Consider the following 45,472-nt stretch of genomic DNA (forward strand, 5'->3'; position numbering starts at 1 on the left):
GAAGGTGTCCGTCCGACTTGCATGTGTTAAGCATACCGCCAGCGTTCATCCTGAGCCAGGATCAAACTCTCCGTGTCGATGCAAGAGTTTGTCTTTGGACCCTCAACGTCTGTTGCCGGCTGCCTCAATAAGCATTGGGCTGACGTTGAGGAAGTTTGTAAGTGAAATGGAAACTTGACAGGGTTGAATGAGCAGCCACAGCACCCTCAGGGGGTCTGTTTTGCTGCTTGCCGGGCGATGGTTGACTGAACAGCTTACTTGTCAAGGTTCTGGGACGCCGGGGCTGGTGGCCTCATCAGCGCTTTACTACCCTATCCCCACCACCACCCCCACGTCAAGTCCTACTAACCTTTTTTTGGGAAGGCCGAAGGGATCCGGATCCACCGCTAGACTGTTGAAGTGAGCTTAGTTTGGGTCAGACGGGCTTATGGGGATTGTGATTGGGGCTGTTGCTCCTGACTTTAGCTTGCCTGCGGTGGGGAAAGGGATCCAAAAGGGAGCCCAGATTTCACTGGCTGCCTACCGGGGCAAGAGCAAGGTGTTGCTGGCCTTTTACCCGGCGGATTTTTCCCCGGTATGCACGAGCGAGATGCGTTGCTTTCGGGAGGATTGGGAAGCTTTCCGGGCCGCGGGCTGCGAGATCTTGGGGATCAGCAGCGATCCCCTCTCCAGGCACCAAGCCTTTGCCGAGCAGCTTAAGCTGGAGTTTCCTTTGCTGAGCGATGTGGACAGAACCGTGAGCCAGCAGTACGGGGTGGACAGCCTGCTGGGGACGCGGCGGGCCTATTTTTTGGTGGATAGCCAAGGGATCCTACGCTACCAGCATGTGGAGTGGCTGCCCTTGTTCAAGCGAGACAACCGGGAGCTGCTGGAGGCCGTGAGGGCGATTAGCTAAACGGGGGATCCTCTGGGGTGGGCCAGAGAACCTGTTGCGGCTGTCCGGTGTCCGGCAGGGAGAGGGGAGTGTGGCCAAGGAGCTCCAGAAGCCAGCTACGCTCAGGCGGGATCCAGTTGCCCTGGCGAGCCCCAATTCCCAAAATGAGCTGGCTATCTTGCTGCTGCAAGCGGAAGAAGGTGGTGGCCCAGGCTCCTGCTCGATGGGCGAGGGTTTCCCCGTCGTCTTCGTAGAGGGTGAAGCTGCCGTTGCCGGGGTAGAGTTTGAGGTGCGGTTGGTCACGGCGCAGGTGGGCGGTGGACGGGCAGGGGGGAGCTAAAGGCAGAACGGAGCCACCCCGCACAAACAGCGGCAGTTGTTCGAGAGGGGCAGGGACGAGAATGTAGCGGGGGCCGGTGTGGGCCTGACCTGTCCACCAATCAAACCAAGTGCCCTGGGGTAGGTAAACAGCGCGGCACCGCACGCCAGGCCGAACCACAGGGGCAGCTAGGAGGGCGGATCCCAGCATGGCTTGATCTGAGATCTCGTAGGTTTGCGGATCGTCGGGAAACTCGTAGAGAAGGGGGCGCAAGATGGGGGATCCGGTTTGGCTGGACTCCCAAAAGAGGCTGTAGAGGTAGGGCAGCAGCTGGTAACGCAACTGAATGGCCTGCCGGCAGATGGTTTCCACTTCGAGGCCAAAGCTCCAGGGCTCGTGGGGGCGGGTGCCCAGGGCGCTGTGGCCGCGCATGAGGGGGTAAAGAATTCCCATTTGCATCCAACGGGCAAACAGCTCGGGAGTGGCATTGCCACCGAAGCCGCCGATGTCCGCGCCGACAAAGCTAACTCCCGACAGGCCCAGGTTTAGGAGCATGGGCAGGGACATCTCCAGGTGTTCCCAGGAGGATTGGTTGTCGCCTGTCCAGACGGCAGCCCAGCGCTGGATCCCAGCAAAGCCGGAGCGAGTCAGCACGAAGGGGCGCCGGTTGGGGTTGAGCTGTTCCAAGCCTTCACGGGAAGCGCGTGTCATCAGCAGGCCGTACAGGTTGTGAACTTCGGCGTGGGTGGTGGGTTCGTCGGGTGGGCCTTGGGGGGCATCGAGGGGGATATCGACGATCTGGCCGCCGTCTCCAAAGGGGCGGTCGTTGAGGGCCGGCTCGTTCATGTCGTTCCAGATGCCATCCACACCGGCTTGGGTGAGAACCCGTTGCCAGGATCCCCACCACTGCCGCACTCCGGGGCGCAAGAAGTCGGGAAAGAGGACTTTGCCTGGCCAAACGTAGCCATGGAAGAGGTGGCCGTCGGCGCGGCGGATAAAGAAATCCTGGGCCAAGCCCTCGTCGAAGACGGCGTAGTCGGCTTCGGGCTCGAACTTGACGCCGGGATCCACAATGGCTACCACCCGGAAGCCAGCCTCGTGGAGTTGGGCCATGAGCCGGGCCGGTTCGGGGAAGCGGCGGGGATCCCAGGTGAAGACGCGGTAGCCGCGCATGTAGTCGATATCCAAGTAAATGACGTCGCAGGGGATCTGCCGCTGGCGAAATTGCTGCGCAACGGTTTGAACCTGGGCGGCGCTGGCGTAGCTCCAGCGGCACTGTTGGTAGCCCAAGGCCCAGAGGGGAGGAAGGGGAGGCCGCCCAGTGAGTTGGGTGTAGGTCTCGAGCACCAAGGCCGGGGTGGGGCCGTAGATCAGGTAGTAATCCAGCTCGGGGGCGCGCACCTCGATGGCCCACTGCTCGGGATCGATCTGGCCCAGGTCGAACTGGCTCCAGTGGGTGCAGTGCAGGAAGAGCCCGTAGCAGAGGTTGGGGCGAAGAAACAGGGCGAAGGGAATGGCCTGGTAGAGATTGTCGCTGTGGGCGTCGTAGTTCCAGCAGTCGCGAGTCCAGTGGCTGTAGCGCCGACCCCGTTTGTTGAGTAGCCCCGCCCGTTCCCCCAGGCCGTAGATGTGCTCGGCAGGGTGGAGGTGTTTGCAGAGGCGGATCCCGTCGGATCCCCAGGTAAGGCCGAAAGGGACATCGGCGCAGAACTCTTGCCCTTGAGAATCTTGAAAACTAAACCGGATGGGATCCCGGTCGATGCGGACTTGCACCAGCGAGGTGGACAGGTGGACTTGGGCAGGGCTTTCCTGCAGTTGAAAGGAAGTCGGGGGCCACTCTTCGTCGGCTAGGGCAACATCCCAAGAACGGCGGGGCAAAAAGTCTCCGCTGGGGCCATTTGCGCTAGCGGGACGGAGTCCGAAGCGCAGCCGAAACAGGCGGGGGGTGAGGATCTGCACAGACCAGCAGCCCTGGGCACAGATGAGGTGGATCCCGCGAGAGTGAGCCTGGAGCTGTTGCAGGGATCCACAAGTTTGCCTTTGGGGTGGGCGGGCGGGGAATTGGCCATTCGCGTCAGCGGGACGGAGTCCCAAGATCTCGCCAGGTTCCAGCATGGTTTGGAGACAGATCGCCGCCCTCAAGGCTAACCTAAGGCCGGGAGGGAACAGCGGGTTGCCCACGCTTGTCCGTAGCGGGTTCTGCCCTCATCGGTACCCCTCTCCAGAAGAGCAGCGGCAATAATCGGTTAGCTCAGATCCCAGAATCCATCGCGAAAACGAGGCGGCAATGGCCATGAGGATCCCGGCGATCAAGCTTCTCTCCTCACTGCTGCTTTTTGGGGGGGTGTCCGTCCCCGCTGTCGTGGCGGCCTACCCGGTCAGCCCGGAGATGGTGATGACCCTGCAACAGGGGGATCATGCCCAAGCCTTGCCCAGGGCCAGAACGGAGCAAGCGTTTCGGGTGGTTACTTTGGCCCAGGGTTTGGAGCACCCTTGGGGGATGGCCTTTTTGCCGGATGGAACTCTCTTGGTTACCGAACGCCCAGGGCGGCTGCGCCGAGTTACCCCCCAGGGATTGGATCCCCAGCCAATAGCCGGTGTGCCCGAGGTGTTTGCCCAGGGGCAGGGGGGCCTGCTGGACATCGCCTTGCACCCCAACCATGCAGAGAACGGCTGGATTTATCTGTCTTATGCAGCGCCTGGGCCCGGTGGGGGAGGCACGCGGGTGGCGCGAGCCCGTCTGGGGGAAGGGGGCCTACAGGATCTGGAAGTGATTTTTGATATGGAGCGCAAAACCCCTGCCCGGCAGCACTTTGGCTCCCGTTTGGTCTTTGACGAAGAAGGATTCCTCTACATCAGCACCGGAGACCGGGGAGAACGGGATCGAGCCCAAGATTTGGGGGATTCTGCCGGTAAAGTGTTGCGCATTACGGATGCGGGCGGGATCCCGGCGGACAACCCATTTGTCGGCCAAGCAGGGGCTTTGCCGGAAACTTTTACCTATGGCCACCGCAACATTCAGGGAATGGCCCGCCACCCTGAAACAGGGGCAATTTGGTCCCATGAACATGGGCCGCAGGGTGGGGACGAGATCAACATCTTGGCCCCCGGCGTCAACTACGGCTGGCCCCTAATCACCCACGGTCGAGAATATACGGGAGAACCCGTCGGCCAAGGACTGGCGGCAGCTCCCGGCTTGGCTTCCCCTCTGCTGCACTGGACGCCCTCTATCGCTTCTTCTGGCATGACTTTCTACACGGGAGAGGCTTTCCCAGAATGGCGGGGCAACCTGTTTGTGGGGGCGCTGGCCGGGCAACACTTGGCCCGTCTGGTACTGGATGGAGAGCGCGTGGTGGCAGAAGAGCGTCTCTTAGAGGGGGCGGTGGGCCGCATTCGCGATGTGCGGCAGGGGCCGGATGGACTCCTTTACCTGTTGACGGACGCCCCGAATGGATCCCTGCTGCGCCTGGAGCCAGCACCCTGAAGGCATCGGCTTAGGAGATGACGGAAACTATCCTGCTCCCGCTGGGCAGCTCTTTGGCGGGACAGGGACTTTCCCCAGAGTAGGGCCTGGGAACTCAAAAGCTGAGGCTCTCCCAGGAGACGTTAATGTCTTCCAAGAGCAGCGACTTGTTGTAAATCTGCAGGATGATCAACAGGAAGACGGCAAATAGGGCCATGAAGACCGCCATCAGGGGCGTGGTGCCCCAGCCGGGAGCCACTTTACCGTATTCCGAGTTGAGGGGACGCAGCAGATCGCCCAGTCTGGTACGAATGGCCATAGGTTCTCGCAGTAAGTTAGGAACAGAACACATTGATGAAGTCGAAGATGACCAACCCGGGCGGTGGATCCTTGGTGCTCGGCACCGCCCAGACAGCCACCCCATTAAAATCACGCTATCAGAATCTGGCCAACCCCTTTTGCCTTGAGCAATGAATTGTAAACTTGTGTAATACTGTAGTCGAACGCTCTCAGGATCTGAGGACTCAGACTTAGATATGGAACCCACCTTTTCCCTAATTGTGGCGATTGCGGCAGTCACCATCTGCATCACCGCGTTTGCCATCTACACGGCCTTTGGCCCCCCTTCCAAGGACTTGCAGGATCCCTACGAGATGCACGAGGATTAAAGCTTGTCGTTGGGATATCTGGGTAAATGTCTGCTCGGCTGATCCCCCATCTCTCTTTTCACAAGTACCAGGGTTTGGGGAACGATTTTATCCTGGTGGACAACCGCCGGCAGTCTCAGCCCTGCTTGAGCCCGGAAGAGGCCGTCGCCCTTTGCGATCGCCGCTTTGGGGTAGGAGCCGATGGAGTTATTTTCCTGCTGCCAGGGCAGGAGGGGGCGGACTTTAGCATGCGCCTCTTCAACAGCGATGGTTCCGAGGCGGAGATGTGCGGCAATGGGATCCGCTGTTTGGCCCGCTTTCTGCAGGACTTGGGGATCCCAGGTCGGGATGGCGCCTACCAGATCCACACCTTGGCGGGGCGAATCGTGCCGCAGGTGCGGGCAGATGGGCTGGTCACAGTGGACATGGGGATCCCTCGCCTTTTGGCCAAGCAGATCCCCACCACCTTGGTCGAACCGGATGAGAAGGTCATTCGGCAGCCGCTTGCAGTGGCCGGGCGAGAGTGGCGGGTGACGGCGGTGAGCATGGGCAACCCCCATTGTGTGGTCTTCCTGGAAGAAGAGGGATCCCTGGAGGAGCTGGACTTGGCAGCTGTGGGCCCCCTGTTTGAGCATCATCCGGCCTTTCCTGAGCGCACCAACACCGAATTTGTGCAGGTGCTCAGCCCGACTCGTCTGCGCCTACGGGTTTGGGAACGGGGAGCAGGGGCAACGCTGGCCTGTGGGACGGGTGCCTGTGCCACTTTGGTGGCTGCTGTCTTGGAAGAGCGGGCAGAACCGCAAGCTACGGTGGAACTGCCGGGAGGAAATCTGGAAATTCGCTGGGATCCGAGCACACAGCACGTGTGGATGACCGGCCCTGCCCTACACGTCTTCAGCGGCACCACTGCCGGTTGAGAACTAGGCTCCCAGACCCAACAGGAGGATGGCCAGGAGGCCGAGGATCCCATAGGCAACGCTCCAGCCCTGCCGCCAGATCAGCGCCACTGCCAGGCCCAATAAGACCAAGCCCAAGCCCAGGCCAAGGCGGAGAAATAGAGGGTGTACAAACTGGCTGAGGGAGCGTTTGAGCCAGGGGAAGATCACCCCCAAGGCGAAGGCCAGTCCTACGGGGATCCAATCGATCCAACCTGTCTGCTCCCAGCCCCCCAACAGGTAAAGGCCGCCCAGACAGATGCCCAAGCAGAAAAACAGCACCCGCATACCGGGATAGTCTTGTCGGTAGCTGGAAGCCAGATTCCGGGGCTCTTTGGGGTGGGCCAAGACCAATGGCTCTACGGCAAAACTTTCGCTCCACTCCGGCGCTTCTTCGGTTTGTCCGCGGCACCAAAGGTAAACGTTGACCTTGCGCAACCCCTGCAGCAGAGAGGCCTCCACTGCATTGCGCACCACCTCCATCACCTGCAGGGTATCCACCACATCGCCTGGCAGCCGTTCCAGCAGCACGTTGAGAACAGGCCCCTTCAGCTCGGCTCGGCCAAACAGCCGCAAGTCGGCAAGCTTGTAATCGAGGATTTGGTTCAAGATTTTGAGCTGGCGGCGCATGGGATCCCGCGAACAGAGAGCCGTCGTTCGACCGGTTGACTCAAAGCTTCAACATGACCGGTATGACCAGTTTAATGGCTTGGGCCAGAGCAGCAGAGGAGAGGCGTTGCCGGTGTGAAAGGGAAGTGGGACTATCCCATGAGGGTGCGAATGCACCGGCGAATGCTGAGGTTGGATTGCTCCAAGTCGGCAAATCCGCTCAGAAGAGTTCCCTGGCCGTCCAACAGCAACAAAACAGCCTGGCGGCGAAAATTGATCCCAGGCAAAGCTGCAGCGGCTATTTCTTGCAGCTTCTGGATGGTTGCTCCCTCAAAATCGACAGAGACGTACACAAATGGAGAAACCAAACGAGGATCCGTCGGCACGCTCTCTCGGATGACCTGCAAAACCAAATTTCGCACCAACAGCAGCCCCCTACCATCTACCAGCACAATCTGTCGCAGTCGGGGGTTTCGCCCGAACTCCAGGGCCAAACTTTTGGAGAGGGCTTCCGATTGCGAGCGGGTTTGGCTGTTGGTCAGGATCAGCGCTTGAATGCCGTCGTACCGACTTAAGTCAAGCTGCCCTCCGAAAACGCTCTCCACTTTGAAAGCCAGAGATTCATCACGGTTACCATTGCTGGGGCAGTTGCCGGCTTGAACGGGATCGAACGCGCCCGCCAAAAGCAGGACAAGGGTGACAAACCCCGAAGCGACAAGTCTCTTTGGCAAGCAAAGCCAGCAGCGGTTAGCCGGGGCACAGCAGCAGGACAGCACTCGGTTCATGGCGGGGAGTTCTGGAGCGGGCCGGCCAAATCTTAACCGATCTTCATCTTTGGCGTTCCAAAATGACCTCTCGGCTTCTCATCCCCATTGGGTTGGTGCCCATAATGGAAGGCAGTTTCTGGTTTGCTGGCCATGACTCACGCCTCTTTGCTGGATGCCCTCAACCCTTCTCAGCGCCAAGCGGTGCAACATTTTTGTGGCCCGTTGCTGGTGGTTGCCGGGGCAGGTTCCGGCAAGACACGCGCCCTCACCCACCGCATTGCCTACCTGGTTCGCCACTATCGGGTGGATCCAGGAGAAATTTTGGCCGTGACCTTCACCAACAAGGCCGCCCGTGAGATGAAAGAGCGCATTGAGCAGCTCTTTGCCGAACAAGAAGCTCAAGAACAATTTGGGATCCCCTTAGAGGAATTGGAGCCGGCCCAGGCAACGCGACTAAAATCTGCTGTTTACCACCGCTGGATTAAGCCTCTTTGGATTGGCACGTTCCACAGCTTATTTGCCCAGATCCTGCGCATAGATATTGAAAAATATCAGGATCCCAAGGGGCGAAAGTGGACTCGCAACTTCTCGATTTTCGATGAATCAGATGCCCAATCCCTGGTGAAGGAGATTGTAACCAAGCAACTGAACTTGGATGAGCGCAAGTTTGACCCAAGGTCGGTACGCTACGCCATTAGCAATGCCAAAAACCAAGGTTGGACTCCTGCCGACCTGGAGCGCAATCAGCCCAACTTCCGTGGCCGTACCATTGCCCAAGTTTACGAAATCTATGAAGACCAACTGGCAGCCAACAATGCTCTGGACTTTGATAACTTGATTTGGATACCAGTGCAGCTTTTTCGACAAAACGAGCAGGTGTTGGCTTACTGGCACCAACGATTTCGACACATTTTGGTGGATGAATACCAAGACACCAACCGCACTCAGTATGAGTTGATTCGTCTGTTGGCCACCAACGGCGAGACCTGCAGATCTCGGTTGGATTGGAGAAACCGATCGATCTTTGTGGTGGGAGATGCCGATCAAAGCATCTATCGGTTTCGCGGGGCAGATTTTACCATTTTGCTGGAGTTTCAAGAGACCTTTGGAGATGGTCTCCCGGATGATGATACCCGCACCATGATCAAGCTGGAGGAGAACTATCGCTCTACAGCTACCATTCTGCAGGCGGCCAACGCCCTCATCGAGAAAAATACAGAGCGCATTGATAAAGTTCTCAGGCCAACCCGTCAGCAAGGAAGTCCGATTTTCCTTCATCAGGCGGATGACGAGATTGCAGAGGCCGAGTTTGTCGTCAATACCATCCGACGATTACACGGCCAAAATGCCAATGCTTTTTCCTGGGGAGATTTTGCCATTCTCTACCGCACCAACGCTCAATCCCGTCCTTTTGAAGAGGTCTTGCTGCGGTGGGGGATCCCTTACACGGTGGTAGGCGGACTGCGATTTTACGATCGCAAAGAAATTAAGGATGTCCTGGCCTATTTGCGGGTTGTGGCCAACCCTGCCGACTCCTTTAGCCTGCTGCGAATTATTAACGTGCCGCGCCGTGGCATCGGCAAATCCACCCTGGACAAGCTGACCGAAGCGGCGGCGGCTCTCAACGTGCCTTTGTGGGCAATTCTCAGCGATGAAACCTCTGTAAGTAGCTTGGCGGGCCGTTCGGCTAAGCCTGTCATTCAGTTTGCTCAGTTGATTCAGCACTGGCATCGACAGGCTTCTCAAACCTCAGCCGCCACCCTTATCGAAGGGCTGCTAAGGGATTCCGGCTATTTGGAGGATCTCAAGGCACAGGGTACAGACGAAGCCGAAGAAAGAGCGGCCAACGTGATGGAACTTTACAATGCCGCCCGCCAATTCGAGGAAGAACAGGAGGATCCCAGCCTTGAGGCTTTTTTGAGCAATGTGTCTTTGGCTTCCGACTTGGACAACCTTCAGGAAGGCGCTGAGAAAGTTTCGCTAATGACGTTGCACTCTTCCAAAGGTTTGGAGTTTCCTGTTGTGTTCTTGGTGGGGGTAGAGCAGGGTCTGTTTCCCAATTTCCGGGCTTTGGAAGATCCCGCTGCCTTGGAAGAAGAACGACGCCTTTGCTATGTGGGCATTACCCGTGCCCGTGAGCAGTTGTATATCAGCCACGCCAGGGAAAGGATGCTCTACGGCAACCGAGAACCGGCCATTCCTTCCGTATTTTTAAGTGAGCTACCTCAAGAGTTGATCGAGTCCGACAGGCGCGGAGCCCCTTCTCGACAGCTTTCCCACGGCAGTGGGCTGCCCCTTGCAACGGCACACAAGGCCAAGCCCAATCCCGGCCAAGGCCGTTCAGAACAGTGGGCGATTGGCGATCGCTTGCAACATCCCCAATTTGGACAAGGCCAGATTACCCATGTGTTCGGCAGCGGTGAACGGGTCACGATTGCGGTGAGGTTTCCCGGTATTGGGCAACAGAAAATCCTGGATCCCCGTATTGCTCCCATTCAAAAGCTCAGCTAAGCGGCTGAACTCGGAAGGAACCCAGTGATGAAGAGAGATAAGGGGAAGTGGTGTAGAAGTCTGTAGCTCATTCGAGATTGCCTTTGCAGGAACCTCTTGTGCTGGTGAAAGGCTCTCTGGAGAATGGGTTGGCAGGGATCCCTTTTATCGTGTAGAACTGTGAAGGTCTGCCAGAGTAAAGCCCCTGAAAGGTTCACGAGTTCACCGTCTGGGTTTGAACCATTTCGCTAGGTGGGCAGTCCAAACCGACAAGTCGTTCTCTTGTGCCTGTGAGCCGGGTTTACTCTCCCCAATGGCAGCTTCCTCACGCCTGCACACTCAGCCTAGTGCTGTTTTTGGGTGTTCCTAGCTCTGTCGTCTATGCCCAGATGTTTTGGGCCCAGCGTCCAGCAGGGATGGGAGCACCGCGTCCTGTCTCGGTAGATGTGACCAGAGCCCAGGTGGGATCCCTGGGGGCCGACTTGCGTTACACCGGCACTACCCAGCCCCTGCGGCAAGCCACGCTGCGAACCCGTACCGAAGGATTGCTCTTGGAGTTATCGGTGGAGGTCGGGGATCCCGTCCAAGAGGGGCAACTGCTGGGCCAACTGGATCCCACGCTGCTGCAGGCTGCTCTTCTCCAGGCCCAGGCCCAACTGGCAGCGCAAGAATCTCAGGTGGCACAGGCACAAGCGCAGCTCAGCAATGCCCGCACCCAAGTGGAGCAGGCCCGTCTGAATCTTCTACAACAGGAAGCCGATGCCGAGCGCCTAGGACGGTTGGCACAGGAGGGAGCTGTTTCTGCCCAGCAGGCGGAGCAAGCTCGTACTGCGGCCCGCACCGCCGCCCAGGCTTTGCGCTCTGCGGAAGACCAGGTTCGCGTCCAAGAACAAGCCGTGATCGCCGCCCAACGCCAGGTGGAAGCGCAGAGATCTTTGGTGGCTCAGGCCCAAGAGCGCCTTTCCTACACACAGTTGCGAGCACCCCTAAGTGGGGTGGTGCTCTCCCGGCAGGCGGATCCGGGCAGCTTTTTGAACTCAGGGGCAGATGTACTGACGGTGGCCGATTTCAGCCAGGTGAGGGTGGAGTTTCCCCTCTCCGAGTTGGAGTTGTCGCGCGTACAGGTGGGCCAAGCCGTTCGGGTGGAATTGGACGCTTTTCCCGGCCAGAGCTTCGCCGGACAAATTGTCCGCATTTCCCCGGCTGCGGATCCCCAGGCCCGTCTGATCCCGGTTGAAGTGGTGATCGCCAATCCCAACGGACGCATTGGCAGTGGGCTGCTGGCGCGGGTGGCATTGACGGGGCCGGCGGCTCAACGGGTGATCGTTCCCGCAACAGCGATTCAGCAGAATGGGCCGGGTTCTGCTACGGTCTTTGTGGTGGAGCGGCAGGGAGAAGTAACGCGGGTGTTGGCCCGCCCGGTGCAATTGGGAGAACAGCGGGATGGACGGGTGGAAATTGTGTTGGGATTGGAGGCTGGCGAACCGTTTGTGGTGCGCAGCTCTGCTCCTCTCCAAGATGGGCAGGAAGTGCAGTTGAGTGTCATCTCCGAACGATTTTGATCTGAATACTCTGGATAGCAAGTTTCTGAATAGCAAGTTTGAATAGCAAGGAAGCCAAACCCATGACCCCAGCCAACAGTGGACTCAGCCTCAGCGGCCTGGCCATCCGCCGCCACATCGGCACCCTGATGCTGGCCTTGGCAGTGATCGTCATGGGCCTCTATTTCCTCACCCGCCTGCCGGTGGACTTGCTGCCCTCGATTGTCTATCCCCGTATTGGCGTGCGGGTGGAGCTGGCGGGAGTAACCCCAGAGGTGGCCGTTGAGGAGATCACCCGCCCTTTGGAAGACTCTCTTTCCACAGTGGAAGGGGTGGAACAGCTCTATTCCACCACCCGCGAAGGGCAGGTTCGGGTGGATCTCTTCTTTGCGCCAGGGGGGAACATCGACCAAGCCCTGAACGACACCACGGCAGCGGTGAACCGGGCCAGAGGGCGGCTGCCGGATGGGGTTTCGGCTCCCACGGTGTTCAAGTTTGACCCCTCCCAGTTGCCTGTTTACGAGTTTGCCCTGAGCGCGCCTGGGCTGACGGGCGTGGAGCTGCGCCGCTTTGCTGAAGCAGAGTTGGCCCGCGAGCTGGGAGTGGTGCCGGGGGTGGCTACGGTGGATGTGGCCGGGGGCACCCTTGAAGAGGTGCAGGTGGATCTGGACTTGGAGCGGCTGCAGGCCCTGGGGCTGGGCCTAGCGGATGTGCTCGGCCAACTGCAAGCCCGCAACCAGGATCTTGCCGGTGGTCGGATCCGCGGCGAGCTGTTGGAGCCTTTGACGCGCACAATGGGCCGGTTCCGCAGCCTAGAAGACATTCAAGCGTTGCGCTTCAACACCCCCAGCGGAGGAACGGTGCACCTGCGCGATTTTGCCACGGTGGCTGTTCGCCCTGCCGCCGAAGGGGTGCGGGTAACCTTGAATGGAAAGCCGGCGGTGCGCCTGAGCATTCAAAAGCAGCCCGATGCCAATACCATCCGCGTGGTGGACGGGATCCGTCGCCGCCTGGAGCAACTGCGGGCCGCTGGCCTCATCCCGCCGGAGGTGACCCTGATCCCCACCGGCGACGAGTCCCGCTTCATCCGCAGCTCGATTCAAAGTGTGGCTCTTGCCGGCGTGAGTGGGGGGGTGCTGGCCGGGCTGGCGGTGCTGCTGTTTTTGGGATCCCTGCGCCAGACCCTGATCGTGGTGGCGGCCATTCCTCTGGCCACCCTGATGGCGGTGTTGCTGATGGGCCTGTTCGGCCTTTCCATCAACATCATCAGCCTGGGGGGCCTGGCCCTGGGGGTGGGGATCGTGGTGGACAACGCCATCGTGATGTTGGAAGCCATCGCTAAAGGAACAGAAGGGATCCCGCGGCAGGATGCCCGTTGGTTTGGGCAGCGGGTGCTCGAGCAGGCGGAGCGCAGCAGCCGCCAGTTGGAATCGGCCCTGGTGGCCTCAACGGCCACCAACTTGGTGTCGGTGTTGCCCTTTTTGCTGGTGGGAGGGTTTGTTTCGCTGATTTTCAACGAGCTGATTTTGACCATCAGCTTTGCTGTGGCCGGATCCCTGGTGGTGGGCCTGACGGTGGTGCCCATGCTCACCTCACGCCTGTTGACGATTCGCCGCAGCAGTGGATTGGGGCAGTGGGGCCCGATCCGCAGCTTTGCGCGGGCGATGCTGGGCGGCACCTACGCCTACCAACGGTTGCTGAGCCGTCTGTTAGAACGACCTGCCTTGCCGATCTTGCTGGCATTTCTTCTCCTGGGCGGAGGGAGCTACTGGATGGCCGGGCAACTGAACCAGGAGCTGCTGCCCCGCATCAGCACCGGGCAGGTGAACCTGTCTGCCAACTTTGCCCCCGGCACCACCCTAGATACCAACCACCGCATTATGCAGGAGGTGGATCGCCTTCTGCTGCAACAGCCTGAGGTGGAGTATGTGTTCACCACCGCAGGCGGATCTGCCTTCGGGGGCAGCACCTTTGAAAACCCCCTGCGGGGCACCAGCACCATCACCCTTAAGCCCGGCACAGCAGTGCGGCCCTTTGTGGATCGGATGAATGAGCTGGTCAGCCAACTCAACCTGGTGGGATCCCGCATCCGCCTGTCTCCGGGCAGTGTACGCGGCCTTTCCGCCCGTAACTCTGCCATCAATGCCGAAGTGGATGTGGTGCTTCAAGGGGAAGGCACCCAGGCGCTTCAAGAGGCCAGCCGCACAGTGTTGCGGGCCTTGGACGAACAGGCCACCCTCTCCACCTTCCGCCCCGAGGCGGATGACAGCCAACCGGAACTCCAGATTTGGCCCGATTGGGAGCGGGCCGCCCCCTTGCGCCTCAGCCTTCAGGACATAGGCCGGGTGGTACAGACGGCAGTGCAGGGATCCGTGCCCGCCCAACTGCAGCAGGGAGACCGCCTCCTGGATGTGCGGGTTCGCCCGGCCACGTCCATCACCCAGCCTTCGCAACTGGAGCGCCTGCCCTTGGTTGTGCAGAATGGGCAGCCCCTGCGCTTGGGGGATGTGGCCAGGTTGCAGATGGGGGAGGCCCCTGGGGAAATTCGCCGTCTCAACCAACGGCAGGTGGTCATTTTGAACGGCAGTCTTAGGGCCGGGGCCAGCCAAAGTGCCGCCATCGCCGAGCTGGATGGGATCTTATCCGGCTTGGAGTTGCCCCCCGGCGTGACCCGCCTGCCCAGCGTGGCTTTGGAAAACAACCGGGAGCTGCGCAATAACCTGCTGCTGCTGGGATCCCTGGCAGCTTTTTTGGTGTTTGTGGTGATGGCGGTGCAGTATAACTCCCTCCTCGACCCGCTGGTGATCATGCTGACGGTGCCCTTGGCTCTCTCCGGCGGGATCCTGGGCTTGTTCCTCACCCGCACGGCTGTGGGCGCTACGGTGCTGGTGGGGGCGGTGCTGCTGGTGGGCATTGTGGTCAACAACGCCATTTTGATGGTGGAGTTGGCCAACCAAATCCGGGAGGAACAGGGCTTGGATTACCGCAGTGCCATGCTAGAGGCTGCCCCGCAGCGGCTGCGCCCGATCCTGATGACCGCCGTGACGACGGTGCTGGGCCTGTTTCCCTTGGCCCTGGGCTGGGGAGAGGGATCCGAACTGCTACAGCCGCTGGGGGTTGTGGTCTTTTCCGGCCTTTCCCTGGCGACGCTGCTGACGTTGTTGGTGATCCCTTGCTTTTATGTGCTGCTGCATGGCGGGGAAAGCAAAACCTCAACTCCCTCTTTTCCCCAGCTAGCGGTTGCCCCACCCCCAGCCTTGTCCGAGACTTCCGGTCAGTAGCTGTGGTTGGCGTTGCTGATGGATTGGCGTTGTTGATCTCGGTTAGCTGACCTTGGGGTTAGGCTTAGGCACCAGTTTCAGCCCAGAAGGTTGGGGCTGTGCGTCCTCGGCTCTGTCCGGTACCAGGCGCAGGGGCGGGCCAAAGCGGCCAACCGCTATGGTGTTGTGCAAAGCCGGGATCTGGCGGATGGATTCCTGGCGTAGGCAGCGGTGCAAACGGCGCAGCAGAAACAGGTCGGCTTCGGAGCACTCCTCTCGGAATAGCCTCACGTTGAGTTCGTGTTCCTGAGCAGCAGTGAGCAGACCGGTCATCATGGCGGTTTGAATGATCTGCTGCACGGTCACGGTCGTCGCTTCATCCATAGGTTTATGCGGTTGGATTGAGACCTTTTGCTGCTCTTATTCTCGATAAATCCCCCTGATATTTACTCCGCCAAATAGCGGATTCGATATGCGCGCTTTGTCATCTTTCCCAATGTTCAGGAAATAGGGCTTTCCAGGTATCCATTGACTTTCTGATCCATCCAGATCCTATTCAGGCGAAAAGCTTGAAATCCTTGCTTCACAAGCCTTTCCAATCGAAGTGGGAGTAGAGCCAACAATTGGATACGTAGGGATCCAATCCTCACTGCAGTACAAAATTAGACTCAACAGTGAGTTGCTTGAACTTGCCAAAGAGGTGCTGATCCCATGATTTTTCGAGCTGTTGTTTGAGGCCGTAACAGATATCTGTGGCAATACGGAACTGAGAAGCGATGTTCGTCACCGACAAATGGCGTAGGGTTGCTTGGCTTTTTGTCTGTACCTTGTCGGCAATGAAGGCATAGAGGATGAGCACCAGCTTTGTGTTGTGTTAGTGTGGGGGCATTCTGTAGTGGCGATTGGCCGTGTCGGAAACTCCACAAACAGTCGGCTGTGCTGTCCCTCTGGGCTGCTGTGGCTGCGGCTGTTTGGGCCTGCTGGCGGTGTTGGGCTTGGGGCTGGCGGGGGCAGGGATCCTGATCTGGAATGGGATCCGCACTTCGGGTGCCTATCGCACCTACCAGTTGGCGGTGGAGCAGCTCAAACAAAATGCTGTGGTGGTGGAACGTCTGGGGGAACCCTTGAGGCCGGGATGGCCCTCGCGGCTGCGTTTTCAGGAAAATGAGGAAGCGGGCTGGGTGTGTCTGTCTTTTTTGATTACAGGGGCCCAGCGCACCGGCGATGTGGTTGTGGAATCGGAGCGGGGCATGGCGGGCTCGGCATGGCAGTTGCGCCATCTGCAGGTGAAAGTTGACGGGGATCCGCAGGCCATTCCGGTCATTGAGGGGGGATCCCGCTGTGAAGAGGAAGAGCCGGATAGAGAAGCCCTGCCCCTGCAGCCAGAGGGCGACATCTAGGTAGCCGAATAGGCTCAGCCGCGGGTAGAGTCAAAAGGACTCCGTCCCGCTGACGCGAACGGTTGTGGCCTTGGATCCCTATGCGGTCGCTCCCTTACCTGCGCTTGCTGCTGTTGTTGGCGCTGTTGGCCTCGTTCACCGGCCTGATCGTTTGGCTAATCCAATCGTTTCTCGATCTGTACTACGCCACCCGTTACCACCCGATTTTGGGGGGGCTGTTGATCGGGGTGCTGCTGCTGCTGCTGCTGGTGTTTTTGGCCGCTGCCATCTACTACTTGTTTCTGTTTCGCCAACCCGCCCCCAGCAGGAGGGAAATTACCCAACCCCTTGCCTTGCCGGAGACGGCCTTGGACAAGCGGAAAGCGGCGCAACAGAACTTGGCCCAACTGGAGGCGCAGATGGCGCAAATCCAGGATCAGGTGGCGCGGGCAGCGCTGGCAGAACGGTCGGCCCTACTGGCCAAACAATTGGCCCAGCCCCAACTGAAGGTGGTGGTCTTCGGCACCGGGTCGGCGGGCAAGACTTCTCTGGTGAACGCGCTGCTGGGGCGGCGGGCGGGGGCGGTGGGGGCCACTCTGGGCACCACCCAGGCGGTAGCTTGTTACGATTGGAACTTGCCCGGGATCCCGCAGCCGGTGCAGATCGTGGATTGCCCCGGCATTTTGGAGATCGGCCCGGCAGGGGTGATGCGGGAACAGGAGGCGCAAGCCCAAGCCCAAGCTGCCGATCTGCTCCTAGTGGTGGTGGATGGGGATCTGCGCCAGTCGGAGGTAGATCCCTTGCGCCGGTTGATCGCCCTGGGCAAACGGGCCTTGCTGATCCTGAACAAAGCAGATCGCTACACCTCAGAAGAACGGCAGATCCTCTTGCAACGCCTGCGGGAGCGGGTTCATCCCCTGATCCCACCTCAGGATGTGTTGATGGCTGCCGCTGCTCCAGCCCCTGTACGGGTGGGATCCCAAACCTGGCGACCGGAGCCGGATGTGGCCGCCGTGCGGGATCGCGTGCAGGCAGTGCTCTATGCCGAAGGTGGATCCCTGGCCTTGGACAATGCTCTGCTGCAATCGCAACAGTTGGGGGAAGAGGCCAAGCGGATTCTCCAAGCCCAACTGCGCCGCCAAGCCGAGGAAGTGATCGATCGCTTTCAGTGGATTGTTACAGGAGTGGTGTTCGCCAACCCCATCCCGGCGGTGGATCTGCTGGCCATTGCCGCCATCAACGCCCAGATGGTGGTGGAACTGGGATCCCTTTACGGCTGCAAGATGGATCTGCAGCAGGGGCGGGAGCTGGCCTTGTCTCTGGCCAAAACCTTAGCCGGCTTGGGCTTGGTGGAAGGAGCGATCCAACTGACCACGGGGATCTTGGCCACCGTTGCCGAGGTAAGCGTCGTCGGTTTTCTGGCGACAGCCCCCATTCAGGCGGCCAGCGCCGGCTATCTCACCCGCATTGCCGGCAAGAGCTTCATTGAGTACTTCCAGCACAACCAAAGCTGGGGCGAAGGGGGGATGCAGGCGGTGGTTAAGGCCCAGGTGCAAAATACCCAAAAATCCGGTTGGCTCAAAGAGTTTGTCCGCGAGGCTTCTCGGCGCATTTTCCGAAATGGAATGAGCAAAGACTAAAGGGCCAGCCCAAGGGATCCCTAGCAGCCACTCACGGCAATATCGGTCGGCATAAAGGCCAGCTCCATTTGCGCCACATAATCGGCGTAGCTCAGTGCCGGCACGGTATCCCACTCCGCCAAGCCGTGCATGCACTTTGACCATTGGATGAAGGCGGCAGGATAGATGTAGGCCAAGCTGGGATCCTGCAAAACCTCTTTGGGCAGCGGAGGAGCGGACTTGAGCACCGCCAACAGAGCCGGGGGCTTGGGGAGAATCCCGCGCGTGGCCTCGATCTGCTCTGGGGAAACCCTAAACTTGGCGGCGATAAACGAGATCACTTTGGAAATGGCCATCACCCAACACCAACCTCGCCTATAAAAGTAGATTGCCCCGAAGCCGAAGGGCTGACTTCAGGGATCCCACGGAGACCGGAAAAACATGGGCAAGGATGGCCGTAGGCGGCTCTGGGATCCCCTTGCTTGGAGCCGCTGCTCCCCGTTATCCTAGTAAAGCTGAAAAATCTGGGGAAACAGTGAGCCGTGGCTAAAAAGAGCATGATCGAGCGGGAGAAAAAGCGCCAACGCTTGGTCGAGAAGTATCGGGAGAAGCGCCAACAACTGAAAGCGGCCATGGCCGATCCCAACATCGACCAGGCCACCCGCATGGAGCTGCACGCCCAACTGCAAAAACTCCCTCGGGCCAGCTCGCCCACACGCCTGCGCAACCGCTGCTGGAAAACCGGGCGTCCCCGGGGTTACTTCCGCGATTTCGGCCTGTGCCGCAACAGCCTGCGGGAAATGGCCCACAGAGGCTTATTGCCAGGTGTGGTCAAGTCTAGCTGGTAGTTGCCTGGCCTTCGCCGCTTGGTTATGCAGCCAAAACACCCTTTTGAGAGATCCTGAGTGGGCCTGCAACCTTTTCAGCTCTGTGACGAAGATCTCACCCCTGCAGTGGCAAAGGCCCTGGCCGGGGAACCCCACTTGGCCGTGGATACGGAGACGATGGGGTTGATCCCGCAGCGGGACAGGCTCTGCGTGGTGCAAATCGCCAACCCTGCCGGCGAGGTGGTGTTGTTGCGGTTGAGCCGTGGAGTAAAGCAGGCCCCCCTTCTGGCGGGGCTGCTGACGGATCCCAACATTGAAAAGATTTTCCACTACGCCCGCTTTGACCTGGCGATGCTGCGCTATCACCTGGGGATCCGGGCGTGGCCCGTCTTTTGCACCAAAATTGCCAGCAAACTGGCCCGCACCTACACCAGCAAGCATGGCCTCAAGGATGTGGTGAGCGAGCTGTGCGGGGTCGAACTCAACAAAACTGCCCAAAGCTCCGATTGGGGAGCCGTCCACGCGCTATCCGCCGAACAACTGGAGTATGCCGCCAACGATGTTCGCTATTTGATTCCGGTTCGCCACAAGCTGGCGGAGATGTTACGGCGGGAAGAACGCTGGGAGTTGGCACAGCGCTGTTTCCAACATTTGCCCACCTTGGTCGAGCTGGATCTGTTGGGCTTCAGTAACGTCTTTGAACATCAGTAGTCGGAGTCTTATTTGATAGATAGTTATAGATAGTTATAGTCGTTTCAGGTTAGGTTGAGACGCCAGGGCTACTGAGAAAGGCTTTCTGGCTTCGTGCATTATTGCTCCGCAACGCTGGCGCGACGACGCGACCAACGTTTTAGTGTGGGTGCAGTGTCTTAGTTTGCATCGAAATGACCATATTCTTTTGGATGACCGGATTCTCAGGGATCCCCCCTCTCCCGAAGCTGAAAATGGGGATACGTCACCGGCGCATAAAGTATCTGCCAACACAGTTGGCCGCCCTTCTCTTTGATGTAGTGAGGATGGGGCTGGTCGTACCAATGGGCTTCTCGAGATAAACCGGCCTGCAACCCTCATTGCTCCCGCCATCATCTGTCTGGATCAGGGGGATCAGCCCTCACTTGGGACACTATGAAAATCATTGGAGTTGAGTCAATGTTGGAGTCGCAGAGGGTGGTTCAAAGTGGGTTATCTTCCCCCGCTGTTTCGGGCAAGCCCGTTCTGGAGTTGCGCCACGTCTCGCTGCAGTACCCCACCAAGGGATCCCCAGTCACGATCATCCGCGACGTCAGCTTTTCTGTTGCCCACTCGGAGTTTGTCTCCATTGTTGGGCCGAGCGGCTGTGGCAAGACTTCTCTTTTGAAGATGATGGCCGGCCTGAACACTGACCATGGCGGCACCCTCTACTTTCAGTTGCAGCCCATCGCCGGCCCCCTGAAGAGTGTGGGCATGGCCTTTCAAAACCCGGTGCTGCTGCCCTGGCGCACAACCCTGGAGAACGTGTTGCTGCCGTTGGAGGTGGTAGAGCCCTACAAGCGCACCTTCAAGCAAAACCTGGCCCAGCACGAGAAGTCGGCGCTGGAGCTGCTGGCCACCGTAGGCTTGGAGGGTTTTCAGAAAGCCTATCCTTGGCAGCTTTCTGGGGGAATGCGGCAGCGGGCTTCCTTGTGCCGCGCTTTGATCCATCAGCCGGAGCTGCTGCTGTTGGACGAACCTTTTGCTGCTCTGGATGCCTTTACCCGCGAGGATATGTGGGAAATGTTGCAACGGCTGTGGATGCGCACCGGCTGCACTGCTATTCTGATCACCCACGATTTGCGGGAGGCGGTTTTCCTCTCCGATACCATTTATGTGATGGGGCCACGGCCTAGCGAGATCATCTTTTCCCTCAAAGTGGATCTGCCCCGTCCACGCCCGCTGGAGATCTGCCTGACGGACGAGTTTCACCGCTTGGTCTCGGAAGTGCGCCAGCACATTCGGCGCAGCTATTAGGCCAAAGAGCCCTTGATCCAAAAAATCTGGAAAGGTTTGCTGGACAGGTTACCGCGCATCTCTGCCGAGGGATCCCATGAAAAAATCATTTGACCGATTTTTGCAGACCCAAACGGCTTCTGTGGTCTTGCCCGCTGTCACCATCGTTTTGACCCTTGTGCTCTGGCAGGTGGGGGTGGGGCTGTTCAACGTTCCTCGCTTCATTCTGCCGGCGCCCACCCAGATCCTCGCAGCCATGAACCAGTGGAGCCCGGTGATTCTGCGTCACTCCCTAACCACCCTCACTTCGACGCTGCTGGCCTTTGCGCTGGCTTTGGTGGGGGGGATATTGCTGGGATCGATCATCGGCAGCTCCCGCCTGGCCCATCTGTGTTTGTACCCGCTGCTGGTGGGGTTTAACACCATCCCGAAGGTGGCTTTGGTGCCGCTGCTGGCGATTTGGTTTGGCTTGGGCCTGATCCCGGCGGTGATCACGGCCTTTTTGCTGGCCTTTTTCCCCATTGCAGTCAATGTGGCGGTGGGGCTGGAGACGGTGGAAGCCGAAATGCGGGATGTGCTGCGCTCGTTGGGGGCCAGCTCTTGGGAGATTTTCACCAAGGTGGGGCTACCCCACAGCATGCCCTACCTGTTTGCCTCGTTGAAGGTGGCCATCTCCTTTGCTTTTGTCGGCTCGGTGATCTCGGAGACGGTGGCTTCCAACCAGGGGCTGGGCTACCTGATCGTGTCGGCCAGCTCTTCTTTTGATGTGCCTTTGGCCTTTGCGGGTTTGGTTGCCCTCGGCATTATGGGCATTTTGCTCTACACCTTTTTTGCGGCTTTGGAGCGCTATGTCCTGTCCTGGCGACAGTAGATCTGCTCCAGGGGATCCCACCGATGCCTGAACAAGCTAGCCCAAATCTGGAAAAGTGGCCCGCACTGCCGGGTGGACGATCTTTCCTGCCCTGATGTTGAGCCCTTTGGCCAAGGCCGAGTCTTGTTCCAAAGCAGCGGGCAAGCCGAGATTGGCCAGCTTGAGGATGTAGGGGAGTGTGGCGTTGACCAGCGCTTGGGTCGAAGTCCAGGGAACGGCTCCGGGCATGTTGGGAACGCCGTAGTGTAGCACCCCGTAGGCTTCGTAAACCGGCTGGGCATGGGTGGTAACCCGTGTGGTAGCAATGCACCCCCCCTGATCCACCGCCACATCCACAATGAGGGAGCGAGGACGCATCTGGGCCACCAACTCTTCTCCCACCAAGACCGGCGCCCGCCTTCCCGGCACCAGCACTGCCCCTACCACCAGGTCGGCCTCGCGAACACACTCTTCCACGCTTTGGGCCGTGCTGTAGAGCAGCTCCACACGGGATCCAAAGAGCAGCTCCAGCTCGTTCAGCCGCTGCAGGTTGATGTCCAAAATCTGCACCCGCGCCCCCAAGCCTACGGCCATTTTGGCCGCCTCGGTGCCCACGGTTCCCCCGCCCAGGATCACCACCCGCCCCGGCGGCACCCCCGGGATCCCGCCCAGCAACACGCCTCGCCCCCCCTGTTGTCGGGTCAGGTAATGGGCGCCAAACTGCACCGAGAGCCGCCCGGCAATCATGCTCATGGGCATCAACAAGGGCAGGGATCCATCTGCCAATTCCACCGTTTCATAGGCGAGGCAGGTGGCCCCCGATTGCAACAGCGCCTGGGTCAGCTCGCGGCTGGCGGCCAAGTGCAAATAGGTAAACAGGATGAGGTCGGGATGGAGCAGAGGATACTCGGCAGGCAAGGGCTCCTTTACCTTCACCACCAGCTCCTGCCGGTAGATCTCCTCAGGAGTGACAGCCAGCTTGGCCCCCGCTTTTTGGTAGTCCTCATCCGTGAAGCCCGCCCCCTGGCCCGCTTGGGTCTCCACCCACACCTGGTGCCCCTGTTCGGTTAAGGCCCGCACCGCCGCCGGTGTCAGCCCGACACGGAACTCTTGCTCTTTGATCTCTTTGGGCACGCCAATTCGCATAGGGATCCCCGTAGGGCTGCTTTCCAGTCTAGACAGACTCTCTCCCCGATGGGATCCCTGGCCTGAGCAGGAGAGCGAAAATTGTAAAGTTTTGTGCGCGATCTGTCGGGGCAAGCAATCGCCAGGCTAATTTTGTTAGCTCAAGATTTCAAGGGCAAACCTAGATCTCTTGCCATGATTGGCACGAAAACAAGACATAACAGCCTCAGAAAGCCCAATTTTCTTGCTTGCGCTTATCCCCAAGAGCAATGTTAATATCTATGTCACGAAGTCTCCGTACTCCCTCGCGAACGCACCTTGAAAACTGCATGGATTCAAGCTTTTCCGGGGGTAGGGTTGATCCCTACCTTTTCCCCGCAAGGGGACGGAAACGTGCTTTGGTGGAGTTAGTCTAAATTATAGTTGCGTGTTGATCCCTACCTTTTCCCCGCAAGGGGACGGAAACCGCTCTTCGGATTCAGGGATGTAGAGGTTTTTGATGGCACGTTGATCCCTACCTTTTCCCCGCAAGGGGACGGAAACTTCGCAATTATACGGAGCGCTCGGTCACGCGGTGTACCTGTTGATCCCTACCTTTTCCCCGCAAGGGGACGGAAACTTAATCACTTCCTCAATTTGGCTTACCCAGCGCTTCAGGTTGATCCCTACCTTTTCCCCGCAAGGGGACGGAAACAGAGTGCTCTACGCTCCCTTACTCGGGCTACAAAACCACGTTGATCCCTACCTTTTCCCCGCAAGGGGACGGAAACGTTAGATTGACGAAAGTAGCCATAGTTTCCTCCGAGTTGATCCCTACCTTTTCCCCGCAAGGGGACGGAAACTTTCCGTAGATCTCCCAGTCGTAGAAGTCTACGACAATATCGTCTTGTTGATCCCTACCTTTTCCCCGCAAGGGGACGGAAACTCGAGAACAATGGCCACGGCCACTTGCGTGGTCTTCTGCTGTTGATCCCTACCTTTTCCCCGCAAGGGGACGGAAACCTGAGCTACGCGAGGCGAGAGGAGAGAGAAAGGAAAGTTGATCCCTGCCTTCTTCGAGACATCCTTGAGAACTGAGACTGGCGGATTCTAGGGTGGATCCCTAGCGCAAGAAGCGGGCCAAAAGCAGCAGGCCGAGGCCGCCGAAGAGGATGTTGAAGCTCCAGGCTGCCGCCCAAGGGGGAAGGGCTCCCACTTCTCCCAAGCTGCGAGACACGCTCAGAACCACGTAGTAGCCAAACACCAACAGGATCCCGAAGACGACGCCCCCGTAGCGTCCCACCCGCCGCGCGGTGGTGGATCCCAGGGGTAGCGAAATCAGCACGGCAAAAAAGCTGACCAAGGGCAGGGAGAAGCGCATGTGGAACTCGGTGCGCAGAGCCTGAGTATTGAGATTGGAGCGGGCCAGGCGGGAAATCCGCTCTGCCAGCTCCGGCAAGCTCAACTCGCTGGGGGGAACCGGCGGCTGCATCAGGGCAGCCAGATCCTGAGAAACTTGCAACGGCTTGCGATGAAACGTTTGCTCGGCAATGCTGAGGCCGGTGGGGCCGTAAAGGTGGGTCGCTCCTTCGCTGAGGCTCCACTCCAGTCCATTCCACACTGCCTGAGCGGCCAAGGTCACTTCCGCCAACTGGTATTTGCCCCCCGGCAAGGGATCCACCCGCAAAATCGTAACATCTTGCATGGTATTCAACCGGGGATCCACTTGGCGGATGAAGAACCAGAGGTTGTCTTCGGTTTTGAAAAAGACATCGTATTGCACCGGGGTGGTGGCCTGGGCCAGCAAAGCTTGCTGATCGATCTGGCGGATTTGCTGTTTACTGGCTGGCAGCAGCACGTTGCTAATGAAAAAAGCGCTCAAGCTCATGGCCAACCCCACCAGCAGCAGGGGCCGGAAAATCCGGCTAAACGGGATCCCGGCTGCCCGCATAGCGGTGATCTCGCTGTTGCCGCTCAGCTTGCCCAAGGTGAGCATGGTGGCAAAGAAGGCGGCAATGGGCATGCCCAGCACCACCATCTCCGGCAGATCCAAAACCAAAAGACGCAACACCGTTAGAGGCGGGACGGATCCCTCGACCAGCCGCTCGGCCAGGGTAAACAACCGGCCCACCAGCAGCAGCAGGGTTCCCCCGGCAATACCGGCCAGCACTGGGGTGAGCATCTCCCCAAACAGATAGCGCTCCAGCAGCCAGAACTTGGTGAGCAACCGTGCCATGTTTGAGAATTGAAAGGGATCGCCCTCATCCCCAAGGGAGAGGCGAGTTGCAATAGCCGAAGAATCGGCGGCAAAAGCCCTGAACCAGGCTTATCGATTTATTCTCGCTCAAGGGCTTGGGGCAGGTGGGGGAAACGACTCCGTTTTGTCGGCAGGATCCAAACGCGGCTGAGGAGAGTTGAGGAGAGGTTCGGACGCGGGATCCAGCTTGGCACCCCAGGTGACCAGGTAGGCCCGCTGTTCGGGGGAAAGGCGGCGAGCCTGGCGGAAATCTGCCCCTGCCACGATAGCTCCGGTGTAGGCCCCGGTCTTAAAATCCGGCTTTTGCCCCGGCTGAGCGGGGGAAGCCGTCTGAGGGGATCCCACAAACAGCAAAGCGCGGTAGAGATCGGCCCCGCGCAGGTCGGCATCCCGCAAGTTAGCTCCGCACAGGTTGGTGTGGCTGAGATCGCAGCCGCTCAGGTTGGCTCTCTCCAGGCTGGCTTCGCTGAAATCCACCGCTCGCAACAGGGTGCCATGCAGGTCGGCTCCCTCCAGCATCGTGCCCAGGTTGACCACTCGGATGCCGTTCACGCGATCCCGCTGGTAACCCCCTTTGCCGTCCAGAATGGGTCGGCCCAGGTGTTGATCCCGCCGCAGAGGGCTGAGCAGGTTAGCGGTGGAGAGAAAGCGCAGGATCTTGGCTTTGCCGAAGCGATCCACCCCATTCAACAAAGCAGCCGTGCGCCCGGCAGCAATGGCCCGCTCCAGGGGCCAATCGTCCAACTGCCCATCGGGAGACAAGACCAGGTTGGAAATGCCTTCAAAGTAGGCGTCGATGGTCTGCTGCTGGGTGATGATATTCTGCTGAATGGTGAGATCGCGGGAGATGATGTACTGCCGCCAGGCGATGTAGGCGGCCAGGATGGCGATCAAGATCTGGCCTGTGGCCCCAAACACTTCTCCCAAAGCCCCAATCGCCTCCCAACTCAGGGATCCCAAAGCGGAAAACACCCCGCTCCCGGCAACCCCTCCCATCAGGGCCAAGCTGAGGGCCACTCCCGCCCAGACCCATTGAGGCCAGGTGGTCAGCCACCGACAGAGGTCGCGCCCGATCTGCACCCAAAGCGATCGCCCCCACCAGCCCGCCAGGCCCAGCCAAGCCAGCACCGCCCCCCAGCCCAAGACCGGCTGAGCCATCCGCTTTCCCAAGAGCAGCAAGAAGGCCGGGATCCCCAACAGCAGCAGATGAACCAGGGGTTGCCACGGCGAGACCGGAGACACCAGGATCTCGGATTCAAGCAGCGACGGCTCTTGGGGCAGATGTTCGGGGACAAGGGTTTTGTAGGTCATGGCGCAAGCAGGGAGGTTACTCTAGGGCTAGTGTTAGACTTGCAAAAAAAGCCTGCGTTAGTCCGTATTTGGAGTTGGCGGATAGGGCAGGATCCCGCCTACTCAGTTTGGTAGGATAACCTCGGCCTTTCTTCTCTAGCCCAGCCTGGTGTGAGGATAACCACCATGATCTCTTCCTTATTGTCCTTACTGCCTATTGGTCTGCAGAAATCCGGCGAACACCAATCTACAGGAGTCCTGCCCGGCTTGCGGGTGCAGCGTTACCGCTGGGCAATGCTGACGCGGCTGGCAACCTCTCTGATGCTTGGCACCACCTTACTGCTGACAGCAAAGTTGGATCCTGGCTGGGCGCAAACTTCCCTGGACACTGGTATTACCGGCGAGCAGACCCTGCCTCAAGCTCCCCCGCTCCCGGACAATCGCCCGGCCATTTTCGTGGATGCAGCCAACGGCAGCGATACCCGTGGGGATGGATCCCGCAATAACCCCTTCAAGACGATTACTTATGCCATTCAGCGGGCTGAGGCTGGCAGCGTCATTCAGCTTTTTCCCGGGGTATATAGCGAGGAGAGCGGCGAAACCTTCCCCATCCGTCTGAAAGCCGGCCTCACCTTGCGTGGGGACGAGTCCACCTTGGGAGAGGGCTATCTCATCACCGGCGGCGGTACCTACATGAGCCCGACCCTAGGCCGACAAAATGTTGCTCTGCTGGCAGAAACCGGCGCAGAAGTGCGAGGAATTACCCTGCGCAACCAAGGGCGGCGCGGCTATGCCCTCTGGGTCGAATCGGCCTCCCCGCGCATTCTCAACAACAGCTTTGTGGGCAGCATCCACGATGGGATCTTCATCGCTGGCGCTGCCAATCCCTGGGTGGAGGGCAACCGCTTCTATAAAAACGGGGCCAACGGCATTTCCGTCTTGGGCACCTCCCAGCCCACCATCGTCAATAACCTGTTCCAAGAAACCGGCTTTGGCCTCACCATCGACCAACGCTCGGCGCCTGTTGTGCGCAACAACCGCATTCTGCAGAACCGTACCGGCGTGGTTGTCGGGGGCAGCTCCAGGCCCATCCTGCGCAACAATCTCATCGCCCAGAACTTGGAGACCGGCCTCACCGCCATCACCACTGCCCAGCCGGATTTGGGCACGGCCACGGATCCCGGCAACAACATCTTTGAGGGCAACGGCCAATACGACATCCACAACGCCACCCGCGGCCTGCGCATCAATGCCAACGGCAACCAACTGCGGGGCAAAGCCAAAGGGGATCTGGATCTGTCCGGTCAAACCACCGTTGCCGCCCTTCCCGACAGCGCTCCCCGCCCCATTGCTCCTGGCACTTTGGCTCTGCCCAGTGCCCCGTCCCAGCCGGCTACTCCCAGGGATCCCCGGCCAGCGGCTGAGACCCCCTCCACCTTACCGGTTGTGACGGTGCCCCAGTCTACTGCCCCGGTTCCCCCCTCTCCGCCCCAAGGATCCGGAGGGCGCATCTTGCCAGATCCCTCCAGCCCTCAGGCAACTCCCCAGCCCCAACCTCCGGGGGAGCAGTTTGTGGCTGTCCCCTTCACCCCCGATGGCTCTACCACACCTGCCCAGCCGGCTGACCCTGTTCCCAGGCCACCGTCGGCTCCCCTCACGGATATCACCACCCTCCTGCCTCCGCCGGCCCGTCGCTCATCGGCAGGGATCCCGGCCACTCCCTCTGCTCCCACTACAACTCCAGTTGCCCCCCCTGTGGCTGCTGTGGGTAACGACTCCGTTTCGCCAACGCGAACGGCAACTCAATTTCGCGTGTTGGTGACCCCCAAAAGCAGCGATGACTTGAACCGATTGCGGCAGCTCATCCCCGACGCGGTGGAAACGGTTTTCAACGGCAGAACGGTGTTGCAGGCTGGCCTGTACGACAGTCGCAGCCAGGCCCAGTCGGTCTTGGATCGGCTGTTGGATGCCGGCTTTGAGGCGGTTGCCGAGATGATTTTCCGCTAGCGACCCCCCACACTGCCGGCTTGCTTCTCCATAGCGGTACGAGGGAGCTTTGATCCCAGTTCTTCGGCGGGGTGGCCAGCCATTGAGCCCAAGTCTCCTTGGTCGCTGGCAAGGGAATTGACTACAAGTGCTTGCCAAGAGCGATGACGGCTCGAACACCCCCTCTCTAGTCCAGCGGATCCAGTCGGTAGCGGCTGAGCCAGTGATCCAAATGCACTTCCTCCTCATCCAGCAGTTGGGCGTTGATCAACCCCCGTTTGAAAGCAAGGCGGATGGCTCGCGCCCGCAAGCTGAAAGTGGTTCCCCACTCGTCGCTCTCAATTTGGTCGTTGCTGACTTCTAACTTGTCGTAGAGGTTGCGCAGACGGTTGGTTACCCCTCGGCGGGACAAAAAGCGCCGTGCAGCAATGGCTTGGTCGGTGAGGCCGAGGGCAATGTCGATCAACACTTCGTACTCGGCATCGCTGAGACCGGTGATTTTGTTTTGTGAACGGGAATCGACCCCGCGCACCTCTCGGTCGATCACGCATTGCTCATCCTGCACCACCGCTTGGATGGCGCTGACCAATTTTTCATCGGTGCAATTTTTCAAAAGGTAGCCATAGACGGTTTGCGGAGGCACGATCTTGTGCAGCTCCCGCACATAGACTTCATCGGCAAAATGCGACCAAAAAATGATGCGCGTGCTGGGGCACTCTGACCAAACCTGCCGCGCTACCTCGATCCCGGTCATCTCAGGCATGCGAATGTCCATCAACACAAAGTTGGGGTGGTGCTGACGGTAAAGTTCCAACGCCTCTCGGCCATTCGAGGCCATGTATACCGGGCCGAACTCAGGCAAATGTTGCGTCAGTAGGCTATGGACATGCTGACGGTAAAGAGCGTCATCTTCAGCAAGGAGGGTACTCACAGGCCTTTATCAGAGTTACCGAATACTTTCTTTTCACTTCCTAACTCTAAAAACACCCACAAGGGAAGGCAAGGCACTATTGAGCAGTACTCAAAAGGAGCAAGGGATCCCCTCCACCGGCGATGAGTAGCGGCTCAGGAAAAGGAGTTCGTCCCGCTCTCGTCCTGTGGACGGTGCGGTTTCCCCTAGCACCCACGCAAACGGCCAATGAACTTCTCCACCGCAGACGTCGAAAACTTTTGATAAGCAGCAGTCTATGCTGTTTCTACGGCAGAGGCCAAAAATGCCTCAATCTCAGAGCGCTGGGGCAAGCTAGGTTGGGCTCCCGCACGGGTTACGGCCAAAGCAGCGGCGGCATTGGCAAAACGCAGGGCTTCCCTCAGGGATCCCCCGGCAGCCAAACAAGCAGCTAAGGCCCCACAAAACCCATCTCCGGCAGCGGTGGTATCCACCACTTCCACAGGATGAGCGGGCCAATGGCCACTTTCTTCCCCATCTGCCCAGACCAGCCCTGCCCCTCCCAAGGTGAGGATAACGGCTGGGATCCCGTGTTTCTGCAGTTCTTGAGCCACCTTTTGGGCTTGTTCCGGCGTCTCCACAGGGGATTGGGCAAGGGCAGCCGCTTCGGTTTCGTTGAGCACCAAGTAGCGAACCTGGCGCAACAGGGATCCCGGCAATGGCACGATGGGCGCAGGGTTGAGCAAAATCGGGATCCCTTGGGCAAAGGCTTGTTCTGCTGCAGCTTGCACGGTGGGCAGGGGGATTTCCAGTTGCAGCAGGAGCAGGGCCGCCGGGGTAAAGGGAGGCAAATGCTCCGGCATATAGCGACCATTGGCCCCAGGGCTGACCACGATTCTGTTTTGCCCGCCGGGATCCACTGTGATCAAAGCTAGGCCGCTGGGCCCCTCCAACTGCCTCAGGTGGCGGGTATCCACGCCGTTGTGCTCCAGGTTTTCTTGGAGCAGATGCCCAAACCCATCGGATCCCACTGCTCCCCACATCTCTACTTGGGCTCCCGCCCGCGCCGCTGCCACCGCTTGATTGGCTCCTTTGCCGCCAGGGTAGGTGGCGTAGTCGGATCCCAGCACCGTTTCGCCAGGGCCGGGATGATGGGGCACCCGCACCACCAAATCCATGTTCAAGCTACCCACCACTCGGATTGGGCCTGCCATCGGGCTTGTGGGGAAATCCTGTTGGAAAAGCAGAGATCTAGAGATCTTTGGTTTGGATCCCTGGGCAGCTATTGTATCAGCCGCCGGTCTTGGCCAGGGATCCCCTCGAGCGCCCTACCACGCGGCAAGGGCTGATAGCAGTCGTGGTTTTTATTACCATCTATTTCAACTGATCGCGCTAGCGGGCCGGAGGCCTTAGCAGGAAGCAACCGGTCGTTTGTTTCACCTCAACGGTGAGATAAATGACTATGCGTTGTGGAACGGTTATCTGTAGGGATTGGTCGCCCTTCGACATATCGCCACTCTGCTGAAAACACAGGGCAAGAACCCGATTCCAAAGGTTGAGGATCCCGACTATCTTGGTGGGTGTTGACCCAGGAAGCAAGCCATGCTGCTGACCACTACAGACGTGCTCCAAGGTAGAGAGGTTGAGCGTTACTTGGGCATTGTTACCGCCGAGGTAGTTTATGGCACCAATGTTCTACGGGACTTCCTTGCTAGCCTCCGCAACATCATCGGGGGACGCACAAGAACCTATGAAGAAGTTCTCGAGAATGCCCAGAAAAAGGTTTTGGAAGAGTTGGAGCAGCGAGCCAAACGTTTGGGAGCAAATGGCATCCTAGGCGTTAGCATTCATACCAACATGAGCGCGACAATGATCCTCGTTACCGCCGCCGGCACCGCCGTCAAGCTGCGCTAGAACCTTTAGGCCAGGCTCTCCATCAATGCCTCGTCGATCTCAAAGTTGGCGTAGACATTTTGCACATCATCCAAGTGGTCCAGCCGCTCCATGAGGGTCAGTACCAGCTTGGCTGTCTCGGGGTCCTCCACATGCACCTCCGTAGAGGGGATCCAGCGGATGGCCGCCTCTTGCACCTGGTAGCCTTCTTTTTTGAGGTAGGTGGCCACCTGCTCCAGCAGGGTGTAATCGCAGTAGACTTCTGCGTCGGTTCCCTCTACCTTGAGATCCTCCCCGCCTGCTTCGGCTACCGCTAGCAGCAGAGCTTCGGGATCCAACACCTCCTCCAGGCTGATCACCCCTTTTTGCCGGAACAGCCAGCTCACACAGCCGGCTTCTCCCAAGCTGCCGCCGGTTTTGCTGAAGGCTTCTCGCACCTCGGCAGCCGTGCGGTTGCGGTTGTCGGTCATGGCCTCGATCAACACAGCCACCCCACCGGGGCCGTAGCCCTCGTAGCGAACTTCTTCCAGGGGGCTGTCGTCGCTCCAGTTGCCGGCTCCCTTGGCAATGGCTCGTTCAATGTTTTCGCTGGGCATCCCCGCTGCTTTGGCTTTCTCCACTGCCGCCCGCAACTGAAAATTCCCATCCGGATCTGGCAAGCCGTTGCGAGCTGCCACGATGATGGCCCGCGAGAGTTTGGTAAAGAGGCTGCCCTTTTTGGCATCTACACGGGCCTTTTGCCGTTTAATGTTGGCCCACTTGCTGTGTCCTGCCATGCCGCCACACACCAGTCAAGCAATGAATTGGAGGGATCCCTCCACTTTTGAAGCCTAGATCACCTCGGCTCAGGACTCAACCCCGCGACAACTGGGAGGGCACTGGCCTGGTCACAAATTATAGTTAGTTATTTCAAACAGCAGTGAAACGGTTCGTTATGTCGATTCCTAACTCCCTCTCCCAGAGAGAAACTGGGGGTAAGGGCAGCGGCGCGGAGCGCTTGGGGAGTATCTCAATCTGGTTTGAAATGACTATAACGAGGGATCCTTCACAACCCAGACTCAGCTACCCAACAAACCCATCAGGGCTGAATCGGCTGCCGCTGGATCACATCCCCTTGAGGCGGAGGCGGAGGGGCTGGGGTTTCTTGAGGGGTAGGCGTTGCCTCTATGGGAGGAGTTTCCCCAGGAGGCGGGGGCAGAGGGGGCACACCTTCTCCAGGCACAGGCCCAGGTGTAGGCGTGGGGGTTGGGGATGGAGTTAGAAAGGGCGTCACCTGTCCCAACAGCTCGGCATAGAAAATCGCATCTTGCTCTGGCCCAAAGCGCCCCACTTCCCAACGGTGACGGGGCACAAACATTGTTTGCAGCAGCACTTCCCGGCTGACAAAAGCGGGAGTACCCGAGAAGACGTAGCCATCGACAATGACTCGATTCAAATCGGGCCGAGTTTGAAACACCCGATCCACCTCCCGCAGCATCTCCGTATCCAGCCGCCCCAGCAGAGTTTCCAGGGTGTCTTCAGGGCTGATCGGTACTCGCACCGAAAAGCGATAGCCTTCGCAACGATAGTCCCCACAGATCTTGACCAGCTCGTTACGCACCCGGATTTGCGCCCCAGGATCCAGATTGCGCCCCGGCACAAGGACTTCTTCCTGAGGTTGCTGTTCGACCGGCTGGGCCCATAGCTGGAGTTGACTTGCCCATCCTGCCCAAACTAGGGATCCGAAAAACAAGCCAAATCCCAAGCCTTTCAGGGGAAGGCTCCAACCCAGACTGCCCTGCTCAGAGCGAGGTGAAACGGGGGGCTCACAATCCTGGATCGGGCTGTTCATAAAGCGTTGACCGATTCTTCAGCGATGGCTACCGCCAAATCTACCCGACATCGGCCAGAGAGGCACTAGGCAGGGAGAAAAATAGGGTATTGGCCTCGGATCAGTTTCAAAACAGGGGCAGAAGAGAAGCTTTGACCAAGAAAACTGGGTTGCAAGCCCCGCCCTAAGGCCTACGGCCCGCTGACGCGACCAGGGCGGCTTTGTGCTATGGTGTTGAACGAACTCCGCCAACTTGAATAGGGCGCAGTGTCAACAGGGAAAGTATCTGGGAGTTCATCCCAGTAGGTGGCGTCATAGCATCCCCCACCACTTGCAAGGGTGGTGTAGCTCAGAAAGTTAGGAGTCATCCTGCAACCTGGGAAAGAATCCTTGCCATTTAGGGCAGGGAGAATGTCAAGCGATGGGCCTGCAGCTCCACTATCGTACTTGGGGAGAAGGGATCCCCTCCCTCCCAATCTTGATGCTCCACGGCCATCCGGGCAATGCCGACTGCATGGCGGTATTTGCAGAGGCAGTGGCGGGAATGCACCCCTGTGTGGCGCCAGATCTGCGCGGCTATGGACGTTCGCAGGTGGTGGATCCCTTCGAGATGGAGGAGCACCTGGAGGATTTGGAATTACTGCTCAATCGCCTGGGCTGGCAGGAGTGTCTGGTTCTGGGCTGGTCCTTGGGCGGGATCCTGGCCCTGGAGTTGGCTTTGCGTCTGCCGCAGCGGGTAAAGGGTTTGGTCTTGGTGGCCAGTGCCGCCTGCCCCCGCAGCAACCATCCCCCCACCGATTTTTGGGATCAGGTCAACACCGGCGTTGCCTCGCTGCTCAACTGGCTTTGGCCCGGCTGGGAATGGAACATCGAGACCTTTGGCCGTCGCTCCCTTTACCGCTACCTGATGCAGCAACAGACCCCAACGGCCTATCGGTATTTGGCGCACATGGCCTTGCCCGCCTATCTGCACACCTCCCCCCAGGCTCGCCAAGCTCTGCGCGCCGCTTTGCAACGGGGCTACAACCGCGAGGGAGATCTGCACCGAATTCGCATCCCGGTACTGCTCATGGCCGCCGAGCAGGATTGCCACATCACCGCCAACAGCAGCCTGGCCACAGCCCGCGCCCTGCCCCACTGCACCTGCATTGTCTATCCCAACGTGGCTCATCTCTTTCCCTGGGAGATCCCCGACCGGGTGGGACAGGATCTGCGCCGCTGGCTCAGCGCTCAAGACTGGGCAAGTGGGATCCCGGTGGTTGGCTCTTCCGCTCCCTCTGCAGACAAGGCGGCAGAAGCCTGACCCTGGGCCAACTTCCGCAGCCGGGCAAAGGCCTCTTCCTCTAGATGGATCTGCTGCTGCTGTTGTTCTTCTGGGGTGCGCAGGCGCTTTCCCAACGGCTGTTGCAGCGTGCCCAAGAGCAACGGCTCGGAAACTCCCGGCTCGGGATGGATGACGGTGCGGGCCCGCAAGGTGAACACCGGCGAACCGGTGGAGAAGCGGCCCGGGGATCCCAAATCGCTGGCCGCCTGCTTCAGGGTGAGGATCAGTTGCTCTGGGGTGATATCCGGGCTGACAGCAATAACCGCTCGATCCGCCCCTTGGTCATAGACGGTGGTGTAGGGGGCAGCACCGGGAATGCGGGAGCGAAAGATCGGCCCCAAGCTGAGGGCAAAACATCCCGCCGTTAAAACCAGCGCAAACGCTGTGTAGCCCACCAGGGAAAACTTCAATGGCCAATTGCGGATCCAGGCCAGCAGGGTGAGCATAGCCAGCAAGCCTGCCAGACCTAGCCCAATTCGGGTGGCAGAGGCAAAGAAAGACTCTAAAGTTCCATCCATAATTCCCCAGTTTAGCTAGACTGCCGGGAAGCCCTGCCCTCTATGCATCAGCATGAGTGCGGGAGTATGTCACCCCCTAGAGCTTCATCTCTAAGTGCAGGGTAAGCGCGATTCTAACTGCCCTATCTAGGGATCCCGTCCTGCTGCCGCGAACGGTGTTGGGCAGAGTAGCCCTCAGAACATCGCCGGGCCAACATAGCTTGGTCTATCTCGTGGTACCACTTGTTTCAGATCTTCACGCCCTCCTTATCTAGCCGGTAGGCTCGTAGTGACAGGTTACCCAAAAGACCTCCATCCCGCTGCCGCGAAAGGCTGCCTTTGTCTCAAGTCAAGACGAAGCTTATTCAGGATCTGGACGCAAGATGCCCTACAACCTACTCCAGAAGGGCTTGGCCGTTTCTATCACTGGGTCTTTGGTGAGAAGAGGCGAGAGGGATCAACCTACCAAACCCAGAAAGCAGCGAGCCTTACAGCTCGTCACAGCAGACTAAAAATCATGGGCAAGGTCGGATTCGAACCGACACGGTTTCCCGCCGCATTTTGAGTGCGGTGCGTCTACCAGTTTCGCCACTCGCCCGACCTGGAAACATTATCCTACTGAACTGGCGAAACCTCGTCAACCAATCCTCCCAACCCTAGTTGCGGCGGTCTTTCTCCAGTTGCTGGGCCTTTTGCCGAAGCTGGCGGGTTTGCTCCATCACCTCCTCCAGATCCTCGTGGGATAGCCGCTCGACGTAGTTGATCTTGATCTCTTCCAGCAAGTCTTGCAGGAGAGAGCGAATTTCCTCCAAAGCGTGCTCCTGGGTGAGTTCTCGTGCCAAGACTTCACCAAACCGCTGCATCAGTTGCGCTGCCAGCTTGGAGCCGACGGGATCCTCGAAACTGCCCGTCAGGGTTTTGTAGGTGGTGGTGGTCAGCTCGTTGGCCAGGCGCTCCGTCAGTTGGCCAGGCAGGGATCCCAGGCCGGGAAGCTGTTCTAGAGTTTGCATGGCAGGCAACTGCTTGAGCAGGCCATCCAGGTTGTAGCGGAGCAGTTGTTGCAATTCCGGTTGCACCTGGGGCAAAACGCGGTAGAGAACAATGCGAAAAACCAGGTTGGCAATCGCCTCCAGCTCGTTGGTGTTGTTGATGTCAATGTAGTCGCGCTGGGTACGCGCTGCCGGCAGCAGGGGCAGGGATCCCCGCTGAATGGATACCTGGATTTGGTTAATCACCCGCACAACAATGACTTCCGTCAGATCCTCGGCGAAGTTGGTAACAAAGCCCTGGCTCACCTGGGCGCGTACCCGCTCCAGATCCAGCAACTGTGCTTGTCCCAGCCGGATGGTGACGGGGATCACCCGCAGCCAGCGCCAAAAGGGCAGCAGCAGCAGCACATCGTACCAACGCCAGAGCATAGCATCCAGCCAATTGACGCCGGTGTAGCGACGGCTGATGGCCACCGTGCGCAGCAAAAATTCCAGCCCAAACAGAAGCACGAAGGGAAAATCCAGCACCGGGAAAAAGTCAACAGGGTTACCGCTCTCACCAATGGGGCGGAAATAGTTGGTCTCAAAGAGGGGGCGCAGCCGGGTCTGGAAAAATTCAATTCCATCTGCGGGATCGGCGCCGGCCAAGTACTCAGCAGTCCAAAAGCGGGCAAAGGCGGCTCTGGCAGAGTCGGCTTCTGGGATGTGCTCCCGCATCAAATTGAGGATACGCACAAACTGGCCAGTTTTGTTGGCGCCCTGAAAGGGATTGGTCTCAATCATCTCGTCGCTGAGCTCCCGCAAGCGGGCCAGGATTGGTGCTGCCGCTTCCGACTCCACGCCAAACCGCAGGGTAACCTGGCGCAGCTCATCCACCAAGGCCAAGTAGCGCTGGGTTTCGGGGTTGGGCTCGATACCTTTGATGGGATCGTATAGGTCGGTCACCGGGGAACGGCTGGTTTCTTCGGAGAGAATCGGCAGCGGAATGGGAGGACCAAAGGCGCCAAAAATTTGCACCCGACCCTGGAGCCAAAAATCTCGCCCAGGCACATAGCTCATGTCGAAGAGCACCAAGCACAGGTTGCTCAGGGCCAGCAGGGCCATCCCCTTCTCGTAGAGGAGCAGCCAGCGACTTCGCCCCCTGAGGACAGAGCGTCTGAGAATCCGTTGAGCAGCGTTCAAAGGACTCCGTCTCGGCCTTGGGTCAACCGGTTGGTTTGAGTCAGCCTTAGTCTACCACCCCTGGGGTGAGCCACCCTTGGCTTGAGCAAGCTGTAGTGCAACCTGGCCAAAATGCCGCCAAATGGCCTCTGCCTGTGGCCCCACCTGGCGCAGAATCCAACCCTTACAGATGGGATCCGGAGACTTGACCAGCCAGTATGGGGACTCCGTTCCGCTGATGTGAACGGTCAGCCAAGTGGGTTCCGGCCAATCCCCCAGCAAGTACAGGGATCCCCAACAGAGATGGGATCCCAGCACTGACGCGGCGGAGACCTGCCGATGGGGAAAGTGCAGGTCTATGTGTTCCTGCAGCCAGAGTTTTCTCCCCTCGGGGGAGGATGGGATCCCAGCAGTGACCCAAACTTGCAAGCAGTTGGCAAGATGTTCAAACTGCCAGCGTTCGTCCATGGCCAGCCGTCCGGCAGTCCAGATCTCGGCATAGGCCAGGCGGGCTGTGGGATCCAGTTCGATCTGCACCTGCTGGCGAAAGTCTGCCCCTGCCCCCGGAATGGTCGGGTGAGGGATCCAGATCAACTGGCTGGTGGGGGCCAGCTTGACCTTGACCTGTTGCCGAATCAAGCCGGGATGTAGCCGCATTGCCCCTTGGGTGCGAATTTCCAGCGCCGAGCCTGGCCCCAGCCCGATCTCGATCCGGTGGCGATCCCCACCCAGCAGGCCGCCGTTGGGGTTGCGCAGGTAGTACACAGGTGGCTCCCCAGGGGATCCCAGCCATTGCAAGGGAGCCTGAGAATACTCCCAAATGTGGGTATGGTCGCCTCGGCGGGTTGCCTTCAAGATGGCCTTACCGAAGTTCACAGGCGGCTCACCGAGGGGGGGTCGGCCTTGATGGGGCGAAACAGCACCTCCCGCTCCAGCCAACTGAGAACCTGCTCCAGCCCCTCACCCGTGCGCAGGTTGGTAAAGACAAAGGGCCTATCTCCCCGCATGCGACGGGCATCCCGTTCCATCACCCCCAAGTCTGCTCCCACATAGGGAGCCAGATCGATCTTGTTGATCACCAGCAGGTCGGAGCGGGTGATCCCCGGCCCGCCTTTGCGCGGGATCTTGTCCCCTTCGGCCACGTCGATGACGTAAATGCAGGCGTCCACCAGCTCCGGGCTGAAGGTAGCTGCCAAGTTGTCCCCCCCCGATTCCACCAAGATGAGATCCAGGGGGCAAAAGCGGCGCTCCAGCTCCTGAATGGCGTCTAGGTTGAGGGAGGCATCTTCCCGAATGGCGGTGTGGGGGCAGCCGCCGGTCTCTACGCCAATGATCCGCTCTGCCTCCAGGGCCTTGGCCCGCACCAAAAACTCGGCATCCTCGCGGGTATAGATATCGTTGGTCACCACCGCCAAAGACAGGTGGTCCCGCAGCGCCAAGCAGAGCTTTTCCACCAAAGCGGTTTTTCCAGATCCCACCGGGCCGCCAATGCCAACCCGTACCGGCTGGGAAGTTTGCGCAACTTTGCCCGACATCGGATACCTGCTCCTCTTTTTGGGCATTCTAGAACCAGATGCTTGCAAGGGATCCGAGTATGGTTCGGCTTTTGGTGGCAACTGCTGTGGTGCTGGTGGGATTTTTGCTGGTTAACCGCCTCTATCGCAACCCGCTGAGTTCGGAGCCGAGACCAGAGCAAGCCAGCCCAGAAGCTGCCCAGCAAGGGATCCCTCAAGGTGGGCCGCTGCAGATTTACCAATCTCGGGAACAGATCCAGCAAACCCTCAACCAAGGGGCTACCGCCACCCAGCAGCAGGTGGAAGCCGTTGAGCAATCCTTGGGCAATCCTTGACCCTTGACAAGTAAGAAGGGAGGCAGGTGCCTGGTTTCAGGCGGAGAAGGGATCCCTCCCCCAGACCGTGAAGCGCCCCTCAGGCTTGGGCGGATCCCCCAGACGCGCTAAAGTCGAGAATGCTGCAATTTTTATAGACCGTCCATGCGGATCCCTCCTGTTACCCCAGAGAAAGCCGATAAGCAACTGCAAAAGGTTTACGAAAGCCTGGAGAAAACCTACGGCACCGCCCTCAACCCCCTGCAGGTGATGGCCCACAAGCCCCAACTGATGCGAGCCGTGATGAACCTCTACGGGGCGCTGCACACCCAAAACCCCAACTTGCCTGAAGAGCTGAAGGAGCTGGTCAGCATCCGCATTGCCCAAATCAACGGCTGCCGCCACTACTGCCTTCCCTACCACACCCTGCAGGCGCAAAAGTACGGCGCCTCCCCTGCCAAAATTGCGGCGGTGGCCCAGGCCCGCACCAGCACCCTCTACACCGAGGCGGAAAAGCTGGCCATCGAGTACGCTGAGCGGATGACCGTGCCCAGCATGGTGGTGACCGACAGCTTCTTTGCCCAGCTAAAAGCCATTTGGTCAGATGAAGATCTGGTGGAGCTATCGGCTTGGATTGGCTTCATGAACTTCTGGACCAAGGTGATTGCCGCCCTAGATGTGCCTTTGGATCCCGTCTTTGCCGAGCAGCTTCACGTCTCATGAACAACCGGCAAACTCCCCTCTCTCAGAGGGGTAAGGGATCCCGACCCAAACCCTCCACTAGGCCCAGTCGTCTCGCGTGCTAAAGCTGCGGTCGTACACCTGGCCGCGGGCATGGATCTGGCGGGTCTGGGCGAACAGCTCTTCTTCGCTCATGCCCCACTGTTCCAAGATCTGATCCAAATCCCGCTGCAGATCCCAGGCACCGGGGAAACCGTGGTAACGGATGCGCAAACGGGCGACTTCCGCCAGCACCCACTCGGAGAGGGGCCTCTCCTGAGCCTGCACCATCAGCTCATCGAGCACAGCCCGGTCGGTGGCATACTGCGGATGTTGCTGCTCTCTCCGGGATGGGCCATTCGCGGGTGAACGGGATACAGCCATCGGCCTCCCTCCTTTTTTCTCACTCTAGCTGAGTTCCCCTGGAGACTTTCAATATCGAGGATTGGGATCCTTGATGGCATGGGATCCCGAGAAGGCAGAAGAAAACCGCTATACTGCAAATGTTGCAGACCATGAACATTCTTCAGTTGCGGAGGCGGCGGCTATGCCCATGCCCATGATCGAGACCCGTACCGACCGGATGTTGCTCAACTTTGGGCCGCACCATCCCTCTATGCATGGGGTTTTGCGTTTGCTGGTCACCCTAGATGGCGAAAACATCGTCGATTGCGAACCGGTGATCGGCTACTTGCACCGCGGCATGGAGAAAATCGCCGAAAACCGCACGGTGGTGCAATACCTGCCCTACGTCTCCCGTTGGGACTACGGGGCCGGCATGTTTAACGAGGCCATTACCGTCAATGCCGTTGAGAAACTGGCCGGGATCAGCGTGCCCAGACGGGCCAGCTACCTACGGGTGATCATGCTGGAGCTGACCCGCATCACCAACCACCTGCTTTGGTTTGGTCCCTTCTTGGCGGATTTGGGCGCCCAAACCCCCTTCCTCTACGCCATGCGGGAGCGGGAGTGGATCCTAGACTTGTTTGAAGCCGTCACCGGCATGCGCCTGATCAACAACAACTATTTCCGGGTAGGCGGCGTGGCGGTGGACTTGCCCTACGGCTGGACGGAAAAATGCCTAGACTTTTGCGAGTATTTCTTGCCCAAAGTGGATGAATACGAGCGGCTGGTTACCGACAACCCGATTTTCCGCCGGCGGCTGGAAGGGGTGGGAGCCATCTCCAAGCAAGACGCCATCAACTGGGGTCTGTCGGGTCCCATGTTGCGGGCCTGTGGCGTCAACTGGGATCTGCGCAAAGTGGATCACTACGAATGCTACGACGACTTCGACTGGGAGGTGGCCGTTTACCCCGAAGGGGATTGCCTGGCCCGCTATAGGGTGCGCATGAAAGAGATGCGGGAGTCCTGCAAGATCGTGCAGCAAGCCGTCAAGGCTTTGCCAGGAGGCCCCTTTGAAAACCTGGAAGCCAAGCGGATGCTGGAGGGGCCGAAGTCGGAGTGGAACAAAGGGGACTACCAGTTCATCAGCAAAAAGCCTTCCGCCAATTTCAAGATCCCCAAAGGGGAAGCCTACGTGCGGGTGGAGAGCGCCAAAGGAGAGCTGGGCATTTACATTGTTGGTGACGACAACGTCTGCCCGTGGCGCTGGAAGATCCGTCCCCCCGGCTTTGTCAATTTGCAAGTGTTGCCTCAGCTCATTCGCGGCATGAAGGTAGCCGACATGATCGCCATCCTCGGCAGCATTGACATCATCATGGGCGAGGTGGATCGCTAGGAATCGCTAAGATACTTACGGAAAGCGAGGACAAAGGCGATGGCCTGGGCGATCTTGGTTCTGCCGCTGTTGATTGTGTCTGTCATTGCTGCGGTTATCGGCCCCAAGCAATGGGCTAAGTACCAAGAGGAAAGGCGCCGCCGCGCGGAGGAGCTATCCGATGCCCGTCTTCAGGCCATCATCCAGCAGGAGCTACGCCGCCGTAACCGCCCCCCCCAGTCGGATCCCAACGGGAAAACTTAGCTACAGGGATCCCGAACCTTCCTGACCAACCGTCTCTAGGGAGCTACTCACCCCCATGACAAACGCTGGTATCGACCTACAACTTGGCTTCGAGACTGCCCTACAGAACTTGGGCTTGGGAGCAGGCGCAGCCCATGCCCTCTGGATGCCCCTGCCCATGTTGCTGCTGATCATCGCCGCCACCTTGGGGGTGATGGTCATGACCTGGCTGGAGCGCAAGATCTCGGCAGCAGCCCAACAGCGGATTGGCCCCAACATGGCCGGCCCTCAGGGGGTGCTGATCCCGATTGCCGATGGCATCAAGCTGCTGACCAAAGAAGATGTTCTGCCCATCTTGGCCGACCCAGTCTTGTTTACGCTGGGGCCGATATTGGTTTTCCTGCCCGTCTTTTTGTGCTACCTGGTGGTTCCCTTTGGCCAGAACCTATTGATCTCCAACATTGCCATTGGCGTGTTCTTCCTGATCGCCACCTCCAGCGTGCAACCCATCGGTTTGTTGATGTCGGGCTACGGTTCCAATAACAAGTACTCCTTGCTGGGTGGGCTACGCGCGGCAGCTCAATCGATCAGCTACGAACTGCCGCTGGCCCTGTCAGTGTTGGCCGTGGTGCTGATGAGCAACGGTCTGGACACGGTGGGGATCGTGGAGCAGCAGAGCGGCCTGGGCATTCTGAGCTGGAACGTCTGGCGGCAGCCCATTGGCTTTGTCATTTTCCTGATCTCGGCTCTGGCGGAAACGGAGCGGATCCCGTTCGACTTGCCGGAAGCAGAAGAAGAGCTGGTAGCCGGTTACCAAACGGAGTACTCCGGTATGAAGTTTGCCCTCTTTTATCTGGGATCCTACGCCAACTTGCTGCTGGCTTCTCTGATTGCGGCAGTGCTGTACTTGGGGGGTTGGTCGTTCGTGGTGCCGGTGGAAACGATTGCCGCCTTGGCCGGGATCCCCTTGGATAACCCCTTCTTGCAGATCGGCGCGGCGGCCTTGGGCATTGTCATGACGATGGTCAAAGCTTTTATCTTCATCTTCTTGGCCATCCTGCTGCGCTGGACCTTGCCACGGGTGCGCATTGACCAACTGCTGGACTTGGGGTGGAAGTTTTTGCTGCCTGTATCCTTTGTTAACTTGCTGCTGACGGCAGCCCTAAAGCTCGCCTTCCCCACCTTTTTTGGGGGTTGAATGAGAAGTAAAGAGGCAAGAGAGGGAGAACATAGGTCATGACGTTTCTCAAGCGTGTCAAAGAATATGTGGGCGATGCCTTCCGAGCCGCCAAGTACATCGGCCAAGGGATGGGGGTTGTCTTCGACCACATGGGCCGGCGCCCGGTAACCGTGCAATACCCCTTCGAAAAGCTGATCCCCTCTGAGCGCTTTCGGGGACGCATCCACTTCGAGTTCGACAAGTGCATTGCCTGCGAGATCTGTGTTCGAGTTTGCCCAATTGACCTGCCGGTGGTGGATTGGGCCTACAACCCAGAGCTGAAGAAAAAGGAGCTTTACAGCTACAGCATTGATTTTGGGGTGTGCATTTTCTGCGCCAATTGTGTGGAGTTTTGCCCCACCAACTGCCTCTCGGTAACTGAGGATTATGAGCTGGCCGCCTACGACCGCCACGACCTCAACTACCATCAGGTGGCGATGGGCCGTTTGCCCTCCAAGGTAACTGAGGACCCAATGGTGACCCCACTGCGGGAGTTTGCCTATCTGCCCAAAGGGGTGATCGATCCCCACGACTTGCCTGCTGGATCCCAGCGGGCTGGCAAACGACCGGAGGAGATTCTGGCGGAAATGAGAGCGGCCAAAGCTGCTAAGGAAGCCGAAGCGAAAGCAGCCAAGGCTGCTGCGGAATAGCGTGACATACTCCCGCACTCATGCTGACGCAAAGCGCTCCGCGCCGCTGTCCGCCACCCCTAGCCCCTTTCCCAGGGGATGTGACTGTTTGAACTTGTGGGACTGCCTTCCAGCATCGCCCGCTGCCGCAAGGTGATGGCCAGAAAAAGCGTCGAGGCCGCGAAGTTGGAGCTGTCCTTAGTGGGAATGAGATGCCTGGGGCGCAGAAATAAGGTCTTCTGAACCCTGCGATCTGCAATCAAAGATCTGAGTATGAGTATAGGTGTGGTGTCCTAGTCTGAACCAAAATGGCCATACGTGGGCAGGGCAGATGGCTGCCAGCCTTGGCTAACTTCAGGGGAAGGAAAACGTAAACCTACCCGCCAAGCCAGGGGATGTGGCCAAGCCGCTAAAAGTCTGCGCGACGTTTCCGCTCTTGCGAACCGTTACGGTAAAGGGAATGGGAGCAGTTGATTGGGAGCAGCGCCGGAACAATCTCACCTCGATGAAGTATGGCCCTGAGGGCGGGGTGGAAGCCCAAAAGACATTCTCCACAGCATTTTGGGTTACGGCAACACAGTCGGCATTGGCATCCACATCCAGCCGTCCTCCAGAAGGGACAATTCGGTTGTTAAAAAACACGGTCTGCTGCGTGGGATCCGTAACATACAGGTCAAGGTCATCGATGGTGTTCCAACTCAAGGTAACTTGAATGGGGCCGGTGCCCAATACTGGAGGTGTGGGGGTGGGAGAGGGTGTCGGTGCAGGAGTGGGAGAGGGTGTCGGTGCAGGAGTTGGTGGTGGCCTCAGGGTAGGAGTTGGCGTGGGCGCAGGTTCCCCAGTGACCCTCTGAGCAAAGTTTCCTTGGAAAGTATTGCCAGCCAGGTAGGCTGCGACTACCGCATCTGGGGTGCCGGGGGCCGTCTGAATTGCCACTCCTACGCCCTCGCCCCGAGCTAGGAACGTATTCCCGGAAATGGTGCGGGCCTGGGTTCCCTGCAAAATACGAATGCCGACACTGCCGGCTATCCTGCCCACGCCGATCCGGTTGGATTGAATGGATGGAATTGAGCCTGCCCCATCCAGCTGAATCCCGGTAGTGCCACTCGTACCTGCTTGCCGCGCCTGCAGTACCAAGCCGGCTCCAGCCGTGGGTGGATCCCCTTCGATTTGGTTGTTGCGGAAGATCCCGCCGGAGTTGTCACCATAGCGAACGGCCAAAGCCCCCAAAGCCTGCAGGAGAATTGTGTTGTTTTCAAGGATGGGATTGCTGCCCGGCACAGTGCCTATGCCCACCCCACCCGTTTTACTGACAATCGGCGAGACACGGCTGACCCGCCCATTCCCAGAGATCTGCACACAGGGATCCAAAAATTGCTGGCACAAAATCTCGGCCAATTGGTTCAAGGCTCCCTCTAGAACCGCAGCATTGCCGTTGACCAAGATGTTGGAGCGAGGGTCGTTGAGGGTGACCTTGCGCGGCTGAAAAGTGCCGTTGTTCACCTGCACCCGTCCACCCCCCAGCACCACATCTACCCCCTGCAGGCTGGTTTGGCTGGCTACAATCACGTCAAAGAGCCCGGTCAGGATCTCATAGGCGGTGGAGCTGGTGATGCGAATGCGACCGCCGTTGGTGCCATCGCCGCCATCCAGGGCCAGGTTGCTTTGCAAAGTTTCCCTGCCCGTCCCCAAAATCTCGATCAGCACCTCCAGGCCGGCTGTGGCAGTCTGAAGTCGCTGCGCCTCTGCAACTGCGTCTGCCAGTTTGGTAAAGGGGCCACTGGCCGGATCCACTCTCAGGATGATGGGCCCGCCACCTGGCGGAGGAAGAGGTGGAGAACTGCCGCCGCCACCCCCACAGCCGAGGGCAACCCCCGCCAACAGAGGCAGCAAGGCTGAACAGATCCCCCAACCAGATTTGGATACTTGGCCAAGCATAGGTGGAAAGCCCTTTCAAGCGCTTAGCGGTCAAGGTTGTCAGAGCAACAAACAACTGCCACGGGGTCAAGGTACAGATGGCCAAGCTGGGATCCAATGCCCTCAGCAAAAGCATCCTCTAACGAATCCCCTCCTCAGTCAAGGCTTCGCAAGGGATCCGCAATCAATCATCAATCGGCAACAAAAATCTCAAAAATCTAGCGCTCTTCAGGAACTTGGAGGGTTCCGGCGATAATGTTCTGCTTCACCGCTTCCACGGCGGCCACCAAATCTGCCGGGAGCAAGGCTTGGTTGTACTCATCCAGAGCATAGCCGACACCCTCATTCTCCAGGCCAAAGGTTTGAATGCCGCCGACAAAGTTGCCTTCCACCACGCTGCGAATCACTTCATAGGTGGCCACATCCACCCTCTTCAGCATCGAGGTGAGACCGT

Annotated in this window: 42 protein-coding genes, 1 tRNA gene, 1 rRNA gene and 1 CRISPR repeat array; of the genes, 22 read left to right on the forward strand and 22 right to left on the reverse strand. The window is 59.0% G+C overall.

Going from position 1 to position 45,472, the window contains the following annotated elements; translation table 11 throughout:
- A 16S ribosomal RNA gene (locus NW849_RS03950) occupies positions 1-77 on the reverse strand; the annotation flags it as partial.
- 350 nt (positions 78-427) lie between these two features.
- Between NW849_RS03950 and NW849_RS03955 the strand changes: the two genes are divergently transcribed.
- A complete protein-coding gene (locus NW849_RS03955) occupies positions 428-895 on the forward strand; it encodes a peroxiredoxin family protein (RefSeq protein WP_011432999.1) in 468 nt (155 codons plus the stop codon).
- On the opposite strand, the gene NW849_RS03960 is transcribed toward NW849_RS03955, so the two are convergent.
- Positions 888-3,308: a glycoside hydrolase family 31 protein gene (locus NW849_RS03960; protein WP_414356036.1), complete on the reverse strand. Its 2,421-nt coding sequence runs from the start codon at positions 3,306-3,308 to the stop codon at positions 888-890. The genes NW849_RS03955 and NW849_RS03960 overlap by 8 nt on opposite strands.
- A 172-nt stretch (positions 3,309-3,480) precedes the next feature.
- On the opposite strand from NW849_RS03960, the gene NW849_RS03965 reads away from it, so the two are divergent.
- Positions 3,481-4,677 (forward strand): PQQ-dependent sugar dehydrogenase, encoded by a 1,197-nt coding sequence (locus NW849_RS03965; RefSeq protein ID WP_414356038.1) that lies wholly within the window; start codon positions 3,481-3,483, stop codon positions 4,675-4,677.
- A 94-nt stretch (positions 4,678-4,771) separates the two neighbouring features.
- On the opposite strand, the gene psbH is transcribed toward NW849_RS03965, so the two are convergent.
- Positions 4,772-4,975, reverse strand: a complete 204-nt coding sequence (gene psbH, locus NW849_RS03970) for a photosystem II reaction center phosphoprotein PsbH (RefSeq protein WP_011432996.1) — start codon at positions 4,973-4,975, stop codon at positions 4,772-4,774.
- A 217-nt stretch (positions 4,976-5,192) separates the two neighbouring features.
- Between psbH and psbN the strand changes: the two genes are divergently transcribed.
- Complete coding sequence (gene psbN / locus NW849_RS03975; protein ID WP_011432995.1) at positions 5,193-5,324, forward strand: photosystem II reaction center protein PsbN; 132 nt, start codon at positions 5,193-5,195, stop codon at positions 5,322-5,324.
- Between the two features lie 26 nt (positions 5,325-5,350).
- A complete protein-coding gene (gene dapF / locus NW849_RS03980) occupies positions 5,351-6,220 on the forward strand; it encodes a diaminopimelate epimerase (RefSeq protein ID WP_414356040.1) in 870 nt (289 codons plus the stop codon).
- 3 nt (positions 6,221-6,223) lie between these two features.
- Here the strand turns inward: dapF and NW849_RS03985 are convergent, their stop codons facing one another.
- Together NW849_RS03985 and NW849_RS03990 are read right to left on the reverse strand one after the other, a co-directional pair.
- Positions 6,224-6,868: a hypothetical protein gene (locus tag NW849_RS03985; RefSeq protein WP_414356042.1), complete on the reverse strand. Its 645-nt coding sequence runs from the start codon at positions 6,866-6,868 to the stop codon at positions 6,224-6,226.
- Positions 6,869-6,999: 131 nt separating this feature from the next.
- Complete coding sequence (locus tag NW849_RS03990; protein ID WP_414356043.1) at positions 7,000-7,578, reverse strand: hypothetical protein; 579 nt, start codon at positions 7,576-7,578, stop codon at positions 7,000-7,002.
- Between the two features lie 186 nt (positions 7,579-7,764).
- Between NW849_RS03990 and pcrA the strand changes: the two genes are divergently transcribed.
- The 3 genes from pcrA to NW849_RS04005 all read left to right on the forward strand — a co-directional run bounded on the left by pcrA (position 7,765) and on the right by NW849_RS04005 (position 14,926).
- Positions 7,765-10,125, forward strand: coding sequence for a DNA helicase PcrA (gene pcrA, locus NW849_RS03995; protein WP_414356045.1), 2,361 nt, complete (start codon positions 7,765-7,767; stop codon positions 10,123-10,125).
- Between the two features lie 269 nt (positions 10,126-10,394).
- Positions 10,395-11,666 (forward strand): efflux RND transporter periplasmic adaptor subunit, encoded by a 1,272-nt coding sequence (locus NW849_RS04000; protein WP_414356046.1) that lies wholly within the window; start codon positions 10,395-10,397, stop codon positions 11,664-11,666.
- Positions 11,667-11,728: 62 nt separating this feature from the next.
- Complete coding sequence (locus NW849_RS04005) at positions 11,729-14,926, forward strand: efflux RND transporter permease subunit (protein WP_414356047.1); 3,198 nt, start codon at positions 11,729-11,731, stop codon at positions 14,924-14,926.
- A gap of 42 nt (positions 14,927-14,968) precedes the next feature.
- On the opposite strand, the gene NW849_RS04010 is transcribed toward NW849_RS04005, so the two are convergent.
- Positions 14,969-15,289, reverse strand: coding sequence for a hypothetical protein (locus tag NW849_RS04010; protein WP_414356049.1), 321 nt, complete (start codon positions 15,287-15,289; stop codon positions 14,969-14,971).
- A 524-nt stretch (positions 15,290-15,813) separates the two neighbouring features.
- Here NW849_RS04010 and NW849_RS04015 point away from each other — a divergent pair.
- Positions 15,814-16,305 carry a cytochrome c oxidase assembly factor Coa1 family protein gene (locus tag NW849_RS04015; RefSeq protein ID WP_414356050.1) on the forward strand — a complete coding sequence of 164 codons (492 nt, stop codon included), beginning with the start codon at positions 15,814-15,816 and terminating at the stop codon, positions 16,303-16,305.
- Positions 16,306-16,385: 80 nt separating this feature from the next.
- The gene (locus NW849_RS04020; protein WP_414356051.1) at positions 16,386-17,924 is read left to right on the forward strand and encodes a YcjF family protein; all 1,539 of its coding nucleotides are present in this window, start codon (positions 16,386-16,388) and stop codon (positions 17,922-17,924) included.
- 20 nt (positions 17,925-17,944) lie between these two features.
- Here NW849_RS04020 and NW849_RS04025 read toward each other — a convergent pair whose 3' ends face one another.
- Positions 17,945-18,259, reverse strand: coding sequence for a hypothetical protein (locus tag NW849_RS04025; RefSeq protein ID WP_414356053.1), 315 nt, complete (start codon positions 18,257-18,259; stop codon positions 17,945-17,947).
- A 186-nt stretch (positions 18,260-18,445) separates the two neighbouring features.
- Between NW849_RS04025 and rpsN the strand changes: the two genes are divergently transcribed.
- The 4 genes from rpsN (at position 18,446) to NW849_RS04045 (ending at position 21,566) form a co-directional block, all read left to right on the forward strand.
- On the forward strand, positions 18,446-18,751 hold the full coding sequence (gene rpsN, locus NW849_RS04030; protein WP_011432985.1) for a 30S ribosomal protein S14: 306 nt from the start codon (positions 18,446-18,448) through the stop codon (positions 18,749-18,751).
- A gap of 57 nt (positions 18,752-18,808) precedes the next feature.
- Positions 18,809-19,441 (forward strand): ribonuclease D, encoded by a 633-nt coding sequence (locus tag NW849_RS04035; RefSeq protein ID WP_414344670.1) that lies wholly within the window; start codon positions 18,809-18,811, stop codon positions 19,439-19,441.
- 438 nt (positions 19,442-19,879) lie between these two features.
- Positions 19,880-20,716, forward strand: a complete 837-nt coding sequence (locus tag NW849_RS04040; protein WP_414356054.1) for an ABC transporter ATP-binding protein — start codon at positions 19,880-19,882, stop codon at positions 20,714-20,716.
- Between the two features lie 76 nt (positions 20,717-20,792).
- Positions 20,793-21,566, forward strand: a complete 774-nt coding sequence (locus NW849_RS04045) for an ABC transporter permease (protein WP_414356055.1) — start codon at positions 20,793-20,795, stop codon at positions 21,564-21,566.
- A 36-nt stretch (positions 21,567-21,602) separates the two neighbouring features.
- Here NW849_RS04045 and ald read toward each other — a convergent pair whose 3' ends face one another.
- From ald to NW849_RS04060, 3 genes are all read right to left on the reverse strand, one after another.
- Entirely contained in the window at positions 21,603-22,691 is a 1,089-nt protein-coding gene (ald, locus tag NW849_RS04050; protein ID WP_414356056.1) for an alanine dehydrogenase, read from the reverse strand.
- Between the two features lie 335 nt (positions 22,692-23,026).
- Positions 23,027-23,672: direct repeats of the CRISPR family, unit length 37 nt; unit sequence GTTGATCCCTACCTTTTCCCCGCAAGGGGACGGAAAC.
- Positions 23,673-23,772: 100 nt separating this feature from the next.
- Positions 23,773-24,885, reverse strand: coding sequence for an LptF/LptG family permease (locus tag NW849_RS04055; RefSeq protein WP_414356059.1), 1,113 nt, complete (start codon positions 24,883-24,885; stop codon positions 23,773-23,775).
- Positions 24,886-24,993: 108 nt separating this feature from the next.
- Positions 24,994-26,217 (reverse strand): pentapeptide repeat-containing protein, encoded by a 1,224-nt coding sequence (locus NW849_RS04060; RefSeq protein ID WP_414356061.1) that lies wholly within the window; start codon positions 26,215-26,217, stop codon positions 24,994-24,996.
- A gap of 165 nt (positions 26,218-26,382) precedes the next feature.
- Here NW849_RS04060 and NW849_RS04065 point away from each other — a divergent pair, with 165 nt between their 5' ends.
- The gene (locus NW849_RS04065) at positions 26,383-28,203 is read left to right on the forward strand and encodes a DUF1565 domain-containing protein (RefSeq protein ID WP_414356062.1); all 1,821 of its coding nucleotides are present in this window, start codon (positions 26,383-26,385) and stop codon (positions 28,201-28,203) included.
- Positions 28,204-28,369: 166 nt separating this feature from the next.
- Here NW849_RS04065 and NW849_RS04070 read toward each other — a convergent pair whose 3' ends face one another.
- Positions 28,370-29,113 (reverse strand): response regulator, encoded by a 744-nt coding sequence (locus NW849_RS04070; protein ID WP_414356063.1) that lies wholly within the window; start codon positions 29,111-29,113, stop codon positions 28,370-28,372.
- Between the two features lie 254 nt (positions 29,114-29,367).
- On the reverse strand, positions 29,368-30,285 hold the full coding sequence (rbsK, locus tag NW849_RS04075) for a ribokinase (RefSeq protein ID WP_414356065.1): 918 nt from the start codon (positions 30,283-30,285) through the stop codon (positions 29,368-29,370).
- Positions 30,286-30,673: 388 nt separating this feature from the next.
- Between rbsK and NW849_RS04080 the strand changes: the two genes are divergently transcribed.
- A complete protein-coding gene (locus tag NW849_RS04080; protein ID WP_011431068.1) occupies positions 30,674-30,985 on the forward strand; it encodes a YbjQ family protein in 312 nt (103 codons plus the stop codon).
- 5 nt (positions 30,986-30,990) lie between these two features.
- Here the strand turns inward: NW849_RS04080 and NW849_RS04085 are convergent, their stop codons facing one another.
- Both NW849_RS04085 and NW849_RS04090 read right to left on the reverse strand, forming a co-directional pair.
- The gene (locus NW849_RS04085) at positions 30,991-31,740 is read right to left on the reverse strand and encodes a YebC/PmpR family DNA-binding transcriptional regulator (RefSeq protein ID WP_414356067.1); all 750 of its coding nucleotides are present in this window, start codon (positions 31,738-31,740) and stop codon (positions 30,991-30,993) included.
- 302 nt (positions 31,741-32,042) lie between these two features.
- Positions 32,043-32,795 carry a hypothetical protein gene (locus tag NW849_RS04090; protein WP_414356069.1) on the reverse strand — a complete coding sequence of 251 codons (753 nt, stop codon included), beginning with the start codon at positions 32,793-32,795 and terminating at the stop codon, positions 32,043-32,045.
- A 400-nt stretch (positions 32,796-33,195) separates the two neighbouring features.
- On the opposite strand from NW849_RS04090, the gene NW849_RS04095 reads away from it, so the two are divergent.
- Positions 33,196-34,077 carry an alpha/beta fold hydrolase gene (locus NW849_RS04095; protein WP_414356071.1) on the forward strand — a complete coding sequence of 294 codons (882 nt, stop codon included), beginning with the start codon at positions 33,196-33,198 and terminating at the stop codon, positions 34,075-34,077.
- Here the strand turns inward: NW849_RS04095 and NW849_RS04100 are convergent.
- From NW849_RS04100 to ureG, 5 genes are all read right to left on the reverse strand, one after another.
- The gene (locus NW849_RS04100; protein ID WP_414356073.1) at positions 34,005-34,616 is read right to left on the reverse strand and encodes a Ycf51 family protein; all 612 of its coding nucleotides are present in this window, start codon (positions 34,614-34,616) and stop codon (positions 34,005-34,007) included. The two genes, NW849_RS04095 and NW849_RS04100, sit on opposite strands and share 73 nt — an antisense overlap.
- 497 nt (positions 34,617-35,113) lie before the next feature.
- A tRNA-Leu gene (locus tag NW849_RS04105) sits at positions 35,114-35,193 on the reverse strand.
- A gap of 58 nt (positions 35,194-35,251) precedes the next feature.
- Entirely contained in the window at positions 35,252-36,766 is a 1,515-nt protein-coding gene (locus NW849_RS04110; protein ID WP_414356074.1) for a hypothetical protein, read from the reverse strand.
- A gap of 51 nt (positions 36,767-36,817) precedes the next feature.
- Entirely contained in the window at positions 36,818-37,621 is an 804-nt protein-coding gene (locus NW849_RS04115; RefSeq protein ID WP_414352216.1) for an urease accessory protein UreD, read from the reverse strand.
- Complete coding sequence (ureG, locus tag NW849_RS04120; RefSeq protein ID WP_011432513.1) at positions 37,618-38,280, reverse strand: urease accessory protein UreG; 663 nt, start codon at positions 38,278-38,280, stop codon at positions 37,618-37,620. The genes NW849_RS04115 and ureG overlap by 4 nt, the downstream gene beginning before the upstream one ends.
- A gap of 59 nt (positions 38,281-38,339) precedes the next feature.
- On the opposite strand from ureG, the gene NW849_RS04125 reads away from it, so the two are divergent.
- Both NW849_RS04125 and NW849_RS04130 read left to right on the forward strand, forming a co-directional pair.
- A complete protein-coding gene (locus tag NW849_RS04125; protein WP_041436298.1) occupies positions 38,340-38,594 on the forward strand; it encodes a hypothetical protein in 255 nt (84 codons plus the stop codon).
- A 144-nt stretch (positions 38,595-38,738) separates the two neighbouring features.
- Positions 38,739-39,296, forward strand: coding sequence for a carboxymuconolactone decarboxylase family protein (locus NW849_RS04130; protein ID WP_414352218.1), 558 nt, complete (start codon positions 38,739-38,741; stop codon positions 39,294-39,296).
- A 57-nt stretch (positions 39,297-39,353) separates the two neighbouring features.
- Here the strand turns inward: NW849_RS04130 and NW849_RS04135 are convergent, their stop codons facing one another.
- Positions 39,354-39,677 (reverse strand): DUF3288 family protein, encoded by a 324-nt coding sequence (locus NW849_RS04135; protein ID WP_414356075.1) that lies wholly within the window; start codon positions 39,675-39,677, stop codon positions 39,354-39,356.
- Positions 39,678-39,846: 169 nt separating this feature from the next.
- On the opposite strand from NW849_RS04135, the gene NW849_RS04140 reads away from it, so the two are divergent.
- From NW849_RS04140 to ndhI, 4 genes are read left to right on the forward strand one after another with little or no spacing between them, the layout of a single operon-like run.
- Positions 39,847-41,031 carry an NAD(P)H-quinone oxidoreductase subunit H gene (locus NW849_RS04140; protein ID WP_041437160.1) on the forward strand — a complete coding sequence of 395 codons (1,185 nt, stop codon included), beginning with the start codon at positions 39,847-39,849 and terminating at the stop codon, positions 41,029-41,031.
- A 39-nt stretch (positions 41,032-41,070) separates the two neighbouring features.
- Entirely contained in the window at positions 41,071-41,274 is a 204-nt protein-coding gene (locus tag NW849_RS04145; protein WP_011432507.1) for a hypothetical protein, read from the forward strand.
- A gap of 55 nt (positions 41,275-41,329) precedes the next feature.
- Positions 41,330-42,451, forward strand: a complete 1,122-nt coding sequence (gene nuoH, locus NW849_RS04150) for an NADH-quinone oxidoreductase subunit NuoH (RefSeq protein WP_414331864.1) — start codon at positions 41,330-41,332, stop codon at positions 42,449-42,451.
- Between the two features lie 38 nt (positions 42,452-42,489).
- Positions 42,490-43,122, forward strand: a complete 633-nt coding sequence (ndhI, locus tag NW849_RS04155; RefSeq protein WP_414331863.1) for an NAD(P)H-quinone oxidoreductase subunit I — start codon at positions 42,490-42,492, stop codon at positions 43,120-43,122.
- 333 nt (positions 43,123-43,455) lie between these two features.
- On the opposite strand, the gene NW849_RS04160 is transcribed toward ndhI, so the two are convergent.
- Positions 43,456-44,994, reverse strand: a complete 1,539-nt coding sequence (locus tag NW849_RS04160; RefSeq protein ID WP_414356077.1) for a right-handed parallel beta-helix repeat-containing protein — start codon at positions 44,992-44,994, stop codon at positions 43,456-43,458.
- 242 nt (positions 44,995-45,236) lie between these two features.
- On the reverse strand, positions 45,237-45,472 hold a 236-nt coding region (locus NW849_RS04165; protein ID WP_414356079.1), incomplete at its 5' end, for a BMP family lipoprotein.

The sequence above is a fragment of the Synechococcus sp. R55.3 genome, from assembly GCF_047461975.1.
Lineage (GTDB): Bacteria > Cyanobacteriota > Cyanobacteriia > Thermostichales > Thermostichaceae > Thermostichus.

What these genes read in the sequence shown, in the direction of transcription:
- NW849_RS03955 (WP_011432999.1), top strand. Translation starts at nt 428, where the DNA reads ATGGGGATTGTGATTGGGGCTGTTGCTCCTGACTTTAGCTTGCCTGCG.
- NW849_RS03960 (WP_414356036.1), bottom strand. Translation starts at nt 3,308, where the DNA reads ATGCTGGAACCTGGCGAGATCTTGGGACTCCGTCCCGCTGACGCGAAT.
- NW849_RS03965 (WP_414356038.1), top strand. Translation starts at nt 3,481, where the DNA reads ATGGCCATGAGGATCCCGGCGATCAAGCTTCTCTCCTCACTGCTGCTT.
- psbH (WP_011432996.1), bottom strand. Translation starts at nt 4,975, where the DNA reads ATGGCCATTCGTACCAGACTGGGCGATCTGCTGCGTCCCCTCAACTCG.
- psbN (WP_011432995.1), top strand. Translation starts at nt 5,193, where the DNA reads ATGGAACCCACCTTTTCCCTAATTGTGGCGATTGCGGCAGTCACCATC.
- dapF (WP_414356040.1), top strand. Translation starts at nt 5,351, where the DNA reads ATGTCTGCTCGGCTGATCCCCCATCTCTCTTTTCACAAGTACCAGGGT.
- NW849_RS03985 (WP_414356042.1), bottom strand. Translation starts at nt 6,868, where the DNA reads ATGCGCCGCCAGCTCAAAATCTTGAACCAAATCCTCGATTACAAGCTT.
- pcrA (WP_414356045.1), top strand. Translation starts at nt 7,765, where the DNA reads ATGACTCACGCCTCTTTGCTGGATGCCCTCAACCCTTCTCAGCGCCAA.
- NW849_RS04005 (WP_414356047.1), top strand. Translation starts at nt 11,729, where the DNA reads ATGACCCCAGCCAACAGTGGACTCAGCCTCAGCGGCCTGGCCATCCGC.
- NW849_RS04010 (WP_414356049.1), bottom strand. Translation starts at nt 15,289, where the DNA reads ATGGATGAAGCGACGACCGTGACCGTGCAGCAGATCATTCAAACCGCC.
- NW849_RS04020 (WP_414356051.1), top strand. Translation starts at nt 16,386, where the DNA reads ATGCGGTCGCTCCCTTACCTGCGCTTGCTGCTGTTGTTGGCGCTGTTG.
- NW849_RS04025 (WP_414356053.1), bottom strand. Translation starts at nt 18,259, where the DNA reads ATGGCCATTTCCAAAGTGATCTCGTTTATCGCCGCCAAGTTTAGGGTT.
- NW849_RS04040 (WP_414356054.1), top strand. Translation starts at nt 19,880, where the DNA reads ATGTTGGAGTCGCAGAGGGTGGTTCAAAGTGGGTTATCTTCCCCCGCT.
- NW849_RS04045 (WP_414356055.1), top strand. Translation starts at nt 20,793, where the DNA reads ATGAAAAAATCATTTGACCGATTTTTGCAGACCCAAACGGCTTCTGTG.
- ald (WP_414356056.1), bottom strand. Translation starts at nt 22,691, where the DNA reads ATGCGAATTGGCGTGCCCAAAGAGATCAAAGAGCAAGAGTTCCGTGTC.
- NW849_RS04055 (WP_414356059.1), bottom strand. Translation starts at nt 24,885, where the DNA reads ATGGCACGGTTGCTCACCAAGTTCTGGCTGCTGGAGCGCTATCTGTTT.
- NW849_RS04060 (WP_414356061.1), bottom strand. Translation starts at nt 26,217, where the DNA reads ATGACCTACAAAACCCTTGTCCCCGAACATCTGCCCCAAGAGCCGTCG.
- NW849_RS04065 (WP_414356062.1), top strand. Translation starts at nt 26,383, where the DNA reads ATGATCTCTTCCTTATTGTCCTTACTGCCTATTGGTCTGCAGAAATCC.
- rbsK (WP_414356065.1), bottom strand. Translation starts at nt 30,285, where the DNA reads ATGGCAGGCCCAATCCGAGTGGTGGGTAGCTTGAACATGGATTTGGTG.
- NW849_RS04080 (WP_011431068.1), top strand. Translation starts at nt 30,674, where the DNA reads ATGCTGCTGACCACTACAGACGTGCTCCAAGGTAGAGAGGTTGAGCGT.
- NW849_RS04085 (WP_414356067.1), bottom strand. Translation starts at nt 31,740, where the DNA reads ATGGCAGGACACAGCAAGTGGGCCAACATTAAACGGCAAAAGGCCCGT.
- NW849_RS04090 (WP_414356069.1), bottom strand. Translation starts at nt 32,795, where the DNA reads ATGAACAGCCCGATCCAGGATTGTGAGCCCCCCGTTTCACCTCGCTCT.
- NW849_RS04095 (WP_414356071.1), top strand. Translation starts at nt 33,196, where the DNA reads ATGGGCCTGCAGCTCCACTATCGTACTTGGGGAGAAGGGATCCCCTCC.
- NW849_RS04100 (WP_414356073.1), bottom strand. Translation starts at nt 34,616, where the DNA reads ATGGATGGAACTTTAGAGTCTTTCTTTGCCTCTGCCACCCGAATTGGG.
- ureG (WP_011432513.1), bottom strand. Translation starts at nt 38,280, where the DNA reads ATGTCGGGCAAAGTTGCGCAAACTTCCCAGCCGGTACGGGTTGGCATT.
- NW849_RS04125 (WP_041436298.1), top strand. Translation starts at nt 38,340, where the DNA reads ATGGTTCGGCTTTTGGTGGCAACTGCTGTGGTGCTGGTGGGATTTTTG.
- NW849_RS04130 (WP_414352218.1), top strand. Translation starts at nt 38,739, where the DNA reads ATGCGGATCCCTCCTGTTACCCCAGAGAAAGCCGATAAGCAACTGCAA.
- NW849_RS04135 (WP_414356075.1), bottom strand. Translation starts at nt 39,677, where the DNA reads ATGGCTGTATCCCGTTCACCCGCGAATGGCCCATCCCGGAGAGAGCAG.
- NW849_RS04140 (WP_041437160.1), top strand. Translation starts at nt 39,847, where the DNA reads ATGCCCATGATCGAGACCCGTACCGACCGGATGTTGCTCAACTTTGGG.
- NW849_RS04145 (WP_011432507.1), top strand. Translation starts at nt 41,071, where the DNA reads ATGGCCTGGGCGATCTTGGTTCTGCCGCTGTTGATTGTGTCTGTCATT.
- nuoH (WP_414331864.1), top strand. Translation starts at nt 41,330, where the DNA reads ATGACAAACGCTGGTATCGACCTACAACTTGGCTTCGAGACTGCCCTA.
- ndhI (WP_414331863.1), top strand. Translation starts at nt 42,490, where the DNA reads ATGACGTTTCTCAAGCGTGTCAAAGAATATGTGGGCGATGCCTTCCGA.